Annotated in this window: 43 protein-coding genes and 1 tRNA gene; 17 read left to right on the forward strand and 27 right to left on the reverse strand. The window is 38.6% G+C overall.

Going from position 1 to position 41,441, the window contains the following annotated elements:
- Positions 1 to 69: 69 nt before the first annotated feature.
- Complete coding sequence (locus tag R3X26_RS16665) at positions 70 to 441, reverse strand: YijD family membrane protein (RefSeq protein ID WP_317718461.1); 372 nt, start codon at positions 439 to 441, stop codon at positions 70 to 72.
- Between the two features lie 2 nt (positions 442 to 443).
- Complete coding sequence (gene fabR / locus R3X26_RS16670) at positions 444 to 1,067, reverse strand: HTH-type transcriptional repressor FabR (RefSeq protein WP_317718462.1); 624 nt, start codon at positions 1,065 to 1,067, stop codon at positions 444 to 446.
- A 267-nt stretch (positions 1,068 to 1,334) separates the two neighbouring features.
- On the opposite strand from fabR, the gene sthA reads away from it, so the two are divergent.
- Positions 1,335 to 2,735, forward strand: coding sequence for a Si-specific NAD(P)(+) transhydrogenase (gene sthA / locus R3X26_RS16675; protein WP_317718463.1), 1,401 nt, complete (start codon positions 1,335 to 1,337; stop codon positions 2,733 to 2,735).
- 199 nt (positions 2,736 to 2,934) lie between these two features.
- Here the strand turns inward: sthA and dinF are convergent, their stop codons facing one another.
- The 3 genes from dinF to lexA are packed head-to-tail and all read right to left on the reverse strand — an operon-like array spanning position 2,935 to position 5,875.
- A complete protein-coding gene (dinF, locus tag R3X26_RS16680) occupies positions 2,935 to 4,308 on the reverse strand; it encodes an MATE family efflux transporter DinF (RefSeq protein WP_317718464.1) in 1,374 nt (457 codons plus the stop codon).
- A gap of 42 nt (positions 4,309 to 4,350) precedes the next feature.
- Entirely contained in the window at positions 4,351 to 5,193 is an 843-nt protein-coding gene (locus tag R3X26_RS16685; protein WP_317718465.1) for a class I SAM-dependent methyltransferase, read from the reverse strand.
- A gap of 58 nt (positions 5,194 to 5,251) precedes the next feature.
- On the reverse strand, positions 5,252 to 5,875 hold the full coding sequence (gene lexA / locus R3X26_RS16690; RefSeq protein WP_317718466.1) for a transcriptional repressor LexA: 624 nt from the start codon (positions 5,873 to 5,875) through the stop codon (positions 5,252 to 5,254).
- Between the two features lie 316 nt (positions 5,876 to 6,191).
- Here lexA and plsB point away from each other — a divergent pair, with 316 nt between their 5' ends.
- Positions 6,192 to 8,615, forward strand: a complete 2,424-nt coding sequence (plsB, locus tag R3X26_RS16695) for a glycerol-3-phosphate 1-O-acyltransferase PlsB (RefSeq protein ID WP_317718467.1) — start codon at positions 6,192 to 6,194, stop codon at positions 8,613 to 8,615.
- A gap of 138 nt (positions 8,616 to 8,753) precedes the next feature.
- On the opposite strand, the gene ubiA is transcribed toward plsB, so the two are convergent.
- Together ubiA and R3X26_RS16705 are read right to left on the reverse strand one after the other, a co-directional pair.
- Positions 8,754 to 9,605, reverse strand: coding sequence for a 4-hydroxybenzoate octaprenyltransferase (ubiA, locus tag R3X26_RS16700; protein ID WP_317718468.1), 852 nt, complete (start codon positions 9,603 to 9,605; stop codon positions 8,754 to 8,756).
- Complete coding sequence (locus tag R3X26_RS16705; protein WP_317718469.1) at positions 9,602 to 10,147, reverse strand: chorismate lyase; 546 nt, start codon at positions 10,145 to 10,147, stop codon at positions 9,602 to 9,604. Before R3X26_RS16705 ends, ubiA begins: the two co-directional genes overlap by 4 nt.
- A gap of 113 nt (positions 10,148 to 10,260) precedes the next feature.
- On the opposite strand from R3X26_RS16705, the gene R3X26_RS16710 reads away from it, so the two are divergent.
- A complete protein-coding gene (locus tag R3X26_RS16710) occupies positions 10,261 to 10,671 on the forward strand; it encodes a flagellar basal body-associated protein FliL (protein WP_317718470.1) in 411 nt (136 codons plus the stop codon).
- A gap of 16 nt (positions 10,672 to 10,687) precedes the next feature.
- Here R3X26_RS16710 and glpG read toward each other — a convergent pair whose 3' ends face one another.
- The 6 genes from glpG to ftsY all read right to left on the reverse strand — a co-directional run bounded on the left by glpG (position 10,688) and on the right by ftsY (position 16,366).
- Positions 10,688 to 11,524 (reverse strand): rhomboid family intramembrane serine protease GlpG, encoded by an 837-nt coding sequence (gene glpG / locus R3X26_RS16715; RefSeq protein WP_317718471.1) that lies wholly within the window; start codon positions 11,522 to 11,524, stop codon positions 10,688 to 10,690.
- Positions 11,525 to 11,845, reverse strand: a complete 321-nt coding sequence (gene glpE / locus R3X26_RS16720; protein WP_317718472.1) for a thiosulfate sulfurtransferase GlpE — start codon at positions 11,843 to 11,845, stop codon at positions 11,525 to 11,527.
- A 496-nt stretch (positions 11,846 to 12,341) separates the two neighbouring features.
- A complete protein-coding gene (gene rpoH / locus R3X26_RS16725) occupies positions 12,342 to 13,196 on the reverse strand; it encodes an RNA polymerase sigma factor RpoH (protein ID WP_317718473.1) in 855 nt (284 codons plus the stop codon).
- A gap of 190 nt (positions 13,197 to 13,386) precedes the next feature.
- On the reverse strand, positions 13,387 to 14,331 hold the full coding sequence (gene ftsX, locus R3X26_RS16730) for a permease-like cell division protein FtsX (protein WP_317718474.1): 945 nt from the start codon (positions 14,329 to 14,331) through the stop codon (positions 13,387 to 13,389).
- Entirely contained in the window at positions 14,321 to 14,995 is a 675-nt protein-coding gene (gene ftsE / locus R3X26_RS16735) for a cell division ATP-binding protein FtsE (protein WP_317718475.1), read from the reverse strand. Before ftsE ends, ftsX begins: the two co-directional genes overlap by 11 nt.
- 87 nt (positions 14,996 to 15,082) lie before the next feature.
- On the reverse strand, positions 15,083 to 16,366 hold the full coding sequence (gene ftsY / locus R3X26_RS16740) for a signal recognition particle-docking protein FtsY (protein WP_317718476.1): 1,284 nt from the start codon (positions 16,364 to 16,366) through the stop codon (positions 15,083 to 15,085).
- A gap of 163 nt (positions 16,367 to 16,529) precedes the next feature.
- Between ftsY and rsmD the strand changes: the two genes are divergently transcribed.
- Complete coding sequence (rsmD, locus tag R3X26_RS16745) at positions 16,530 to 17,129, forward strand: 16S rRNA (guanine(966)-N(2))-methyltransferase RsmD (RefSeq protein ID WP_317718477.1); 600 nt, start codon at positions 16,530 to 16,532, stop codon at positions 17,127 to 17,129.
- A complete protein-coding gene (locus R3X26_RS16750) occupies positions 17,126 to 17,392 on the forward strand; it encodes a DUF1145 domain-containing protein (RefSeq protein ID WP_317718478.1) in 267 nt (88 codons plus the stop codon). The genes rsmD and R3X26_RS16750 overlap by 4 nt, the downstream gene beginning before the upstream one ends.
- An 86-nt stretch (positions 17,393 to 17,478) precedes the next feature.
- Here R3X26_RS16750 and R3X26_RS16755 read toward each other — a convergent pair whose 3' ends face one another.
- The 8 genes from R3X26_RS16755 to R3X26_RS16790 form a co-directional block, all read right to left on the reverse strand.
- Positions 17,479 to 18,063 carry a YhgN family NAAT transporter gene (locus tag R3X26_RS16755; protein ID WP_317718479.1) on the reverse strand — a complete coding sequence of 195 codons (585 nt, stop codon included), beginning with the start codon at positions 18,061 to 18,063 and terminating at the stop codon, positions 17,479 to 17,481.
- 145 nt (positions 18,064 to 18,208) lie between these two features.
- On the reverse strand, positions 18,209 to 18,832 hold the full coding sequence (locus R3X26_RS16760) for a lysoplasmalogenase family protein (protein WP_317718480.1): 624 nt from the start codon (positions 18,830 to 18,832) through the stop codon (positions 18,209 to 18,211).
- A 143-nt stretch (positions 18,833 to 18,975) separates the two neighbouring features.
- Positions 18,976 to 19,341, reverse strand: a complete 366-nt coding sequence (locus tag R3X26_RS16765; protein ID WP_317718481.1) for a DUF4145 domain-containing protein — start codon at positions 19,339 to 19,341, stop codon at positions 18,976 to 18,978.
- A 79-nt stretch (positions 19,342 to 19,420) separates the two neighbouring features.
- Positions 19,421 to 20,464 (reverse strand): acyltransferase, encoded by a 1,044-nt coding sequence (locus R3X26_RS16770; protein ID WP_317718482.1) that lies wholly within the window; start codon positions 20,462 to 20,464, stop codon positions 19,421 to 19,423.
- Between the two features lie 206 nt (positions 20,465 to 20,670).
- Positions 20,671 to 21,876: an organoarsenical effux MFS transporter ArsJ gene (arsJ, locus tag R3X26_RS16775; protein ID WP_317718483.1), complete on the reverse strand. Its 1,206-nt coding sequence runs from the start codon at positions 21,874 to 21,876 to the stop codon at positions 20,671 to 20,673.
- A 97-nt stretch (positions 21,877 to 21,973) separates the two neighbouring features.
- Positions 21,974 to 22,483 (reverse strand): cyclin-dependent kinase inhibitor 3 family protein, encoded by a 510-nt coding sequence (locus R3X26_RS16780; RefSeq protein ID WP_317718484.1) that lies wholly within the window; start codon positions 22,481 to 22,483, stop codon positions 21,974 to 21,976.
- Positions 22,484 to 22,497: 14 nt separating this feature from the next.
- A complete protein-coding gene (locus R3X26_RS16785; protein WP_317718485.1) occupies positions 22,498 to 23,499 on the reverse strand; it encodes an ArsJ-associated glyceraldehyde-3-phosphate dehydrogenase in 1,002 nt (333 codons plus the stop codon).
- Between the two features lie 36 nt (positions 23,500 to 23,535).
- Positions 23,536 to 23,874 (reverse strand): metalloregulator ArsR/SmtB family transcription factor, encoded by a 339-nt coding sequence (locus R3X26_RS16790; RefSeq protein WP_317718502.1) that lies wholly within the window; start codon positions 23,872 to 23,874, stop codon positions 23,536 to 23,538.
- Positions 23,875 to 24,103: 229 nt separating this feature from the next.
- On the opposite strand from R3X26_RS16790, the gene R3X26_RS16795 reads away from it, so the two are divergent.
- The 4 genes from R3X26_RS16795 (at position 24,104) to R3X26_RS16810 (ending at position 27,790) form a co-directional block, all read left to right on the forward strand.
- On the forward strand, positions 24,104 to 25,069 hold the full coding sequence (locus R3X26_RS16795; protein WP_317718486.1) for an alpha/beta fold hydrolase: 966 nt from the start codon (positions 24,104 to 24,106) through the stop codon (positions 25,067 to 25,069).
- Positions 25,070 to 25,211: 142 nt separating this feature from the next.
- Positions 25,212 to 26,030, forward strand: coding sequence for a Cof-type HAD-IIB family hydrolase (locus R3X26_RS16800; protein ID WP_317718487.1), 819 nt, complete (start codon positions 25,212 to 25,214; stop codon positions 26,028 to 26,030).
- Between the two features lie 136 nt (positions 26,031 to 26,166).
- On the forward strand, positions 26,167 to 27,192 hold the full coding sequence (locus tag R3X26_RS16805; protein ID WP_317718488.1) for a hypothetical protein: 1,026 nt from the start codon (positions 26,167 to 26,169) through the stop codon (positions 27,190 to 27,192).
- 1 nt (position 27,193) lies between these two features.
- A complete protein-coding gene (locus R3X26_RS16810) occupies positions 27,194 to 27,790 on the forward strand; it encodes a tRNA-uridine aminocarboxypropyltransferase (RefSeq protein WP_317718489.1) in 597 nt (198 codons plus the stop codon).
- 161 nt (positions 27,791 to 27,951) lie between these two features.
- On the opposite strand, the gene R3X26_RS16815 is transcribed toward R3X26_RS16810, so the two are convergent.
- From R3X26_RS16815 to hemC, 4 genes are read right to left on the reverse strand one after another with little or no spacing between them, the layout of a single operon-like run.
- A complete protein-coding gene (locus tag R3X26_RS16815; protein ID WP_317718490.1) occupies positions 27,952 to 29,133 on the reverse strand; it encodes a heme biosynthesis protein HemY in 1,182 nt (393 codons plus the stop codon).
- Positions 29,133 to 30,350 carry a uroporphyrinogen-III C-methyltransferase gene (locus R3X26_RS16820; protein WP_317718491.1) on the reverse strand — a complete coding sequence of 406 codons (1,218 nt, stop codon included), beginning with the start codon at positions 30,348 to 30,350 and terminating at the stop codon, positions 29,133 to 29,135. Before R3X26_RS16820 ends, R3X26_RS16815 begins: the two co-directional genes overlap by 1 nt.
- 4 nt (positions 30,351 to 30,354) lie before the next feature.
- On the reverse strand, positions 30,355 to 31,098 hold the full coding sequence (locus tag R3X26_RS16825; protein WP_317718492.1) for a uroporphyrinogen-III synthase: 744 nt from the start codon (positions 31,096 to 31,098) through the stop codon (positions 30,355 to 30,357).
- Between the two features lie 2 nt (positions 31,099 to 31,100).
- Positions 31,101 to 32,039 carry a hydroxymethylbilane synthase gene (hemC, locus tag R3X26_RS16830; protein ID WP_317718493.1) on the reverse strand — a complete coding sequence of 313 codons (939 nt, stop codon included), beginning with the start codon at positions 32,037 to 32,039 and terminating at the stop codon, positions 31,101 to 31,103.
- 350 nt (positions 32,040 to 32,389) lie between these two features.
- On the opposite strand from hemC, the gene R3X26_RS16835 reads away from it, so the two are divergent.
- On the forward strand, positions 32,390 to 34,924 hold the full coding sequence (locus R3X26_RS16835; RefSeq protein WP_317718494.1) for a class I adenylate cyclase: 2,535 nt from the start codon (positions 32,390 to 32,392) through the stop codon (positions 34,922 to 34,924).
- An 88-nt stretch (positions 34,925 to 35,012) separates the two neighbouring features.
- Here the strand turns inward: R3X26_RS16835 and cyaY are convergent, their stop codons facing one another.
- Positions 35,013 to 35,330 carry an iron donor protein CyaY gene (cyaY, locus tag R3X26_RS16840; protein WP_317718495.1) on the reverse strand — a complete coding sequence of 106 codons (318 nt, stop codon included), beginning with the start codon at positions 35,328 to 35,330 and terminating at the stop codon, positions 35,013 to 35,015.
- 76 nt (positions 35,331 to 35,406) lie between these two features.
- Between cyaY and lptM the strand changes: the two genes are divergently transcribed.
- From lptM to R3X26_RS16875, 7 genes are all read left to right on the forward strand, one after another.
- A complete protein-coding gene (gene lptM / locus R3X26_RS19095; RefSeq protein ID WP_411572430.1) occupies positions 35,407 to 35,526 on the forward strand; it encodes an LPS translocon maturation chaperone LptM in 120 nt (39 codons plus the stop codon).
- 21 nt (positions 35,527 to 35,547) lie between these two features.
- Complete coding sequence (gene lysA, locus R3X26_RS16850) at positions 35,548 to 36,801, forward strand: diaminopimelate decarboxylase (RefSeq protein WP_317718496.1); 1,254 nt, start codon at positions 35,548 to 35,550, stop codon at positions 36,799 to 36,801.
- Between the two features lie 9 nt (positions 36,802 to 36,810).
- Positions 36,811 to 37,641 carry a diaminopimelate epimerase gene (dapF, locus tag R3X26_RS16855; RefSeq protein WP_317718497.1) on the forward strand — a complete coding sequence of 277 codons (831 nt, stop codon included), beginning with the start codon at positions 36,811 to 36,813 and terminating at the stop codon, positions 37,639 to 37,641.
- 29 nt (positions 37,642 to 37,670) lie between these two features.
- Entirely contained in the window at positions 37,671 to 38,378 is a 708-nt protein-coding gene (locus tag R3X26_RS16860; protein WP_317718498.1) for a DUF484 family protein, read from the forward strand.
- Complete coding sequence (gene xerC, locus R3X26_RS16865) at positions 38,353 to 39,279, forward strand: tyrosine recombinase XerC (RefSeq protein ID WP_317718499.1); 927 nt, start codon at positions 38,353 to 38,355, stop codon at positions 39,277 to 39,279. Before R3X26_RS16860 ends, xerC begins: the two co-directional genes overlap by 26 nt.
- A complete protein-coding gene (yigB, locus tag R3X26_RS16870) occupies positions 39,280 to 39,996 on the forward strand; it encodes a 5-amino-6-(5-phospho-D-ribitylamino)uracil phosphatase YigB (protein ID WP_317718500.1) in 717 nt (238 codons plus the stop codon).
- Between the two features lie 174 nt (positions 39,997 to 40,170).
- Positions 40,171 to 41,145, forward strand: a complete 975-nt coding sequence (locus R3X26_RS16875) for a sensor domain-containing diguanylate cyclase (RefSeq protein WP_317718501.1) — start codon at positions 40,171 to 40,173, stop codon at positions 41,143 to 41,145.
- Positions 41,146 to 41,258: 113 nt separating this feature from the next.
- On the opposite strand, the gene R3X26_RS16880 is transcribed toward R3X26_RS16875, so the two are convergent.
- A tRNA-Ser gene (locus R3X26_RS16880) sits at positions 41,259 to 41,346 on the reverse strand.
- Positions 41,347 to 41,441: the final 95 nt, after the last annotated feature.

A 41,441-nucleotide genomic window follows, 5' to 3' on the forward strand; every position in this document is an offset into this window, starting at 1 on the left:
AGCATACGCTCGCTTTAATTTTACGTAATCAGTTCTATTTGGGAATGGTCGTACTGCTTAACTATGTACTTACGCAGGCTTAGCCACGAACCCAAGTTTTTTGCCAACCCAAAGCAACAACAATAATGTCACTACAATGGCAAAAAAGTTAGAACCTGCATCTGGGTATTGTGCTTTTACAAACGCCGAATGGCCAAAAGCACCGACAAAAAAGCATGCTAAACCAACTAAAGGTAGGTCTTCTGCGATAGGGTGACGTAGATAATCTTGATACAGCATCTGAACTGCCAAGACCAATGCGATTAATGGAAATATAGAAAAAGAAATTTCATTAACCGTTAAAGGCGATAATAAAGCGTTACCACACATACCGGCAATAACCGCTAGGATTAATGTTTTTTTTGCGGAGTCATTTTTTTCAGGGATTGATTCATTTGACATAGTTATATCCTATTGTTTTGTCTTTCACGTTCTTTTCTGTACCAATAAGCACCTTTAGCTGTCATTCGTAATTGCATGACCAGTCTTTCAGTTAACTCTTCTCTCTCGTGTTTGTTTAAATCTAACGCCTCTGCGCCAGAACTAAACACTAAGATAACCGACGCTTCTGCTTGAATGGAAGCCTCTTCTCTATTCATTCCAGTACTTATTAAGTATTCTGTCATTTCTGCGACAAAATGTTGCATCTCTCTAGCTACTGCTGCTCTAAAATCTGGTGATGTTCCAGAGCGTTCTCGTAGCAATAACCTAAATACATTTGGGCTACTTTCTATAAATTCCATAAACGTTTCGACTGAAGTTCGAATAACGCTTCCTTCCTTTACGATTCGTTGCCTTGCTTGCCTCATTAGCTGCCTTAGTAATAACCCTCCTTCATCAACCAATGTTAACCCTAATTCATCCATGTCTTTGAAATGGCGATAAAAAGAGGTTGGAGCGATTCCCGCTTCTCTAGCGACTTCTCTTAAACTCAAGTTAGAGAAACTGCGCTCAGCACTTAATTGAGTAAATGCAGCATCAATTAATGAACGGCGTGTTTTTTCTTTTTGTAGTGCACGAATTCCCATGGGGGGTTATCTTTACCTATTGACCTAATGACTATAGGTTACTATAACTCGAATTTGTATATGTGAGAAATACACATTATCAAAGCACAACTTATAACCATTAGATTTACATAAGTCCGTGATCATTACCACTCTATAGTGTGATCAAGATTTACCTATAGTTATAAAAAGTTAGAATGATTATAAAACGTTACAATAGGTTATAATCTCGCTATCACAATGTTAAATAAAACGATGTTAAACAAAAATCAGGGAAGGCAATTCAACATGAGACAACATACTCACTTTGACGTAATCGTAATTGGTAGTGGCCCGGGTGGTGAAGGGGCGGCAATGGGATTAACCAAAGCAGGGTTGAACGTCGCCATTATTGAAAAAGAACCAAGTGTAGGCGGAGGGTGTACGCATTGGGGAACCATTCCTTCTAAAGCACTGAGACATGCCGTTAGTCGTATTATTGAATTTAACAACAACCCCATTTTTTGCCGTAACGCCAACAGCGTACATGCCTCTTTTTCAAATATTCTTAGTCATGCAAAAACCGTTATAGATAAGCAAACCCGTCTGCGCCAAGGTTTTTATGATCGTAACCAATGCGACCTTATTTTTGGTGAAGCGCATTTTGTAGAATCAAATAAAGTCGCGGTTAAACAATCGGATGGCAGCTTTGAGTATTATAGTGCCGATAAATTTGTTATTGCGACGGGTTCAAGACCATATCAGCCTGCTGACGTTGATTTTACTCATAATCGGATTTATGACAGTGACTCGATCCTTTCGCTGCAACATACTCCTCGCAATATTATTATTTATGGCGCAGGTGTTATTGGTTGTGAATACGCCTCTATTTTTCGCGGTTTAGATGTAAAAACAGACTTGATAAACACGCGCGATCGCCTACTCTCGTTTCTAGATAATGAAACATCCGATGCTCTTTCTTACCATTTTTGGAATAGTGGTGTCGTCATAAGAAATGATGAAACCTATGACAAAATAGAGGCTAATGATGATGGCGTCATCATTCACTTACAATCGGGTAAAAAAATGCGTGCCGATTGCTTATTGTACGCAAACGGACGGACGGGTAATACAGACAAATTAAACCTTGAAGCGATTGGTTTATCGCCTGACTCTAGGGGAACACTGGCGATTAATGATAAGTATCAAACAGATGTTGAGCATGTTTATGCTGTAGGTGACGTTATAGGTTACCCAAGTTTAGCAAGTGCTGCTTATGATCAAGGACGCTTTGTGGCGCAAAGTATCGCTAAAGGCAATGCAGACATGCATTTAATTGAAGATATTCCTACCGGGATTTACACAATTCCTGAAATTAGTTCGGTAGGGAAAACCGAACAAGAGCTCACTGCAGCAAAAGTCCCTTATGAAGTTGGACGTTCTTCATTTAAACATTTAGCTCGCGCTCAAATTGCTGGAAAAGATATTGGTAGTTTAAAAATTCTTTTCCATAGAGAAACAAAAGAAATTCTAGGTATTCATTGCTTTGGTGAACGAGCTGCAGAAATTATCCATATCGGGCAAGCGATTATGGAGCAAAAAGGATCCGCAAATAATATTGAGTACTTTGTAAATACTACGTTTAACTACCCAACAATGGCAGAAGCCTACCGCGTGGCTGCACTAAACGGCCTTAATCGTTTATTTTAAACGGGCGAACTATTCGGACTTCTTCTGATTGGGTATGTGACTAATTTTATTTATATAACTAACATAATTAATGTCATAGTAAGCCAGTGAAACTCCATCGTATAAATTTATTATACGGTTGGGTTTCACGAATCGAGTGAACGAATACATTGAATGAAAACTAACGCTAAATAACAATCATCAGGATCACTTAATCGCTCTAAATAAACTGTTTTTTACGCCATTGCATAATAAAGACCACTGCTAAACTGGCTCCTCTCATCAGCATAAAGCCAAGCATTGCTGCCCACAATGCGTGATTACCTTGTTCACTCAACAAATAAAATAACGAGAAAAAACTGCATGCAGCAACAAACATACTATTGCGCATTTCTCTGCCTTTCGTTGCGCCAATAAATATACCATCCAAAATAAAACACCACATAGAACATAACGGCATAGCAACCAACCAAGGAAGAAAAACTGCCGCAATATCTCTTACTCTGTCAATATCGGTAATAGTAGCGATTAACTGATTTCCAAAAATAAAAAATATCAGTGTAAGAGTTGAACAAATAACCACTCCCCAGAAAAAGGTGACCACGATAGACTGTTTTAGATCGGAACGATTCCTCGCCCCCACCGCCTTACCAACCATCGCTTCGATTGCATAGGCAAATCCATCCATTCCATAAGAGATAACCATTAGTAGACTCATCAACACAGCGTTAGCGGCAACGATATCATCGCCATAACTCGCGCCTTGAAAAGTCATGAAACTAAATGCCGCTTGTAAACAAAGAGAACGAAGAAAAATATCGCGATTTAGTTTTATAAATCGAGATAAACCTGTCGTCATTGTCGATAATCGGTGTCGAATAAAAACAAATAAATTCGGCAGTAAATTTTGTCGCCAAGTTTGAACAACAAAAGAAAAACCAACCAACAAGCTGATATATTCAGCGATAACTGAGGCGTAAGCCGCACCAGCAACTTTCCAATCTAACCAAACAACAAAGACAACATCTAGGACAATGTTGGTTAAATTAGCAATGATAACAATCCACATAGGCGCTTTAGCATTTTGCGTGCCTAATAACCAACCTAGAAGCACATAATTAGCCAAAGTGGCAGGAGCACTCCATGCACGAATGGAAAAATAAATTTCACCGTAGTGTTTTACTTCATCACTTGCATTGCTCGAGTTAAAGATAAATTCGCCAATCACGGTATGTAACAGTAGAAAAACAAAAGCAAATAAGAATGCCATTGTTAATCCTTGAATTAAAATAATCCCTTGTTGCTCTTTTCTTTCTCCTCCAAATGCTTGAGCACTTAAACCAGTGGTCGACATTCTTAAAAAACCAAACAACCAGAATGAAACACTGATTATTGTCCCACCAAGCGCAACACCACCTAAGTACCATGAATGAGATAAATGCCCAACAACGGCTGCATCAACCAAGCCTAATATCGGCACAGTAATATTGGATAAAACCATTGGAATCGCGAGCAGTAAAACCTGCTTATGAACAGTTGTATCCCGCAATATAGATAAAAAAGAGTTGCCCACAGTCACCTCACTAAGTTTCATTGAGAGTGTACCGTAGCAAATGAATAATTGTCCCTTATTATTTTACCAAGACAATTCAACTAAAACAGGCGTTAACCTATTTCGAATAGAAGGAAACACCGAAAGCGCTCGTTGCCATAATTTCCACCGACCACAATTATCATCCAACGGTGAAAATAATTTAATAGACTTACACCATGGAAGCCATTGGCGTAATTTTTCCGCTGGCTTAGCAAGGCCATGTAAATACTGTTGGCTACCAAGTCGCAACCCTAATGTTGATGACGACTTATCACCAGCGACAACAATACAGGCATGACAAGAATTAAAGCGAAGACTAATCGATTGAATAAATTGACGAACGTTATGTTCTGAAGATGAGAGTAAGGCATTTTCACAGACAATTAACACCGGCACATTAGACGGGATAGACAAGGAATCGATCCAATCAACGTCATCAACCGAGCCACAAATTAACTTATATCGCCCACTAGAGTGGAATAGTTTTTCTCGCCATAGAAGGTTTTCAGATACATCAATTTCTATCCAATGACAAATTCCGTTATCTAACCGATAAAAACGAGTATCAAGCCCTGCGCCAATATTTAACACCCAAGCATTAGGATTTTTTTCTAAAAACATTTGCACTCTTTCATCACAAATTTTTGTAATAGTGGCGTGCAATAATTGTTTTTGATTAATATCACCGGCGAGGCATTCATCAGACAGGATACAGTTTCGACAAGCATTAGCAGCAATGGGATCATAAATTAACCCATCATCAACCAAACTTTCTTGTCCTCGTAACCACATAGGCTGTAACAAGTGGGCAGGGACAGCATAATTGAGACGCTGCTGCGCCTCATTAGAACTTTTAGTTAATGGTTTAAACGTTTGTTTGTTCATTATCATTTCTCCCCAAGAAGACAATGATAATGATTATCATTTATATATGCAAGCTATATTACATCCAGTCAGTATTACGAATAATCCCTACTGCCACCCCTTCAATAGCAAGATGCTGCGATGTTAAATCAACTTGAATTGGCGAAAATTCTTCATTTTCTGCATGTAACAAAACGGTAGCGCCCTTTCTTTCTAATCGCTTAACCGTGACATCATCATCAACACGAGCTACCACTACCTGCCCATCTCTCACATCTTGAGTTTTATGAACAGCTAATAGATCCCCGTCCATAATACCAATATCCTTCATACTCTCGCCTTGAACTCGTAGCAAAAAGTCAGCTTGAGGACGAAACATCGAAGGATCAACTTTGTAGTTGGCTTCTACATGCTCCTGAGCCAGAATCGGCTCTCCTGCTGCTACTTGGCCAATCAAGGGCAAACCGAGTTCATCATTTGCCACATTATCTTGCAGCAAAATACGGATACCTCTTGATGCTCCAGGAATGATCTCGATTGCTTGTTTTTTTGCTAATGCTTTTAAATGCTCTTCGGCAGCATTAGCTGATCGAAATCCCAACTCTCTAGCGATTTCCGCTCTTGTTGGAGGCATACCATAGGCATCAATTTTATCTTTGATCAAATCGAAGACTTGTTGCTGGCGGGGGGTTAACGGCTTCATAATTCACCTGTCTTTTTATACAGTTAACTGTGAGTATATCCAGTATTTTGTAGTTTGCAATCAAAAGGTGTTATTTTTTAACCACTAAGTGCTGCGAGTCTTTATCAGAGCTATTTTCTAACGCAAAAAACACTTTCTGAGGCACAAAAATCATAAAACATTTTGATTTAGACATAAAAGCTTTATCCAGTTTCTGGTATTCTTGCGCACAAATTACTTTTAGCGAAACTTTGTCATCCATTAATACGATGCAGTTTCATCATTAGTACAACGGAAATGCACTGCATTTTTGATCACTTTTGAGGCGATACATCTAATGTCATCTGGACGAATAATTTCACGCTCACTTTTAAAATTGCCATTGTCTTTTTTAGTAAAAAGTACCGCGATCCCAACAAATCCTATTGCAGACTTACAGATTGATATTAATAAACCTATCATCTACGCGTTGCCGTTTCGTTCAAATATCGATCTCCTAACGCTAAGAAAGAAAGCATTGGAGATTGGTCTTCCCGATCCTCTCTCTCCGCTTGAAGTAAACGGTAAAGAACTTGGTCGATATGTATTTATTAGTTCTCGACCAACGATTCTAAGAAATGACAAACATATTCCTACTGAATCAGTCTCACTCTTTCGCGACTTATTGAAATTGCATGATGAAGATTCAGAACTTGATATTCAGGTCATCCCATCATCTGTTCTATGGGGAAGAAAACCGGGTAAAGAAGCCGATTTAAGACCTTACCTGCGAGCCATGAACGGTCCGCAAAAAGCCGCAGCGGTAATTCTTTCTGGCCGAGATTGTATGGTTAGGTTTAGCCCTGTGGTTTCACTACGTTATATGGCTGATGTACACGGTACCGATAATTCAATTGCCCATAAACTCGCAAGAGTAGCTCGTACACATTTCTCTCGTCAAAAGCTCGCAGCTACAGGACCAAAACTTCCGAACAGAGAACAACTATTTACTCGCTTATTAGATTCTGAAGTCATTAAAAAAGCGATAGAAGATGAATCTAAAAGCAAAAACATCAGTATTGAAAAAGCACGCAAAGAAGCCCATTCAATATTAGACGAAATAGCGGCCAATTTTTCTTATTCATTAGTAAAAAATGGTGAACGAATTCTTGGCTGGTTTTGGAATAAGCTCTATCAGGGACTAACAATAAACAATGCGGCGACCGTTCGTCGCTTAGCTCAAGATGGCCATGAAATTGTTTATGTCCCTTGTCATCGTAGCCATATGGATTATTTGCTGCTCTCTTATGTTCTATACCATGAAGGTATGGTTCCTCCGCATATTGCTGCTGGTATAAATCTGAACTTCTTCCCTGCTGGGCTTATTTTCCGCCGCGGCGGGGCATTTTTCATTCGCCGCAGCTTCAAAGGGAACAAGCTCTACTCCACTATCTTTCGTGAATATCTATCAGAATTATTTACCAAAGGATATTCAGTGGAATATTTCAGCGAAGGCGGGCGTTCTCGAACGGGTAGATTGCTTCCTGCAAAAACAGGTATGCTGGCAATGACCATTCAAGCCATGTTACGTGAACAAACTAGACCTGTCACATTAGTACCAATCTATATTGGTTACGAACATGTTATGGAAGTATCGACTTATGCCAAAGAGTTGCGCGGTAAGCGCAAAGAAAAGGAGAATGCAGGCCAAGTTATCAAGACCATTAGAAAACTGCGCAATTTTGGGCAAGGATATGTAAATTTTGGCCAACCTATCCCATTGAATCAATTTCTCAATGAAGAAGTTCCAACATGGAAACAAGACATTAATCCACTTGATCCACCAAGGCCTCAATGGTTAACGCCTACTGTAAATAAGCTTGCAGTTAAAATGATGACCAATATCAACGACGCTGCAGCGGCTAACGCATTAACACTATGTGCTACCGCTCTATTAGCTTCACGTCAACGAGCCTTATCCAGAGAAACCTTAATAACGCAAATCGATTCTTATTTATCTTTACTAAAAAATGTACCGTATTCAGATACTTTCACCATGCCAACACTACCAGCTGAAAAGTTAGTTGACCATGCGTTATCACTCGATAAGTTTGTTACCGAAACCGACACAATAGGCGATATGATTTCACTTGATCGAAATCAGTCAATTTTAATGACCTATTATCGCAATAATATCATTCACTTATTTGCTTTGCCGTCGCTGATTGCTCACCTGGTTGTTCGCCATGAAAGCTTATCTATCGACTATATAAAATCGGTTGTTCACCAACTCTATCCTTTCCTTAAAAAGGAATTATTTTTAAACTACGCTCAATCGGAGTTAGATCAAACCGTAGACAATCTTCTGACCGAATTACTGAGACAAAAACTGGTGTGTCGTACAGAAGATACTATTTGCATTGATCAACAAAGAATTCAGTCGCTCATGCTACTTGCTCGTACGATTGCTGAAACACTTCAACGTTATGCTATTTCTGTCAATTTACTTGGCGCAAACCCCGAGCTAGAGAAATCTCAATTGGAGCAAAAATGCCAAGAAGTGGCGCAAAGGCTTGGTCGATTGCATGGTATCAATGCGCCTGAATTTTTTGATAAAGGCGTATTTACCTCTCTCTTTAGCACCTTAAAGGAACAAAAATATGTCGACCTTGATGGTCGCTGTAATACAGAAAATACTCAACATCTTGCATATGTACTATCAGCGTTACTTCCCACAGAAGTAAGGCTGACTATTCAAGAAAGTTTATACAGTGAAATATGAGATGAATAGCTAAGTTGTCAATGAGGATGCGGGGATGACTCGATAAAAATAATATTAACAACTGACCGTATAAGCATTTGAAAGGAAATAGCGAGTATCATTTAACTATGATGGTACTCGCTTTTATATATTTCAGTATTAATAACTGAAATATATAGCCACAGCGATGACAAAGCCAACGTTATTATTATTTAAAAATGCCTTGAAGCACTGTTCTCTTTCTCTCTTTTTAATCAGGTTTTGCTGATAAACAAATAATCCAGCTGAGACTAACAGTCCCCAATAAAACACCGATCCTAAATGTAACCAACTACCAAGAACGATAAATAACCCCAATGTCATAAGTTGTAGGCAGCCAATAATGGCTTTATCACGTTGACCAAATAGAATAGCGGTTGATTTAACACCTATTTTTAAATCATCCTCTCGATCCACCATCGCATATTGCGTATCGTAAGCTATTGTCCATATAGCATTTATTACAAACAACAACCAAACTGGAGCCACTAATTCATTCGCTTGTGCTGCCCACGCCATCGGAATAGCCCAACTAAAAGCTAAGCCTAAAAACAGTTGAGGTAAATGGGTAAATCGTTTCATAAATGGATAAATAAACGCGAGAATTATCCCTATGAAAGACAAATGGATGGTTAACTCATTCATGGTAAGAACAAGAATAAATGACGATAAAGCCAACACAAAAAACAAGATAATCGCTTCTACCGGTTTTACCATCCCTGAAGGTAAAGGTCGTTTTTGTGTTCGCTTGACGTGACCATCTATTTTTCTATCGGCAAAATCATTAATGACACAGCCAGCCGATCTCATTAACAAAACACCTAATACGAACACAATCAACACATCAAGTTTAGGACTTCCTTCAGCGGCAAGTAGCAAAGACCATAAAGTTGGCCATAATAGCAGTAATGAACCTATAGGCTTATCCATCCGCATTAATTGCCAATAAGATCGTGCTTTTATAAAACTCATTTCACCTCCACTTCCTTGAGATAAACCGGTGAGCCTGGAAGAAAAAGCTCGGCGACTAACATCGGCTTATTATTCATCCATAACCTTGAACGTCTAGCAACCAACTGTTGATTCGCAACCGTTACCCAACCAAATTGTAATGCATCTCGACGAACACTCTCCACACTAAAAACGGTTAAGCCAAGAGGAGTATTACCTTGCTTTTGTAAGTCACATGGCTGCTCGTCAAGTGAATTTTCAGGGATTAACGTTCGACCAATTAACCATGCTTGAGCATCACCAAATAAAACGACTTCACGCAACAAACATGATGAATTACCTAATAAGTTTTTCTCTTCTAAGCACATCTGTGCAGAAGAAATCATCTCATTTACAGAAACGTTAACCGTCAAATCTTCACATTTTTCTTCTAAGCGGCGCGATAATGACCCTTTTTCCAATAACCAACTCAAAGAAATGTCGGAGGAATCTTGAAATAAATTGATGTCTTGCCAATCTATTTTTTTTAGGGCTGCAATGTAGGGGGAAATTAGCTCTGTCATATATTTTTATTTAGTATTGATAGAAGAAGCAATTTATACTTGGATATTAGATGCTATATTGTAACAGACTAAAACACACCTATAATCCTAATCAAAATAAAGATTACACTATTATGCTTAAACGATACGTTACTCTGCTGTTTTTTATCCTAACAAGTACTTGTTCGACTCTTGCTGTTGCAGAAGAAGAACAAAATGGACCGACGTTTGCTTACTATACATTGTCACCAGACCTAACCACCAATGTGTATGCCGAAGGTCAACGGTTAGCTTATCTGCAGGTTAGAGTTGATTTAATGGTCGCAGATAGTGCCTATGTTGCCGAGTTAGAACAACATGCCCCTCTTATCAGAGACGCTATCGTCGAACAAATAGGCCAATTAACCCAGGAGCAAGCCAAGACTCTTGCAGGAAGAGAAGCATTAAGAAAACAACTTAAAGACAGCCTAAATAACCTATTGGTAGCAGAGACAGGTAAAACACTTATCGCCGACCTATTATTTACCAAATATCTTTATCAGTAATTCGTTTTATCGCTAATTAGTTTTGCGTTCTTCCCATATAACTATCTAGGCACGCTAATAGCGCTCCTGCCAGTAATCCAACAAGATGTGCCGTATTGGCAATAGCCATATAAGGTTGGACAAATCCTAGTACCAACCAAACAAGCATAAATACAACAATAGGCTTAGGTAACTCTAAGCCCTTTTCTGGTGATAAAATCCCAAGTAACCACGAATAGCCCATTAACGCGTAGACCACTCCAGACAATCCTCCAAAATTAGAATCTTCAACCCAATATTGAGCGACACCAGATAATGCTGCGGAAAAAATAAAGATCTGGACTAATTTAATCGTACCGAGCCGCTTCTCAATATCCCCACCTAATTGCCACCACCACAGTAGATTGAAAGCAATATGAGCAACAGAAAAGTGCAGTAAAGCATGAGAAACCCAACGCCATAATTGCCATTGTTGATGCTCAGTCGACGGAAATTTCATTACAGAAAAAACTTCCTGTCTAAAGCCTAACTGCAACAGCACAAATATGAATATAGTAACCGACATCACTAAAAGCGTCACAGGGCCTGCTTTTGCTTTAACCATCGCTAATATACTTGGTGTATGGTAGCTAAATTTTTGCGTTCTGCTATCGGCTAGTTCCCATGATGCCGCTTGATATTTTTTATCTTGAGGATTCGCTAAAAATTGCTTTAACTCAGATTCCGCTTCTACTTTATCCGCTTCATTTTTTAACCAAAGCGCAAATTGGCCATCACCCTCGGGCATCAAATTTACTTCGATACGTCGAGAAGCCATGTAATCAATAAAAGCTTGAGCAAGCCTAGGATTATCAAGAACAATGAGCTTAACCATTTAGTTTCTCTGAATTGGTAGGTCAGCCGCATGCCACGCGGTAAAACCACCATCGACACTATAGACTTCTTCATAACCTTGATTAATAAGGTACTGAGCTGCACCTTGGCTACTAATTCCGTGATAGCATATAACAAGTATTGGCCGATCAAAGTCTACATCATCCATAAAAGACACCATCGTTTCGTTCGTTAAATGACGTGCAGATTCCGCATGAGATGTAAAAAAAGATCCTGCGTCTCGAATATCAACCAATACCGCATCTTTTTCACGAATTAAAGTATTCGCTCCAATTACATCAATATGCTTAAAGCTATCCACTTGATTAACCCTTTTCTATTTTATTGTTGCTTGATTGTATACCAACCGCTATTTACACCCAAGTAACATAGTTATGATTAAAGTACTTTTCTACCTTTAACTCGAAATTACTTTTATGGCATTTAGTATTATATTGTTATCCACAGATGATTAACTTTTAGTCACCTGTGGATAAAGCTGTTAATTACGTTGATAAAGTGTACCAGTTAAAAAAGATCCACTAGATGTAGTATTGATCGTCATTTTGTTGTGTATATATTAAAAACTATCCCCAATGCTATTTTAGCTCTGACTCAAGTCTATTCATTGCTTCCTGACAGGACATAAAAGTTTTTCCCACAGACTTATACACAAAATATTAAGCACAATGATCATTAATAGTGATCAAAAATAAAAAAAACCGAGATCACTTCTGATCTCGGTTTTTTATTTTTGTTTCTATCGTTTATTGCATTGCAATAAAATTCATACTGAATACACGTCTATATTTAAGGCTTTAAAACTCACCTACTGCAAGTTTAAGTTTTTTCATCGCGTTCTTTTCTAGCTGACGTATTCTTTCTGCTGATACGCTGTACATTTCAGCAAGTTCTTGCAAGGTCGATTTGTTATCTTCTAACCATCGGGAGCGGACAATATGTTGGCTGCGTTCGTCTAGTGTTGCTAAAGCATGAGACAAACGAGTATTGGTATGATGTTCCCAGTTATCCGCTTCAACATTATCGGCAACATCAGAATGTTTATCTTCAAGATACAAAACTGGTGCAGAATAACTCGAAGAGTCATCATCATCACTTTGCAATTCAAACGCTGAATCTTGAGCAGCAAGACGAGATTCCATTTCACGAACCTCTGAAGGCTCTACTCCTAATTCACGAGCAACCGTTTCAACTTCACCATTATTAAACCAACCCAAACGTTTTTTTGATTTACGCAGGTTAAAGAACAATTTACGTTGCGCTTTAGTAGTGGCGATTTTAACAATACGCCAGTTTCGAAGAACATATTCATGAATTTCAGCTTTTATCCAGTGTACGGCAAAAGAAACAAGACGTACGCCTACCTCAGGGTTAAAACGCTTTACCGCTTTCATTAAGCCGATATTGCCTTCCTGCACCAGATCCGCCATCGGTAACCCGTAACCAGAATAACCTCGAGCAACATGTACTACAAAACGCAGGTGAGACAAAATAAGACCTTTTGCAGCCTCTATTTCACCTTTATAATGTAGTCTTTCAGCTAATTCACGTTCTTCTTCGGGTGTCAGCATTGGATAACTATTTGCTGAACGTATATAGCTATCTAAGCTATCTTGTGTCACTAAACCCATTGAATACTTTTGGATTGCCATTCAGTTCCTCATTCATTTAACATTGAGCGAAATTTTTGTACCTAATCCCAGTCATATTGAACTTAATTACTATAAAATTCAATAAAAGGGATCAGTAATTATCCACAGATATAAATACTATACAACCGCAATTTCTATATATACCGTATTTCTACAGTGAATTGTTTACCTATTTTAAGACACAAAACTATTATACAGGTTCAATTTCTTTCATATGTTTCTTAGCTGATAATAATGCTGCGCAATAGCCAAGGAAAATTCCAAGCATCAATAAAAGCAAAGACTCATCCCAATTTAAGCCAATCAAACGAAATTGACTATCGTATAACATGGCTAACCTTTCCACTGCACCATTAGCTGCAACCGTCATTGCTGCTGTCAACACCCATGCACATACCGCACCAATTAAACCAAACCACATACCGGAGTATAAATAAGGTCTCAAAATAAAACTATCGGATGCGCCAATCAACTTCATGACTTGAATTTCTTCTTTGTGCGCTAAAATAGTAAATCTTAGCGTATTACCAACGATGAGAAAGACAGCACTGAGCATCAAAACTGCGAGAGTAACAACAACCGTAATCGCTAGGTGTTTTATTGCATCTAAACGAGCAAGCCAATCTTCATCTAACCTCACATCGGTTATTCCCTGCTCTTTACTTATTGCTGAAGCTATTGACTTGATATCTTGATCGTTTGTAGCGGAAGGTTGAACTACGAGAACCGCTGGAAGCGAATAATCGGTCAGCAAGGAAATGGCTTGATCAAACCCAGAGTACTCACTCATATCACTAAGGCCTTGCTGAGAAGAAATGTATTGAACACTTGCTACATTTTCCCAATTCTCTATCTGATCTTTAAGTACCATAATTCTTGCTTCGGCGATATCTTCTTCTATATAGGCACTAATCGAAGCAGGACTAGTCATGCCTTCACTCACTTTAGCGACATTTTTTGTAACTAAATAAATGCTGGTTGGCAAAGATAATGCCATCGCAATAACCGCTAACGTTAAAATATTACCTAAAGGCCTATACCAAATTTGTATAAATGATGCTTTAGCTTGTCGAAGATGAATACCGAAAAAGCCAACACGTGCTGCTCTCTTCTTTTGACGAGATTTATTGGCCATAACCTTCAACCTCACTTAAAAAACCTTGGTTTAATTCAAATCGTCTATACTGAGGCCGAGTATTAACTAAACCTATATCGTGAGTTGCCACTAAGACGGAAACTCCTGCTCGGTTAAACTCTTCAAGTAATAGCATCGTTCGATTAGACAGTTCTGGATCTAGGTTACCGGTTGGCTCATCAGCTAAGACTAAAGTAGGTCGATTAACCACGGCTCTCGCAATCCCAACTCGTTGTTGTTCACCACCTGACAATTGACTCGGTAAACATTTAGCTTTATCTAATAAACCAATTTTATCTAATGCTGCCGACACACGACGCTTAATGTCATTTTCTGTCGCCAGTTCTATTCTCATAGGCAACGCGACGTTTTCGAACACTGAACGATCCATAAGTAAGCGATGATCTTGAAAAACAATACCAATATTTCGTCGTAGTAAAGGAATATCGCTATTCGATATTTTGCTAATATCATGGCCGTTAAAGTGGATAGAGCCATCCGAAGGACGTTCCATCGCACATATTAGCTTTAACAAAGTACTTTTACCTGCACCAGAATGACCACCAAGGAAGGCCATTTCACCTTGCCTAAGATGAAAGTCTACTTTTTGGAGTGCTTGCCGTCCTCCTCGGTAAGCCTTACTAACCTGCTGAAATTTAATCACCCATAATCCCTCTTGCTATGCCCACTCACTTCTTACGCCTACTGATTTTTAATGCATAATTTGGCCTTTAAGATAAAAGCTTAATCGTTAATCTTCCCTGCTAAATAGCGCTTCTATAAAACTATCGGATTCAAAAGGTCTAAGATCATCTATTCCTTCGCCGACACCAATATATCGAATTGGTATTTGAAACTGGTCGGCAAGAGCAAAAATAACGCCACCTTTAGCGGTTCCGTCAAGTTTTGTGAGCGTAATACCTGTTACTGGAGATACGTCACTAAATAGCTTAGCTTGGCTAATCGCGTTTTGTCCGGTACCTGCATCAAGCGTTAACATAACTTCATGCGGAGCAGATTCATCCACTTTTTTCATGACACGCACGATTTTACGTAGCTCTTCCATTAAATGGCCTTTGTTCTGTAAGCGTCCTGCCGTATCAGCTATCACGACATCAACACCACGAGCTTTGGCCGCTTCTATCGCATCATAAATAACAGACGCACTATCGGCGCCAGTATGTTGAGCAATAACGGGCACGTTGTTCCTCTCACCCCATACTTGCAATTGTTCGACAGCAGCAGCACGGAAGGTATCCCCTGCGGCCAGAATGACTTTTTTACCATCCGCTTGGAACTGCTTAGCCAATTTACCAATAGTGGTTGTTTTACCAACACCATTAACACCAACCATTAATATGACATACGGTGAGGATTGACTATCAATTTCTAATGGTTGCTCTACTGTGGAAAGGATCTCTGCCATCTCTTCTTTCAGAAGCCCGTACAGTGCCTCACCATCTTTTAAATCACGTCGCGAGGCTTTATCAGTCAAGTTATTAATGATTTTTTGCGTCGTATCCATTCCCACATCCGCAATAAGAAGCTGTTCTTCTAACTCTTCAAACAGATCGTCATCTATTTTTTTACCTTTAAATAGACCAAAAAAACCGGCTCCGATATTCTGTTTAGTTCGAGCTAAACTGCGTTTTAAGCGGGTAAAAAAACCTTCAACAGGCTTCTCTTGCTCTTGAATTCGGTTAACATTAACGCTCTCGTTAAGTTCAGTTCCTGTTGCTTGAACCTCTAACTCCACGTTTTCAGGTATAACGGTTTCAGCTTTAGGGGTATGTTCAACGAAGTCATCACTAGCATCTTCTGTTTCATCTACCGCAACTGGCGTTTCTGTCAACACTTCAGTTTCTTGCGTATTTGAAACCGAATCAGCAGGTGTATCCGTTTTATTATCAACCGCTACACCTTGATCATTTTGTTGAAGCTCTTCACTTTCTTTATGGTCTGTATCTTGACTTTGGTCTTGTTCATCCCCGAAACCAAGCCATGAAAATAGGCCGCGCTTTTTCTTTTCTGTCATCGACATGAGTCCTAGATTTAACTAACTATTTCTAAATTCGCTGCTCTGTAATAAATTAAAACAGAGAAAAATAACAAAGTACTGAATAATTTCTGTTTTGATTGGTACACTTTGCCATTATCTAACAGAGCATACTAACACTTTATTAGCGGTCAAAAAATCCATGTCAAGAAGTCGAAGTAAAAACAGTTCACAAAAAACATCTCAGCAAGGCTCAATTCGTATTATTGCAGGTATATGGCGAGGTAGAAAACTACCAGTTGGACAAGCTGAAGGATTGAGACCCACTACTGACCGAGTCAAAGAGACATTATTTAATTGGCTAGCCCAAGACGTACCACAAGCAAACTGTTTAGATTTATTTGCTGGCTCAGGTAGTTTAGGCTTTGAAGCTGCATCTCGCCAAGCGAAAAATGTTGTCATGCTTGAGCTCAATAAACAAACTCACTTACAACTGACTAAGAACATAGCGACAATCAATACAAGCAATATAAAAGCCATCAATACCGATACCTTGTCGTTTCTTTCTGAACCGGGAACCCCTTTTGATATTGTTTTTATTGACCCACCATTTAGACAGGGACTATTAGAGGAATGTCTACAACGGTTAGAAAAGAATAATTGGTTGGCAAAAAATGCTATGATTTATATAGAAACTGAAAAAGAACTCGTACTGCCTGATATACCAAACAACTGGTCACTGTATCGCGAAAAGAATGCTGGGCAAGTGAGCTATCGATTATTTGAAAGGAATAGCCAATGAAAATCTTGATTTTATTAGCCAAAGTATCAATTGCCTTCGTTTGGCTAGTACTATTGTTGAATATTTTTATGCCCTTTCCTGGCAAAGCGGCCATTGCGCTTTACATTATGACCGGATTCTTGTTTATGATGCATGCTGTTCAGATGCTCATATTCATTGGGGCATTTGGTGATAAAATTAAAATCACTGGATGGGAAAAGTGGTCTATTTTAATTTTTGGCATTTTTGCTTTACTCGATATAAGAAGAAATCACATGATGTAAAAAGGCGCCAAATTTGGCGCCTTTTTACATCATTGACTCACGAAACTGATTATTGAATAGCGTAAAAACTAAACAACATCTCGTTCTTAACCAACATAATTTTTTATACCATCAAGGAACATCTGAGTAGAGATCATAACCAATATGAGGCCCATTAATCTTTCTACTGCATTCAATCCTTTCTCACCCAATATTTTATGAAAGAAGTTACTAAACATAAATACAAAGAAGTTTGCTACCCACGCAATTAATAATGCCGCAGTCCAATCCCAAATTTGGTCAGGGTATTGGCTAGATAATAACAGCAACGATGCCATAACCGATGGGCCGGCAATCATAGGGATAGCCATCGGGACAATGTAGGGTTCTTCACCAGCCGCAAGCCCGGTCACTCCACCCTGTTGTGGAAATATCATACGAATAGCGATAATAAATAGAATAATACCACCAGAAATACTCAATGTTTCTGGTTGTACTTGTAAAAAATCTAGTATTGTCTTCCCACCAAATAAAAACGCTAACAGAATCGTAAGAGCAAAAAAGAGCTCTCGTATTAAAATTTTTCGACGTCTTTTCGGTTCGATGTGTTTAAGAATGGATAAAAAAACCGGTAAATTACCTAACGGATCCATAATTAAGAACATCATCGTCGCAGCTGACAATATATCCATTTTTTGTATTACTCCATCGAATCTTTATGTTTTGAGTTATTACCTTGGAACGTACATACGTGGTGAAGGACGTAAATTAAAGGTCTAGACAAAACACCAGCGCAACGTTGCTAACGAGTTAAATGACGACATAAACAAACCACATTTAGGCAATAACTGACGCAACAATCAAAGAGTGACCTAAAAGAAAACCACCAGAAACCCAAGACTCTACGTTAGTGAAATAAGTTCGATAATTATTTATAACATCTACTACCATGGTGAAAATCAAGATAATACAAGCCAAACAGCCATATAAATTTTCTATACTGGTATTGTTCATCCAAACAGCCAAGGCAGCCCAAAACATCTGCAGCATCACCAACCCAATAATAGAGACGGGAAGAATAATAGTGTCTAATTTTGGAAGCAATAGTAGGACAATAATCACACTACCAGCGATTAATAAAGCAGGAACCCACCATGCAATATCACCATGTAATTGCGACCAAAATCCTTTACTGTATGACACAAAAGCAATGAGCAAAACCACAAAACTCTTACTCATATTAGGCTTCAAAAATTTATAGGCAATATCAGAAAAACAGGAAAGAATAAGACCAATCGCAACCCATACAAACTGTGGTTTATCTGAACCATTCAGAAATAAAAGAGCAATTAAAGACAGTAGAGCCACAGTTCTAAACACATAAGACAGCTGTTTATGATTACCATTTGCGGTAAAAATATGAATTATTCCAGAAAGCCCAACTATCAACCAGCTAAACATACATTGTCCTTTTTAAACCAATGGCGGTTAGTTTAGAAAAATAGTAAATTTAGTCCAGCATTAATCATCAATAGTTCGATCTTTACAATAATTAGCCATTTTATGTTATGTAACTGTTAATGATTGGCTTAATTTAATGTTAATTATAAGTGTCGTACTAGTTTATCCCAATATACGGCATAAACACCTAACGCTGCTAACGTGAAAAATAGCATCACTAAAATAGCCGCTCGCCATATAAACACGTTGGCTCTAGGGGTTAATTCTTTTTCGCACAAATCACATGTTGCAAAAAAAGCTTTATTATCCTCTAACTTATAATCGTCTTCATGCACAATTTTATTACGAATAGTGGCGACATATCTCAATTTTTTGGCCATGTCATGGGGTAGCCGTTCTTCACAACTTGTAATAAGTTGATGTAAACCTTTACCATCTGCATGGTAATGAATCCGCAATAGCTTCTCAATACGACGAGAGCGCTTTACGACTTCCTCTATATCCGACATATTGTTCTCCTATCACTTATTTATAATAATTTTACACAAGTATAAATTAATTCCTCTCAAAAAGAGAATGACTGATTTATTAAGGTAATAACCAAGCAGTCTTAGTGCTTTTGGATACTATCCAGCTGAGAAAAAGTGCCCCTGCACCACTAAAAATAGTCCAAAATGGAATAACCAACAATGGTTGCCCTAAAACACGACTGGTTTCAACATCGCCTCCTTCTAGGCCATAAAATGTTTTTAACGGCCATAAAAAAACAGGGTGCAAAATGTAAATACCTAAAGAGTAACGGCTAATAAAAGCAACAATACTTCTTGCTGTGCCATTAATATAATCCGCATAGAAACGGCACAGCATAAACACCATAGACGCAGCAAATACTGTATTTATAGTTTTATAGGATAACCACCGACCAACAGTATATTTTTCTAGCGCAATACTATTCATCGTTACCATGCCAACACTGGCTGCTAAACCAATCAAACCCGCAAAAATAAACCAAATTATCACCTGTTTTGTTAATGCAATTTTTTGATACAGCACGTAACCAAGCAATAAATAACCTGAATATAACCATAGTTCATGGCTCCAAAAACCATCTATTTTAAATAAATATAATGTCGTGGTTAATAACCAGAAAAATAGAAAAAACAAGACAGAGGTGCTGTCCACTCTAGCAATAAATACCTGCAGAAACGGGATAACAAAATATAGAGGCAGAAAATAGTAAAAGAAACCTAGATGATAATAAGTTTCTTGTCGGTAGCTATTTACTAAAAGGCTCATAGATATATCAACATCATAGCCATCTAGGGACCAACCAGATAAATATGCGTAAAAAAGAGACCAAACAATAAAAGGCAGAAGAACCTTGCCAAGGCGACGACGTAAATAATATTTCACGTCAAAAGGCCTTGCATCAGTAAGCATCAGCCCACCAGTAATCATAATAAAGACCGGTACTGCCCAGCGACTCATACCATTAATAGTAATAGCAGAGAACCATTCATGGAATGGTATTACACCTAACTCATGCCGATAGGGAGCAAGAACATGGATAGCAACAACTGCTAGGGCTGCAACGCAACGCAGTAAATCAAAGAAAAAAACTCTTTTTTCCATTATCGTCTCTGTTAGTTAAAACAAATCATACTTGCATATAACCAATAAAGTGTATTCGTTGGCTGATAGGCTGACGTATTCATGGTTTGAGTAGCGACAAAACTTATCTGGCTATATTACCTGTCATTGAAGAAACAAATAGTCAGAAATAAGTAAAAAAACGCCACCATAAAAATAGCCGCGTTTAATCTTACTATATATTTACTTTATCGAGTTTTAGGTAAATAAATAGAAATAAATGTCGTGAGAGCTAAAAAGACAAAAGAAACCCATAAACAAGCCGATAGTCCTGCAATTTGAAATACCCACCCAGATAATATGGTACCAATAAGCCGTCCCATTGCATTAGCCATGTAATAAAATCCAACATCTAGAGAGACACCGTCGCCTTTCGCGTAGCTAACAATCAAATAAGAATGAAGAGATGAATTTACGGCAAAAACCGCACCAAATGCTAATAAACCAACAATAATAACCAATTCCGGTCGCCACTCAATTTGCACACCGTAAGCCACAATACCAGTAATGACTGTTAACAATCCGACCCATACAATAGCAGCGGAGCCGTCAGGCACTTTTCCTTGAGCTTTACCTGTTATTTTAGGCGCTAAAGCTTGGACCACACCATAAGCTATTACCCAGAGTGCCAAAAAACCACCAACCCATAAATGGTCCCAACCAAAAACCGACCCCAAATACACAGGCAGTGCCACTACAAACCATACATCTCGAGCTCCAAACAAAAACATCCGTGCTGCGGATAAAATATTAATACTGGGGGATTTAGAAACAATCTGTTTAAATTTAGGCTTCGTTTTCGCTTTACCCATGTCGCTTTCTAGTGAAAATAGACTACCAATCAGCACTAACGTAAGCACAATCGCCATCAAAAGTACGGCATATTGAAAACCAATAAGTGACAGCAAAAGTCCACCAATAAAGAAACCGGCACCTTTCAATGCATTTTTAGAACCAGTGAGAATCGCTATCCATTTATACAAAGCTCCTTGTTGGTCATCTGGCACTAAAGTTTTTATCGCACTTTTGGCACTCATTTTATTCAAATCTTTAGCAATGCCAGATATCGCTTGAGCCATCATTACCCAAGGAATCGTTAACCATATACTCGGTACCGCTAACATAACTAAGGCAACAATCTGCAAACCTAGCCCGACATTCATCGTCCTATTAAGACCTAACCTTGCGCCTAACCAGCCGCCAACCAAGTTGGTGACAACCCCAAAAAATTCGTAAAATAAAAACAAAGAAGCGATCGCTAAAGTGCTATACCCAAGATCATGAAAATACAGCACAACCAACATGCGAAGTGCACCATCGGTAATGGTAAAGTTCCAGTAATTGAACGTTACTAACATATATTGACGAACACTTTTGCTCAAATGAGAAAACATAAACTTAATCACCATTTATAACGATAAGAGCTTTAGGAACATCGTAATCCAAAAGCTCTTTATCCTATTTTTCTAGCCAAGATTAGTTGTTGATATTCTAAATTAACGATCGTGTTTTGCTTACTTGATCAATATATTCAATTTGCAACGGCTTTGTGAATGCACCTGGGCGAAGTGCTTGAACTTCCGCTTTTATCCTCGATAAATCCCAACCAAGTTCCAACAAAATATGGGCCGCAAGCAAACCAGTACGACCTGACCCTCCCATACAATGCAAAACAACTTTATCGCCACTTTTTAAAACATCATGCAATTGAGGGCTGATCACTTGCCAATCGACCATAAACTGTTTTCCTGGGACCTGATCATCTTCAATCGGCAGATGAAACCAGCTTAATCCCACTTTTTCAGCCAACGCTGGTAAAGTGGCGACTCCAGCTTTTTCCATTTCTTCTATTTCTAATGCAGTTACAATCGCTTTGGCACCCGAATCTTTAAGTTGTTGTAACGAGGCTTCTAATTCAAGCTGTTTAGTTCCTGGACAAGGCGTTAAAATCAGTGCCGCGCTATTATCTGCAATATTAAGTTGCCATGATGGATGAGTCATTATATTCATTCCTTTTATGCTAAACCGACTTTACGTGCCAATTCTGAAGTACGAGTGGCATATCCCATCTCATTGTCATACCAAGCATAAATTTTAACCATGCGAGAACCAACAACCATGGTAGATAAAGCATCGACAATCGTTGACCGTTGGTCGCCTTTATAATCAATTGACACAAGCGGACGTTCTTCATACCCCAAAATTCCTTTTAACTCGCCTTCCGACGCTTCTTTCAGTAACTTATTTACTTCTTCTGCTGTTGTGTCTCGCTTCACATCAAAAATAATATCGGTTATTGACGCATTAGCTAAAGGGACTCGTACTGCATGGCCGTTAATACGATCTTTTAATTCTGGAAAAATTTCAACAATCGCCGTCGCTGATCCAGTCGTGGTAGGAATTAAGCTCATACCACATGCTCGTGCTCTACGTAGATCTTTATGTGGTGCATCTAAAATAGTCTGAGTGTTCGTCAAATCATGAATGGTTGTGAAAGCTGATTGTTCAATACCTAGCTGTTCATGAATCACTTTTACTACGGGTGCAATACAGTTGGTTGTGCAAGATGCCGCTGTTACGATTTGATGTTTTTCAGGGTCAAATATATGGTCATTTACACCAACAACAATATTCGCGATACCTTCTTCTTTAACCGGAGCCGATACCACCACTCGCTTAACTCCTTGAGATAAATATTTGTTTAACATCGATGTTTTTTTATGGACACCTGTGGCTTCGATTACAACATCGCATCCTGACCAATCAACCGAATCAATATCACGCTGTTGGGTTGTTGCAATACGTTTTCCCTGAATAATAATGTCTGTTCCATCGGCAGCTACTTCATGCTGCCAACGACCTTGAATAGAATCGAACTCCAGTAAATGCGCTAAAGTTGTGGTATCACCGGCTACATCATTAATTAAAACAAATTCCATATCAGGCCAGTCATAAGCAGCTCTTAAAGCCAAGCGGCCAATACGACCAAATCCATTAATTCCTACTTTAATTGTCATATCTCTTTATCCTAAGTAAATAACTTAAAAACACATTTAGCATTGATCGGGACGATTCTTCATTGCATTTAAATGCTCAATATCTGTTTTATACTGTTCCATTAAACAGTTTGATTGTTTCAATCCGTCGATAATTTTCTGTAGCCAGCCAGGTAAATTATCAGCCACTCGATAATAGACCCACTGACCCTTTCGTTGATCTTGCAAAATCCCAGATTGACGTAGCTGTGCCAAATGACGTGATACCTTCGGTTGACTCTCTTGCAATGCGTGAGTTAACTCACAAACGCACAGTTCTTGTTCTCGAGCAATTAAAAGCAAGCAGCGAACCCTGGTTTCATCTGACAACATTTTAAAAAATTGATTAGGCAACATCACCACACCCCATATATGCATATACGTATATCTTATACAACTAAACCAACAAAACAACCTTGAACAAAAATTGTCATCAAATCTTCATATCCATTGAAACATTAAAAAATACCGCCAAATACGCTGAGAAAATAATTCTGCAATTTCAACCAGTGATCATGAATGGTATGCTAATTTTGTTCTCCGTTAAGTAGCGGCACCAAAACGAAACCTATAGGCAGTTATAAGTATGAAGAAAACAGCCCACCACACCGACTATCAAACAATGATGGATAATGAAGTTACACAACTTTGGCAACAAAGAGAGCAAGGATATGTAGAAGGAGTGGCAGGGAAGAAATTATTTTGGGTGTCTCTCACCGATCCACAACATGAAAAAGCCATCGTAATTATGAATGGTCGAGTGGAAACCGTATGGAAATATCAGGAGATTTTTTATCATCTATTTACTCTAGGTTATGACATTTACTCATTTGATCATCGAGGGCAAGGTCTATCGGATAGGCTGACCGAAGACCAACAAATTGGCCACGTCAATCGTTTCTCTGATTACATTACAGACGCAAGAACATTAATCGATAGCTTTGATTTAAAGCGTTACAAAAAACGTTTTATGTTAGCTCATTCTATGGGAGGGGCAATATCTATACGTTATATACAAACAACTCCCACACATAATTTTGATGGATTACTTTTAAGCGCACCGATGCTCGGTGTTCATTTGTCTCCGTTTATTAAAATGATCGCCCCCTATTGGGCTAATCTAATCAGTCATTGTTCAGCGGTTCCTCGGTATTTAACCAAAAACACAACATACAAAGCCAAAGATTTTTCTACCAATGCGTTAACATCTTGTCCAACTCGCTATGCCTGGTTTAGACACCTTTACGAACAAATGCCACAACTAAAATTAGGCGGTCCAAGCGCATGTTGGGTATGGCAAAGCTTAACGGCAGCAAAAGAATGCCTGAAGAATACAAATAAAATCACAATTCCAATATTATTATTACAAGCAGAAAAAGATGTGGTTGTGTGCAACAATGATCAAATAACATTTATCTCCGCATTAATGAAAACCAACGCAGATGTCGTTCTAGAAACAATAAAAGAAAGCCAGCACGAAGTCCTATTCGAACGTGATGAAATAAGAGATATCGCACTGAAAAAACTGGAACAATTTCTTAATAATCATTAATTTTCAAAATTATAAACAATTTTATAAACACTAAAGTTCGATATAAATAGGGAAAAGAACACCACTAACTTTACCCTCTTTTTCTATACCGTTTTGCCCTAAACTACATGCGCTTAAATCATTTAATCCAAAGAAGAGTTTTATGAACGTAATCAAAAATCAATCTTTTCAAATTGTTGCCTCAGATCTAGATGGCACACTTCTCGCTCCAGATCACCAGTTAAGTACCTTTAGTAAACAAACCTTGAAAGAATTGCACGAAAAAGGTTATACCTTTGTATTTGCTACTGGGCGTCATCATGTAGATGTAGCACAAATGCGTAAGCAAGTAGGGATACCTGCTTATATGATCACATCAAATGGCGCTCGAGTGCATAATCAGAAAGACGATTTAATGTACAGCAAAAACTTAGATGAAAGCCTAGTTCAACCAATTGTCGATATCATTAAAAAAGATCCCAAAATTCGTATTCACATCTATCAAAATGATTCTTGGCTTATGAATCAAGAAGATGAAGAAATCAAAAAATATCACAAAGATTCAGGATTTCACTATACCGTTTTTGATGTCGAGCAAGCTCCAACAACCGGTATTGCAAAGCTATTTTTCACCTACCCCGATCATGATTATTTAGTTACTTTCGAAGATAAGCTCAATAAACAATTTGCCGGACGTATCAGTGTTGTATTTTCAACGCCTTGGTGTCTAGAGGTCATAGCATATGGGGTATCGAAAGGAGAAGCACTCAAAGCAGTAGCAGATTCTATTGGTTCTTCACTAGATAAATGCATTGCTTTTGGTGATGGAATGAATGATGTCGAAATGTTATCTATGGCAGGAAAAGGATTGGTTATGCAAACATCACATGAGAAAGTAAAAAAAGCGCTACCAAACAACGAAGTCATCGGCTCTAATGAGCATCATGCTGTTGCACATTACCTTAAAAAGCACTTGTTTTAATTCAATGTCTTAACATTGAATTAATAATACAAACCGTGTCTTTTTTCATTAGATAATAAATTTTATATTGGTTAATCTATTGAAATAGATATGTCTATATCACTAACCGATAATTTAAATAAAATAGGGTTCTGTTATGAGTTTATTGCATAAATCAGTTGCTATCGCATTAGTAGGCTTGATTCAAGCTTGTTCATCTTCACCACAACAAATTGAACAGATAACAGGATCGAGTAACCTTGTCCAACTCTCAGAGGTTGAAACACCTCTCGCTCCAACCTTTATAATGCGAGGTACGGCGATACTCGGCCACGAAACTCAAAGCTTTGTTGCTTGTGGAAGTAATCAGCAATATTGGCTAGAAGTAGACCCCAATTTACTTAATCAAGCAACGAATCTCACCTCTGACCCTTACCAACCCATCTACGCTGAATTTATCGGTCATTTAGAGAAAACATCCATTGCTGGCTTCGATAGTGATTTTGCTGCCCGTTTTATTGTTTCTGGAATCAATGTTCTTACAGTTGAAAATGTTGAACGTTGCGATCAACCTTATCGTTCAACTAAAGCATTCGGCAATGAGCCTTTTTGGTCAATTGAGTTTAGTGATGAAAAGACCCGCTATCAGCAATTAGGCGTTGATGAACGCGGATTATCATTGTCCTCAACACGATTAAATCCAACTGAACGTACTTATCATTTTGATCAAGGCCAACTAACTATTACCAAAGAATTATGCACCGATTCTATGAGCGACAGTTTATATGGTTGGACATCGTCGCTTGAAAATAACGACACAACCAAGAATGGCTGTGCGACCTTAGCCAATCAAGACGCTACGTTAAAGTGGGCTAACACGTATGTTGCTACCAGTACTTACACCTCTGGGTTCGATGTTGAGTTACAGTTAAACCCGGACCATACTGCCACCACTACCTATTCATATGCGACTGGCTTACCTACTACAGAGTCTGGATTCTGGCAAGAGCTCAACACTGATCAGGTGCAAGTGGTTATGACCCATCACCAAGGACAACGGTTAGTTGCAGAGCGATTATTTACACTCAAAGGTAATCAACTTATTGCAGAATATGAAAAGGTGACAGGAAAAGTTTATCCAATAGCCAATGGTGGATTGGTTCTGTACAAGAACACACCATAGAATGTCTAATATAAATAAAAAGCCGTGTCCAAAATGCGGCTTTCACTTCAATTGTATTTGTCAGTATTCACCCAATTTAATCAGCACAAGCCAGTTTGTACTTTTGCTGCACCCAAATGAACATTATCGTTTAACTAATACGGGCAAACTGGTGCAACAAAGCCTCTCAAGTTGCCTCAGTTTTACTTGGGATAGAGTCAATCCACCACAAGCTCTCCTTAAACTCATTGCCGACAAGCAATATAATACTGTATTGCTCTTTCCCAATAATGAAAGCCAGCCAATCAGTCAAGAAACAATCCACCATAGTGGAAAAGCTTCATTGTTTATTATCCTAGACTCTACTTGGCAGGAAGCAAAAAAAATGGTTCGTAAAAGCCCGTGGCTGCAATCTCTAGTGACAACGCATTTACTACCAGTAAATAACTCCGCCTATACTCTACGTAGAAATCAGCAAGATGGTAATTTATGTACATGTGAAACCGTCACAGAGCTACTGCATTTGCTAGGTGAAAGTGATAATGCGAAAAAATTGGATGATTTTTTTCATTTGTATCTCAACACATACAAGGCAGATAAAAACAAGCACCGTTTATAATGCCGTTGCCACACTTTTACTTTTGATAAAGAGAGTCTTTGATTCGGTTAAATGAAAAGGCCTGACTCGGATAACATACCCAAATCAGGCCTTGAAACGGCATGATAAAAATGCTTACTTTTTATAAAACAAATTATCTATCGAACCCTTTGTAGTGCTAATTAATTAGCACTAATTAGCGTTAAGGCTTGTCTAGAAACATCATTTGCTGCATGAGTCAAATCTTGTTTTTCAAGAACAATAGCTAGGTTGGCATAATCGGAAACATTCTCCCTTATCGATAATGCTTTTTCCAAATGCCCTTGAGCTTCGGTCCATTTTTCATTACGAGAAAATAGCTTGCCCAATGCACTATGAGCAGCAGCATCTTGTTCGTTTTTCTTGATCATACCTTGTAACATCACAATAGCTGGGTAGTTATCTGAAAGGTTCATCTCTGGAATAAGCTCAATAAGAGCATCATCATGATGCTTTTTCAATGACTCTAACACCAAGGTATAAGCTTCTGAATCAGCTTGTCTGGCAATTAACTGCCTAGCTAAACAGGCAACAACCTCAGCACTACGTTTCACTTTACGAGGTAAACTATTCCATAAGGAAACCGCGCCTTTACTTCCTTCCGATTGTGCTACCTCTTCTAACATTCCACAATAAGCTTGCTGACTAAGTTTGTATTGTTCTTCTGCGTCAATTAAGTTGCATTTTAACAATTTAGGTAAAATATCTTGCAGTGGTTGCCATAGTTTTAAATTGATATACGTAATTTTTAATAAATTAAGCACCAATGGATTGCTGCTATGATCAACCTGCAACCCTGTTAAAATTTCAAGCGATTGGTCAAAATTTTGCTCACGGACTTGTTGACGAGCTTTAGTCAGCTGTACGGCTAATCTAGAGTTATCTTGCTTTTCTGCTAGCTGCAAGTATTTTTCTCTTTTGTTGTTATCACCCATTTCTTGAGCCGCTTCAGATGCAATGAGATAACACAACAAGGGCATATCATGATGGTTCGCCCATCGCGTTACTTTTTTCTCGGCTGTTTGCCAATCACCTTCTAGTAATCGAATAATACCTTCGTTGGTATTGCGTCGAGCACGTTTTAGCTTTCGAACACTGAACCAATTCCAAGTGGTACTACTCATACTCATGGTCTTTTTAATTAGATATTCCAAACCAAACAGCAACGCCAATAATGCAACAATAAAGATAACCATAGTCGTAACGCTCATTTCAACCGTAGTATCTGCGATTGAAATGAGAACGTAACCTTGCTGCCCAGAAAACTGCGTACCGACAAACAACCCAATACCCAGCACCAAAAAAAGAAAGATCGCTCGAATCATTATTGTTCCTCCGCTGTCATACTGGTGACTTGGCGACGAAGGCGCTCATTGATAACATCTTTCAACGCTTTTTGTGAAACAAGTTTTATTGGGTAATTAACTTCTACATTTTGGCGCGCAAGTTGCTGTATAGATTTATTAAACTGTTTGACGGCAGGATCATCTAACTTGAAGAATTGCATCGCCCATTCATCTGCGGTTTTTAATGAATTTTCATAAATCGCTTGGTTTTCATTATAGATAGCACGAATGGCTGTTTCGATTTTACCTTTAACATTCTCTTTCAAGTAATAATGTTGCTCTGGAGCAAGCAAAGGGATCACGTTGCCTTCGCGAGTACGGAAAGTAATAAATTGCTCAGAAAAATCTTTTAACGATGTTAGTAGGTTATCTTGCCAGTCGTAGATATCTGTTGATATTTCTTTATCTTCAACAATTGGTGCATCAGGCAAAATTGCATTCGCTAATGGTAAAACATCGATTTGCTGTTGCAAACTAATGAGTCGTAATGCTAACCCATCTTTATCTATTAAGGGCACAGATTTAAGTGTGGTGATGTCTTTGGCCATTTCTTGGCGTAATGGAACTAAACTTGGATCATTTAGCACTGAAATTCGTTGATCAGCACTTTCCATTAATTTAGTTGCACTCACTACGTCCTTCTCTAAGAACAGTTTTCTACCTGCGAGTTTTACTAGATAATCGGATTCGGCTAATAACCAATCGTTTGGACGTCGGCCTTGTACATCAGTAAGTGCCACTTGTAGGCTTTTTATACTTTCGCTTTGTTGGATTAACTCTGTTTCTGCTTTGTTGTATGCCGCCGAAACTTTGCTTTCTGTCGCGGCTTCGACCGATGTAACCCGTTGCTCAAGCTGATTGTTCATATTGGCAATTTTGGCTTCCAGTTGAGCCAACTGAGACTGATGCTGGATATTTTGTTGATAAAAAGCAAAAGCACCACCACCAGCAAAAAAGAGAGAGATAATAATCGCTATCGTCCCTAACTTAACTCCACGCTTACCCTGTTTTTCTTCAAATTCAACAGGTTTAACCGTAGTTTCGTCAATATCTACTTTTTCTTTTTCCGCTTCTGGATTAACGCTAACTTTAGAATCCAAAGAACCAGAATCTGTTTTTTCCTTTTTCGGCTTATCATCAATTATCGCTTCGTCTTTTTTTTCAGGTTCTTTTTGCCCGTTATCTTTACTTGTCATGTACTTATCCTGTTGTGCATTGCTGCTGAATGACAGCGACTAAATCGGGGTTCGATGCACTTCCCGAAACCGTTATGTTACGAAATCCAAGTTGTTTTGCCAATTCTGATACTCTATTACTTGGCACAATCAGTCTTTGTCTCAAAAGCCATTCATGTTCTTCTTTAGGTATCTTATTAAAGAAGTAGCTCAATTGATCGCCACTGGTCAACACTATTTGAGTAACATTGTTGTTTTTCCAACTTTTAACACTAGAGTGTCCATCAAATAAAAGCGGTTGACGTTGGTAGACTTCACAATACTCGACATTTGCCCCCCTTTGTTCTAAGACGGTTCGGATGGTTTCCCTTCCTCCGTTCCCTCTCAATATGACTACTCTAGCATTATTAATTTGTTGAAGATGAGGTAGAATTAATAAATGCTCACTATCGCTCACTTCAGGACAGTGTACTTTCTGAGCCGTCACTTCGCTTAATTTATCCGCAGTTTTTTGACCAATCGCAAGATAACAGATCGAATCAGGCCAAAATTGCCGTTGAAATTGCAAGGTTTTATTCGCCCACTCAACCGCGGGTTTACTGACAGCAATCACAAAATTAGCCTCTTTCAGTAAGTTGGCAACATGATCACAATCCTGACCTGATGAAAAAGTAATCAATGGCTGATATATCACCGCTATGCCTATAGAGCGCAGTTCACCACATAATTGTTCACCATCAGGACTTGGTCTTGTTATCAGCACTGCCATTTTTATTCATGTTCACTATACAATTTATCAAGAATATCTTTGGCACCATCAGCAAGTAACTGATTAGCTAATTGAACACCAAGTTTTTCTGCATTATTGCGGTCACCACGAATTTCACCACGGACAATTTTACTGCCGTCAGGTTCGCCAACTAACGCTCTCAGCCATATTTGATCACCATCGAGTAATGAATAACTACCAATAGGAACCTGACATCCACCCTCTAAAGTTAAATTCATTGCACGCTCGCATAAAACACGGTCTTGTGTGTCGGTATGATTTAATGGTTTTAATAGATTTATAATACGCTCATCATCGACACGACATTCAATACCTACCGCACCTTGGCCTACAGCAGGTAAAGACTGCTCTGGCTCTATGTAAGCTCTAATTCTTTCTTCAAGTTTTAATCGTTTTAAGCCAGCGGCGGCTAACACAATCGCATCATAATTACCTGCATCCAGTTTACCGAGACGAGTCCCAACATTACCACGCAGTTCTTTGATAACGAGATCTGGGCGTGCTTCTTTTAACTGACACTGACGACGTAAACTGCAAGTTCCCACAACCGATCCCAAAGGCAATTCATCAATAGAGCCATAAGTATTAGAAACGAAAGCATCTCTTGGGTCATCTCGCTCACAAATAGTAACCAGGCCAAGCCCTTGAGGAAAATCAACTGGAACATCTTTCATGGAATGAACCGCAATATCAGCACGTCCTTCTAACATGGCTAACTCAAGCTCTTTAACAAATAACCCTTTCCCGCCAACTTTTGCCAATGGTGTATCAAGAATGATATCGCCTTTTGTCACCATGGTAATCAACTCGACCTCTAAACCTGGATGCGCAGCTTGTAGAGCGTCTCTAACATAATACGCCTGCCATAAAGCGAGAGGGCTTTTACGAGTGGCAATTCTTACGGGGGTACTATCTTTCATGAAAAATTCCGAATATTTACTTATTAATTAACAACTGTACTATCATCCTACCATCCAAAGTAAATGACATATATCGAATGTTATTAGGTCTGATAAATTGTGCTTCTTTCTCTTATTTTTGACAAAAAATATGTGATACTCATCCCAACTATGGTTACACTTAGATTCATCTTGCTTATTCTGGTGGACTTAATCTTTACCTACATGAATAACCTAAATAATGAAATCAAGCGATATCCGTTCCAAATGGCGATATCTTTACTTTTTGAGTAAAAAATGTTAGATTGATCACGTTTTGTATGTCATAAAGAATAAAAACAGAACAGAATTTATCAAATCAAGGAACTACCTTGCGGGCTTATATTCAAACCATTATCAGTAGAATTGACTATCTGAACCGGCAGCGTATCGAACGTGCGCTGGCGATTATGGATCAACAAGCCAAGCAAGTTTTCAATTTAATTCCAACGCTTCTTCATTATAATAACCCTGCTATCCCAGGCTATTACAATAAACCCGTCCCATACGGTGTTCATTCTTTAGAACAAAACGACACACAAAAACAGTTTATTAAACAAGCCGCCTCCACTCAACAAGAAGCTATTCTGCCAGGAAACGATACGCCTATTTTAGGGCTTTACACGATGGGCAGTACCTCTTCTATTGGGCAAAGTACATCAAGTGACTTAGATGTATGGGTTTGTGTCTCCCCTAAAATGAGCCACGATGAACGTTCTCATCTTAGTAATAAATGCCTACTAATTACTGAATGGGCCAAAAACCTTGGTGTAGAAGCAAATTTCTTTTTAATGGATGAAGAGCGCTTCAGGAATAATTACTCTGAGGAAATGACGGGTGAAAACTGCGGCTCCTCTCAACATTTACTCTTGCTCGATGAATTTTATCGCTCTGCTGTACGCCTAGCTGGCCAGCGGTTACTCTGGCAAATCGTTCCTCCTGAAATGGAAGAGTGTTACCAAGAATATGTCGATCAATTATGTGCCAATGGACACATTAATTGCCAGGATTGGATCGACTTCGGTGAGTTAAACCGAATCCCAGCGGAAGAGTATTTTGGTTCAAATTTGTGGCAATTGTATAAAAGCATTGATTCACCTTATAAATCCGTATTAAAAGCCATTCTTTTAGAAGCTTATTCTTGGGAATACCCCAATACTCAACTATTAAGTGTCGACAGTAAACGCCGATTTTTTGCTTACCAACCCGATTTGTACGGCATGGATTCTTATTATCTCATGCTTGACAAAGTCACCACTTATTTAGAACGCATTAACGATCACACTCGTTTAGACTTGGTGCGACGCTGCTTTTATCTTAAAACGCATGAAAAACTCTCCCGCACACCAGGCCCAGGCTCTGTTGAATGGCGTCGTGAAGCTTTAGGCAAAATGACCAAGCACTGGAACTGGAATGAAGAGGTCATTAAGCAGTTAGATAATCGCCGTAATTGGAAAGTTGAACAAGTCAAAGTGGTTCACGATGGATTGCTTGATGCGTTAATGCTAAGTTATCGAAACTTAATCCAATTTGCTCGACGAAATGACATTACTTCCGCCATAAGTCCTCAAGATATCAGTATTCTGGCCAGAAAGCTCTATGCGGCTTTTGAGGTATTACCTGGTAAAGTGACCTTGTTGAATCCTCAAATATCACCAGATTTACACGAGCCTGATCTCAGTTTTATCCAAGTTCCTCAAGGCCATAGTAATCCCGCCGGTTGGTATCTTTATAAGCAACCACTGGTCGCCCACAAACTTATAGGCTCAAAAAGTCTTGAGCATAATGAATATTTGAGCAAGTTAGTTTCATGGTCTTTTTTTAATGGCTTAATTACTGAATCAACACGATTGCATTCTGTTGTTAGAAATGCACAAATTGACATAGATAAGTTTTATCAAATGGTAAGTGATCTGCGAAATACTTTTTCTTTACGAAAACGTCGCCCTTCAATGCAGGCGTTAGGCAGCCCTTGCGAAATAAGCCAACTGGCTATGTTCATTAATTTTGAAAATGATCCGAGTAGTCAATTAAATCCTCGTTCTCTCAAAATAGATGTTAAAAACATTGATATATTTAGCTTTGGTCAAGAAGCAATAAGCTTAGTTGGCAGTATTGATTTAGTTTATCGCAACTCATGGCACGAAGTGCGTACTATGCATTTTACGGGTGATAGTTCGATTTTAACCGCACTAAAAACCATTCTAGCCAAAATGCACCAAGACGCGCTTCCACCAGAATCGGTTGATGTTTTTTGCTACAGTAAAAACTTACGAGGCATCATTAGAAATACCGTTTATCAACTTCTTGCTGAATGTATAGATATGCGTCTAAAACCAGTAGAAGAACAAACTCATCGTAAATTTAAAGCAATAAAAATTGCCAATAAGATGTTCGGTCTTTTCTTCGAAAGACGGGGAGTATCAGTCCAAAAGCTAGAAAACTCTATCGATTTTTATCGCAGCATTTCTACCAATAAACTTAAAGGTTCGCCATTAGCTTTACTTGATAAAGAAAGCGATTATCAGTTGCCGTCGGTGGTAGACAGTTATGCGAGTGAGGGATTAGTACAATTCTTTTTTGAAGACACTACTGACGGTTTTAATATTTATGTTTTAGATGAAGAAAATTCTGTTGAGGTTTACCATCAGTTCAACGGCAGCAAAGATGACACAATTAACAACATTAATCGTTTTTATACCTCAAGCCACGATTCCGTATTTACAGACAATAGTTTGATCAATTTTAATTTGCCGCAATATTATCAAATCATTCACCCGGAAGATGGCGAAAGCAACAGCTATGTAGCACCGTATCGCAACGATAACGCGATTCAATCCAAACCATCTAAAGCGGTAAATGCATAGAAATAAGTAAACACACTAAAGCGATGCTCAGTTAAATTATTTTTCTAAACAATTTAACTGAACACGATAACCGCTGTTCAAACCTGTTTTATTCCTCCCATTCAATCTCTTCGCTCGACTGTTTATTACATTCATTTTTTACAAATGAGAAAAATTCTACTCCTGTTTTCGAGCAAATCCATTTTTCATTGACGTAAGAGAAATGGAAACCACCAGATTTTGATGCTAACCAAATCTCTTTCATTGGCTCTTGCTTGTTTATAACTATTTGACTTCTATCATCAAATTCTAAATTCATAACATTGCCAACTATCTCATAATCAATGTCGGCTCCAGATTCATCGATCGCTTCTTCTAATCTGGTGAACACGGCATCGACTATTTGATGATATTCAGTATCATTCATCCTGCTCTATCCTATTGCTTTTCTTATTAGTAGTGCGATTATAGGGGGCATTGAATCAATAATCACGAATTGCATAATGAAAAAGACTATCGCACTACTTTGTTTGTTATCTACATTAGGTTTAACCGGTTGTGGAAACACTGGAGCACTCTATATTCCAGCAGACGCACCACAGAGCGACCAATCGCAATCGTAATATATTTAAGGAAACAAACCATTGGATTATTTTAATTATCAGGATGATGGCCAGCTGTGGGCTGAAGACGTCTCCTTAATCGCTTTAGAGAAACAATACGGCACCCCTCTATACGTCTATTCCCGTGCGACACTAGAAAGGCACTGGAACGCGTTTGATAAATCGGTTGGCGCACACCCTCACCTTGTTTGTTATGCGGTGAAAGCAAATGGAAACCTAGGGGTATTAAACAGCCTAGCTCGTTTAGGTTCTGGTTTTGATATTGTTTCAGGTGGTGAGTTACAACGTGTTATCGCAGCCGGTGGAGACCCATCTAAAATCGTTTTTTCTGGCGTAGGTAAGACCGTCGATGAAATGAAAAAAGCGCTTGAACTAAACATTAAATGTTTTAACGTCGAATCTGAACCAGAACTTGAAAGACTGAATGCAGTTGCCGAGTCAATGGGTGTTATTGCTCCTATCTCTTTACGCATTAACCCTGATGTCGACGCTAAAACTCACCCGTATATTTCTACAGGCTTGCGTGACAATAAGTTCGGTATCGCATTTGATCGTGCTCCAGATGTTTATCGTTTTGCAAACAGCTTACCTAATCTAAATGTACAAGGTATTGATTGCCATATCGGCTCTCAGCTTACGGATATTGATCCGTTTATCGACGCCACCGATCGTCTTTTAGCACTTATAGACCAACTTATTGCAGATGGCATCCATATAAAACACTTAGATGTGGGTGGAGGCCTAGGCGTAGTATATAAAGATGAGTTACCTCCTCAGCCTTCTGATTATGCGAAAGCTTTACTCGCTCGATTATCAAATCACTCTGATCTTGAGCTTATTTTTGAACCTGGACGAGCCATTGCAGCAAATGCAGGTATTTTGCTAACCAAAGTTGAATACCTAAAACACACTGAATTTAAAAACTTTGCCGTTGTTGATGCGGCGATGAACGACTTGATGCGACCATCACTTTATTCAGCTTGGCAAAATATTGTTCCTGTTTCGCCAAGAGATGGTGAGTCAACAACCTATGACATCGTAGGCCCTATTTGTGAAACCGGTGATTTCTTAGGTAAAGATCGTGAGCTAGTATTACAACAAGGTGATTTGTTGGCAATTCGATCTGCAGGGGCATACGGCTTCTCCATGTCATCTAACTATAATGCACGTCGACGCGCAGCTGAGGTAATGGTAGACGGACAGAAAACGCATCTGGTTCGTAAACGTGAAGAATATATCGACCTTTGGCGTGACGAACATATTTTACCGGAGTAATTAAATAACATGCATTTCCATTTTTCTAAAATGCACGGTCTAGGCAACGATTTTATGGTCGTTGATTGCATTACTCAAAATATGTTTTTTTCACCCGATCTTATCCGTCGATTAGCCGATAGAAATACAGGGGTCGGATTTGATCAACTCTTGGTTGTCGAAGCACCCTATGATCCTGAAACTGATTTCCACTATCGTATTTTTAATGCTGACGGAAGCGAAGTAGAGCAATGCGGCAACGGTGCAAGGTGTTTCGCTCGCTTTGTCCGCATGAAAGGCCTCACCAATAAATTCAGCATAGGAGTCAGTACAAAAAAAGGCAAAATGGTTCTGAATATTGAAGAAGATGACTTGGTAAAGGTCAATATGGGCGAGCCCATTTTTGAACCAAGTAAAATTCCATTCAAAGCCAAACAAGCTGAGAAAACGTATATAATACGAGTGAATGACCAGACTTTATTTTGTGGTGCTGTGAGCATGGGAAATCCACATGTTGTCACCGTGGTCGATGATATACAGACAGCTAATGTAGAGACTTTAGGCCCTTTATTAGAGTCCTATGAACGATTTCCTGAAAAAGTTAACGCTGGCTTTATGCAGGTCTTAGACAGACAAGAGGTTAATCTTCGAGTCTATGAAAGAGGTGCAGGTGAAACACAAGCGTGCGGTAGTGGCGCTTGTGGTGCGGTTGCAGTTGGGATATCGCAAGGCTTGCTAGATGAAAAAGTAAATGTTCACCTTCCGGGTGGAGATTTACTTATTGAGTGGAAAGGCCCGGGACATGTTCTATATATGACAGGCCCCGCAACACACGTGTATGACGGACAACTAACCTGTTAATTTATTGACATAAAAGTAGAGGAATTATTTTGTCATTAATTGAAAAAAATAGGGTAACGGCAGAAATTGTAGCTGAGTATCTACTCGATCACCCAGACTTTTTCAGCACACGACAAGAGTTGGTCGAAAAAATGTCGCTGCCTATTCGCCAACAAGGCGCCGTTTCATTAGTTGAAATTCAGCTACAACGTCAAAGGCAGAAAATTACCGAATTAGAAGAAGAAATCACCCAGCTAATGTCGATAGCCGCTAATAATGGACAACATTTTCATCGTTTTATGAGTCTTCAAGAAACCTTGCTTAAATGTGATACGTTAAACCAAGTTGTAGAAGCAATAAAGAGACTAGCCAACGACTTATCTCTAACGGCTTACTTCAAACTGATTAATGATGATAACGAAAAATACCAAATTAGTAGTGAAGACTGGCAACGATTTGCTATTAATCACTTCAATGGTAAAAACGTTTATCTGGGCCGGTTAAACAAAGCAGACCGTAATCTGTTATTTAAAAATAACTCATACCCTGAGCTCGGATCGTTTGTGATTTTACCTTTACAAACTGAAAAGCCATTAGGGATAATCGCTTTCTCAAGTGATGATGGCGGTCATTTTCAACCTATGATGGATACTCTGTTTTTGCGCCACTTAGCTGTCGTTGTATCTCATTTAGTCACCCTATTGAAGTGGGATAATAAACCACAATCTAGCAATGTCCTCAATCACACATCTGCCTAAATGCCTCACGGATCCTCTTTCTCAGTTCTATGAATACTTAAGAACTGAGAAAGGGCTTAGTCTGCACACCCAAAAAAATTATCAGAAACAACTAGAGATCATCGCTATTCAATTGTTTGAGCTAGGAGTAGAAAACTGGCAGCAAGTCGATGCAGCTTGGGTTCGTCAAGTTGCAAGTAAAGGGATGAGACAAGGAATCAAGTCGAGTAGCCTAGCCACTCGATTATCTTCTCTTCGGTCCTTTTTTGACTTCTTGATTTTACGCAATGAATTAACAGCCAATCCAGCAAAAGGGGTTTCGACTCCAAAACGACAAAAGCCATTGCCTAAAAATCTAGATGTAGATGAGATTGGACAATTACTTGAAGTAGATGACAGTGATCCATTATCTGTACGTGACCGAGCGATGATGGAACTCATGTATGGGACAGGTATTCGTCTCGCAGAATTAATTAATTTAGATGTAAAGCATATTAGCAACAATGATGGTGAGATCAGAGTTATTGGTAAAGGAAACAAAGAGCGGAAAGTACCGTTTTCTGGTCATGCCAAACAAAGCGTCAGTAAGTGGTTAGCTGTCAGGCCTGCTCTACTCAAAAGTGACGAACCTGCGTTATTTGTTTCAAAACTTGGCAAACGAATATCAGCAAGGAATGTACAAAAAAGAATGGAACAGTGGGGGTTAAAACAAGGAATTTCTAGCCACATAAGCCCACACAAATTAAGGCATTCATTCGCTACTCATGTACTAGAATCAAGTAGTAACCTTAGAGCGGTTCAAGAGTTGCTGGGACACGAGAACATATCAACAACACAAGTATACACACATTTAAATTTCCAGCATTTGGCTCAAGAATACGATAAGGCTCATCCTCGAGCTCATAAGAAAAAAGAGAAATAAATGCATATCTATCGAAGTTTTAATTCTATTAAAGCATTGAGTTTTGATCTTGATGACACTTTATACGATAACCACCCAGTAATAATGAAAGTAGAAAGCGAAATGGAAATGTGGTTACACTCGAACCATCCTGTTTCAAAAACACTATCACGACAGCAGTGGCATACGATAAAACTTGAACTCGCATCGTCTATTCCTAGCTTAGTGCATGATGTAACCAAGTTGAGACAAACTCAAATTGAATTTGGATTAAAGCAATTGGGATATAGTGACCTACAAGCTAAAAACGCTGCTCAAGTAGGAATAGAATACGCTCTATGGCTAAGGAATCAGGTCGATGTACCCAACGATTCTCATCTAACGTTAAAAGCTTTGGCCAAAAAATATCCCTTAGTCGCGATCACTAATGGTAATGTCAACGTTGAAAAAATAGGACTAAGCGACTATTTTGACTTTGTATTGCAAGCTGGTCCTGATGGCAGGTCAAAACCCTACTCAGATATGTTTTCCACTGCAGCCAAACAGCTTAACTTACCTAAACAGAACATATTACATATAGGCGATCACCTGATTTCAGATGTTAGTGGAGCAAAGCAAAGCGGATATACTACATGTTGGATCAATACACTTAAATCGCCACTTAATATACAAAGTAAAATTAATGTATTACCAGACATAGAAATCGAACATATCAATGAATTAACGGAGTTTCTGTAGTTTAAGTTGGATCGCATTCATTCAAATTGTGATAACTAGGCAACATAAGTCAGTCACGGAACTTTGTACCTTATCCAAAAATTAATAATAAAATGTAGGGTTTTTATTACTTTAGATAAAATTATCGTTAATATAATTAAATATATATTTCGAACCAATACATGAGTCTGTCATATGGAACCAACAGAACCGAACGATTTAGAACAACAACTTGAGCCTATTTTTCTGAAACATCCTGACTTATTCAAATTATTTCAAGATACATGTTTCGATGGTGTACTTATAAGTAGCATAGAAAAAAACAATCAGCTATGGATAAACGATTGGTTTTGGACAAATCTTGGTTACGAAACAGAACAAAATTCTGACCCAATATCCCATTTGCATAAAGTGATTCATAAAGATGATTTGCAAACATTACTGCATAACATCGAAATACATTGTAATAACCCAAGTATTCCTTTCGAGACAACAACCAGATATTCACATAAAGATGGTTCGACTGTCTGGGTAAAATGTCGCGGAATAAGTATTGCAGGCGACAATAGAAATGCCAATAAAGTACTTGTTACACAAACGGATATTACTCAATTGAAGCAAGCCGAAGCTCTCCTAATAAAGCAAAAACTACAGCTAGAAAAACTGGTTAGATACGATGAACTCACTTCTTTATACAACAGCGTTGCATTACAAGAGATATTTTCACAACACTTATTGATTGCTGCCAGAGAACATATGCCCATATCTCTCGCGATGGTTGACGTCGATAATTTCAAACAAATTAACGAGCAACTAGGGCGATTAGAAGGGAATAAAGTGTTGATGCAGATAACAGCAACACTTAAAGATGTCGCCAGAGACAGTGATATTATAGGACGATTTGATGGCGATAAGTTTATAGTTTTAATGTTCAATACCAACCATAAACAAGCCGAATTAGCATCAAACAGACTAAAAATAGGCGTACAAGAGTCAATAACTTTACCATCAAATAAAGTAACTGTGTGTGTGGGTGTCGCCACTTTCGGTGAAAAAAGTATTGCAGGTATTGACCTCACACCTGAAGAAATTTATCACCAAATGCTACAGACCGTTAATATTGCACTTACTCGAGCAAAAAATACCGGCAAAAATCAAGTCTGCGATTAAACGATAACTCTAGTATCTGTATAGAGAAGATATTGTTTAATAATATAATGTTCGATTTTCGTAAAAATTAAAGTACAAAAAAAGCCCTAGTCGTTAGACTAGGGCTTAAATAATGGCGGAGAGATAGAGATTCGAACTCTAGGACGGTCGCCCGTCGCCTGATTTCAAGTCAGGTGCTTTCGGCCACTCAGCCATCTCTCCGCAAACTGTTCTAATTAAAGTAGTTATATTTACTTCTACAAGAGATATACTTTAATTAGTTTTGTTTCTAGATTAACTAAAAACAAGAATAAAAG

Origin of the sequence: Vibrio sp. TH_r3 (genome assembly GCF_033101115.1) — a bacterium.
Classification (GTDB): Bacteria; Pseudomonadota; Gammaproteobacteria; order Enterobacterales; family Vibrionaceae; genus Vibrio.

Coding starts and splice junctions, on each gene's coding strand:
- R3X26_RS16665 (WP_317718461.1), bottom strand. CDS start 441: ATGTCAAATGAATCAATCCCTGAAAAAAATGACTCCGCAAAAAAAACA.
- fabR (WP_317718462.1), bottom strand. CDS start 1,067: ATGGGAATTCGTGCACTACAAAAAGAAAAAACACGCCGTTCATTAATT.
- sthA (WP_317718463.1), top strand. CDS start 1,335: ATGAGACAACATACTCACTTTGACGTAATCGTAATTGGTAGTGGCCCG.
- dinF (WP_317718464.1), bottom strand. CDS start 4,308: ATGAAACTTAGTGAGGTGACTGTGGGCAACTCTTTTTTATCTATATTG.
- R3X26_RS16685 (WP_317718465.1), bottom strand. CDS start 5,193: ATGAACAAACAAACGTTTAAACCATTAACTAAAAGTTCTAATGAGGCG.
- lexA (WP_317718466.1), bottom strand. CDS start 5,875: ATGAAGCCGTTAACCCCCCGCCAGCAACAAGTCTTCGATTTGATCAAA.
- plsB (WP_317718467.1), top strand. CDS start 6,192: ATGTCATCTGGACGAATAATTTCACGCTCACTTTTAAAATTGCCATTG.
- ubiA (WP_317718468.1), bottom strand. CDS start 9,605: ATGAGTTTTATAAAAGCACGATCTTATTGGCAATTAATGCGGATGGAT.
- R3X26_RS16705 (WP_317718469.1), bottom strand. CDS start 10,147: ATGACAGAGCTAATTTCCCCCTACATTGCAGCCCTAAAAAAAATAGAT.
- R3X26_RS16710 (WP_317718470.1), top strand. CDS start 10,261: ATGCTTAAACGATACGTTACTCTGCTGTTTTTTATCCTAACAAGTACT.
- glpG (WP_317718471.1), bottom strand. CDS start 11,524: ATGGTTAAGCTCATTGTTCTTGATAATCCTAGGCTTGCTCAAGCTTTT.
- rpoH (WP_317718473.1), bottom strand. CDS start 13,196: ATGGCAATCCAAAAGTATTCAATGGGTTTAGTGACACAAGATAGCTTA.
- ftsX (WP_317718474.1), bottom strand. CDS start 14,331: ATGGCCAATAAATCTCGTCAAAAGAAGAGAGCAGCACGTGTTGGCTTT.
- ftsY (WP_317718476.1), bottom strand. CDS start 16,366: ATGACAGAAAAGAAAAAGCGCGGCCTATTTTCATGGCTTGGTTTCGGG.
- rsmD (WP_317718477.1), top strand. CDS start 16,530: ATGTCAAGAAGTCGAAGTAAAAACAGTTCACAAAAAACATCTCAGCAA.
- R3X26_RS16750 (WP_317718478.1), top strand. CDS start 17,126: ATGAAAATCTTGATTTTATTAGCCAAAGTATCAATTGCCTTCGTTTGG.
- R3X26_RS16755 (WP_317718479.1), bottom strand. CDS start 18,063: ATGGATATATTGTCAGCTGCGACGATGATGTTCTTAATTATGGATCCG.
- R3X26_RS16760 (WP_317718480.1), bottom strand. CDS start 18,832: ATGTTTAGCTGGTTGATAGTTGGGCTTTCTGGAATAATTCATATTTTT.
- R3X26_RS16765 (WP_317718481.1), bottom strand. CDS start 19,341: ATGTCGGATATAGAGGAAGTCGTAAAGCGCTCTCGTCGTATTGAGAAG.
- R3X26_RS16770 (WP_317718482.1), bottom strand. CDS start 20,464: ATGGAAAAAAGAGTTTTTTTCTTTGATTTACTGCGTTGCGTTGCAGCC.
- arsJ (WP_317718483.1), bottom strand. CDS start 21,876: ATGTTTTCTCATTTGAGCAAAAGTGTTCGTCAATATATGTTAGTAACG.
- R3X26_RS16780 (WP_317718484.1), bottom strand. CDS start 22,483: ATGACTCATCCATCATGGCAACTTAATATTGCAGATAATAGCGCGGCA.
- R3X26_RS16785 (WP_317718485.1), bottom strand. CDS start 23,499: ATGACAATTAAAGTAGGAATTAATGGATTTGGTCGTATTGGCCGCTTG.
- R3X26_RS16790 (WP_317718502.1), bottom strand. CDS start 23,874: ATGTTGCCTAATCAATTTTTTAAAATGTTGTCAGATGAAACCAGGGTT.
- R3X26_RS16795 (WP_317718486.1), top strand. CDS start 24,104: ATGAAGAAAACAGCCCACCACACCGACTATCAAACAATGATGGATAAT.
- R3X26_RS16800 (WP_317718487.1), top strand. CDS start 25,212: ATGAACGTAATCAAAAATCAATCTTTTCAAATTGTTGCCTCAGATCTA.
- R3X26_RS16805 (WP_317718488.1), top strand. CDS start 26,167: ATGAGTTTATTGCATAAATCAGTTGCTATCGCATTAGTAGGCTTGATT.
- R3X26_RS16810 (WP_317718489.1), top strand. CDS start 27,194: ATGTCTAATATAAATAAAAAGCCGTGTCCAAAATGCGGCTTTCACTTC.
- R3X26_RS16815 (WP_317718490.1), bottom strand. CDS start 29,133: ATGATTCGAGCGATCTTTCTTTTTTTGGTGCTGGGTATTGGGTTGTTT.
- R3X26_RS16820 (WP_317718491.1), bottom strand. CDS start 30,350: ATGACAAGTAAAGATAACGGGCAAAAAGAACCTGAAAAAAAAGACGAA.
- R3X26_RS16825 (WP_317718492.1), bottom strand. CDS start 31,098: ATGGCAGTGCTGATAACAAGACCAAGTCCTGATGGTGAACAATTATGT.
- hemC (WP_317718493.1), bottom strand. CDS start 32,039: ATGAAAGATAGTACCCCCGTAAGAATTGCCACTCGTAAAAGCCCTCTC.
- cyaY (WP_317718495.1), bottom strand. CDS start 35,330: ATGAATGATACTGAATATCATCAAATAGTCGATGCCGTGTTCACCAGA.
- lptM (WP_411572430.1), top strand. CDS start 35,407: ATGAAAAAGACTATCGCACTACTTTGTTTGTTATCTACATTAGGTTTA.
- dapF (WP_317718497.1), top strand. CDS start 36,811: ATGCATTTCCATTTTTCTAAAATGCACGGTCTAGGCAACGATTTTATG.
- xerC (WP_317718499.1), top strand. CDS start 38,353: ATGTCCTCAATCACACATCTGCCTAAATGCCTCACGGATCCTCTTTCT.
- yigB (WP_317718500.1), top strand. CDS start 39,280: ATGCATATCTATCGAAGTTTTAATTCTATTAAAGCATTGAGTTTTGAT.
- R3X26_RS16875 (WP_317718501.1), top strand. CDS start 40,171: ATGGAACCAACAGAACCGAACGATTTAGAACAACAACTTGAGCCTATT.